The sequence below is a fragment of the Streptomyces sp. NPDC029138 genome, from assembly GCF_055564375.1.
On sequence record NZ_JBVHWM010000047.1, the window covers coordinates 1 to 55885 of the forward strand.

The 55885-nt window shown below is 71.4% G+C and carries 54 protein-coding genes and 1 tRNA gene (1 of these 55 cut by a window edge); 26 read left to right on the top strand and 29 right to left on the bottom strand.

Going from position 1 to position 55885, the window contains the following annotated elements:
* Positions 1 to 51: 51 nt before the first annotated feature.
* Positions 52 to 2115 (bottom strand): bifunctional glycosyltransferase 87/phosphatase PAP2 family protein, encoded by a 2064-nt coding sequence (locus ACZ4WH_RS29475; RefSeq protein WP_468186238.1) that lies wholly within the window; start codon positions 2113 to 2115, stop codon positions 52 to 54.
* 393 nt (positions 2116 to 2508) lie between these two features.
* Between ACZ4WH_RS29475 and proP the strand changes: the two genes are divergently transcribed.
* Positions 2509 to 3900, top strand: a complete 1392-nt coding sequence (gene proP / locus ACZ4WH_RS29480; protein WP_468186240.1) for a glycine betaine/L-proline transporter ProP — start codon at positions 2509 to 2511, stop codon at positions 3898 to 3900.
* Positions 3901 to 4087: 187 nt separating this feature from the next.
* A complete protein-coding gene (locus ACZ4WH_RS29485) occupies positions 4088 to 4759 on the top strand; it encodes an O-methyltransferase (RefSeq protein WP_468186242.1) in 672 nt (223 codons plus the stop codon).
* 28 nt (positions 4760 to 4787) lie between these two features.
* Here the strand turns inward: ACZ4WH_RS29485 and ACZ4WH_RS29490 are convergent, their stop codons facing one another.
* Positions 4788 to 5180 (bottom strand): hypothetical protein, encoded by a 393-nt coding sequence (locus ACZ4WH_RS29490; RefSeq protein WP_468186244.1) that lies wholly within the window; start codon positions 5178 to 5180, stop codon positions 4788 to 4790.
* Positions 5181 to 5293: 113 nt separating this feature from the next.
* Between ACZ4WH_RS29490 and ACZ4WH_RS29495 the strand changes: the two genes are divergently transcribed.
* The gene (locus tag ACZ4WH_RS29495) at positions 5294 to 5734 is read left to right on the top strand and encodes a DnaJ family domain-containing protein (RefSeq protein WP_030649369.1); all 441 of its coding nucleotides are present in this window, start codon (positions 5294 to 5296) and stop codon (positions 5732 to 5734) included.
* On the opposite strand, the gene ACZ4WH_RS29500 is transcribed toward ACZ4WH_RS29495, so the two are convergent.
* Positions 5723 to 6970, bottom strand: coding sequence for a hypothetical protein (locus ACZ4WH_RS29500; protein ID WP_468186247.1), 1248 nt, complete (start codon positions 6968 to 6970; stop codon positions 5723 to 5725). The genes ACZ4WH_RS29495 and ACZ4WH_RS29500 overlap by 12 nt on opposite strands.
* 5 nt (positions 6971 to 6975) lie before the next feature.
* Positions 6976 to 7656 carry a hypothetical protein gene (locus tag ACZ4WH_RS29505; protein ID WP_468186249.1) on the bottom strand — a complete coding sequence of 227 codons (681 nt, stop codon included), beginning with the start codon at positions 7654 to 7656 and terminating at the stop codon, positions 6976 to 6978.
* 136 nt (positions 7657 to 7792) lie between these two features.
* Between ACZ4WH_RS29505 and ACZ4WH_RS29510 the strand changes: the two genes are divergently transcribed.
* Positions 7793 to 8311, top strand: coding sequence for a GNAT family N-acetyltransferase (locus tag ACZ4WH_RS29510; protein WP_468186251.1), 519 nt, complete (start codon positions 7793 to 7795; stop codon positions 8309 to 8311).
* Here ACZ4WH_RS29510 and ACZ4WH_RS29515 read toward each other — a convergent pair.
* On the bottom strand, positions 8304 to 10343 hold the full coding sequence (locus tag ACZ4WH_RS29515) for a DHA2 family efflux MFS transporter permease subunit (RefSeq protein WP_468186253.1): 2040 nt from the start codon (positions 10341 to 10343) through the stop codon (positions 8304 to 8306). The two genes, ACZ4WH_RS29510 and ACZ4WH_RS29515, sit on opposite strands and share 8 nt — an antisense overlap.
* 129 nt (positions 10344 to 10472) lie before the next feature.
* Here ACZ4WH_RS29515 and ACZ4WH_RS29520 point away from each other — a divergent pair, with 129 nt between their 5' ends.
* Positions 10473 to 11369 (top strand): peptidoglycan-binding domain-containing protein, encoded by an 897-nt coding sequence (locus ACZ4WH_RS29520; RefSeq protein ID WP_468186255.1) that lies wholly within the window; start codon positions 10473 to 10475, stop codon positions 11367 to 11369.
* Between the two features lie 138 nt (positions 11370 to 11507).
* On the opposite strand, the gene ACZ4WH_RS29525 is transcribed toward ACZ4WH_RS29520, so the two are convergent.
* A complete protein-coding gene (locus ACZ4WH_RS29525; protein WP_468186258.1) occupies positions 11508 to 12176 on the bottom strand; it encodes an HAD family hydrolase in 669 nt (222 codons plus the stop codon).
* Positions 12177 to 12376: 200 nt separating this feature from the next.
* Entirely contained in the window at positions 12377 to 12958 is a 582-nt protein-coding gene (locus tag ACZ4WH_RS29530) for a TMEM165/GDT1 family protein (protein ID WP_030985911.1), read from the bottom strand.
* A 385-nt stretch (positions 12959 to 13343) separates the two neighbouring features.
* On the opposite strand from ACZ4WH_RS29530, the gene ACZ4WH_RS29535 reads away from it, so the two are divergent.
* Positions 13344 to 13988: an HNH endonuclease family protein gene (locus ACZ4WH_RS29535; RefSeq protein ID WP_468186261.1), complete on the top strand. Its 645-nt coding sequence runs from the start codon at positions 13344 to 13346 to the stop codon at positions 13986 to 13988.
* 92 nt (positions 13989 to 14080) lie between these two features.
* Here the strand turns inward: ACZ4WH_RS29535 and ACZ4WH_RS29540 are convergent, their stop codons facing one another.
* The 4 genes from ACZ4WH_RS29540 to ACZ4WH_RS29555 form a co-directional block, all read right to left on the bottom strand.
* On the bottom strand, positions 14081 to 14692 hold the full coding sequence (locus tag ACZ4WH_RS29540) for a DedA family protein (protein WP_468186264.1): 612 nt from the start codon (positions 14690 to 14692) through the stop codon (positions 14081 to 14083).
* A 124-nt stretch (positions 14693 to 14816) separates the two neighbouring features.
* Positions 14817 to 15272: a DoxX family protein gene (locus ACZ4WH_RS29545; protein ID WP_468186267.1), complete on the bottom strand. Its 456-nt coding sequence runs from the start codon at positions 15270 to 15272 to the stop codon at positions 14817 to 14819.
* Positions 15273 to 15371: 99 nt separating this feature from the next.
* A complete protein-coding gene (locus ACZ4WH_RS29550) occupies positions 15372 to 17246 on the bottom strand; it encodes an FAD/NAD(P)-binding protein (RefSeq protein ID WP_468186269.1) in 1875 nt (624 codons plus the stop codon).
* A 228-nt stretch (positions 17247 to 17474) separates the two neighbouring features.
* Positions 17475 to 17705, bottom strand: a complete 231-nt coding sequence (locus ACZ4WH_RS29555; RefSeq protein WP_468186417.1) for a DUF2277 domain-containing protein — start codon at positions 17703 to 17705, stop codon at positions 17475 to 17477.
* 93 nt (positions 17706 to 17798) lie between these two features.
* Here ACZ4WH_RS29555 and ACZ4WH_RS29560 point away from each other — a divergent pair, with 93 nt between their 5' ends.
* Together ACZ4WH_RS29560 and ACZ4WH_RS29565 are read left to right on the top strand one after the other, a co-directional pair.
* On the top strand, positions 17799 to 18698 hold the full coding sequence (locus ACZ4WH_RS29560; protein WP_468186272.1) for a ketopantoate reductase family protein: 900 nt from the start codon (positions 17799 to 17801) through the stop codon (positions 18696 to 18698).
* Between the two features lie 92 nt (positions 18699 to 18790).
* A complete protein-coding gene (locus tag ACZ4WH_RS29565; protein WP_468186275.1) occupies positions 18791 to 19132 on the top strand; it encodes a hypothetical protein in 342 nt (113 codons plus the stop codon).
* A 46-nt stretch (positions 19133 to 19178) separates the two neighbouring features.
* Here ACZ4WH_RS29565 and ACZ4WH_RS29570 read toward each other — a convergent pair.
* Positions 19179 to 19250: transfer RNA gene (locus tag ACZ4WH_RS29570), tRNA-Val, on the bottom strand.
* Between the two features lie 235 nt (positions 19251 to 19485).
* On the opposite strand from ACZ4WH_RS29570, the gene ACZ4WH_RS29575 reads away from it, so the two are divergent.
* From ACZ4WH_RS29575 to ACZ4WH_RS29585, 3 genes are all read left to right on the top strand, one after another.
* On the top strand, positions 19486 to 20256 hold the full coding sequence (locus ACZ4WH_RS29575; RefSeq protein WP_468186278.1) for a DUF4097 family beta strand repeat-containing protein: 771 nt from the start codon (positions 19486 to 19488) through the stop codon (positions 20254 to 20256).
* A 74-nt stretch (positions 20257 to 20330) separates the two neighbouring features.
* On the top strand, positions 20331 to 21725 hold the full coding sequence (locus ACZ4WH_RS29580; RefSeq protein ID WP_468186280.1) for a hypothetical protein: 1395 nt from the start codon (positions 20331 to 20333) through the stop codon (positions 21723 to 21725).
* Between the two features lie 82 nt (positions 21726 to 21807).
* Positions 21808 to 22443, top strand: a complete 636-nt coding sequence (locus ACZ4WH_RS29585) for a DUF4383 domain-containing protein (RefSeq protein ID WP_468186283.1) — start codon at positions 21808 to 21810, stop codon at positions 22441 to 22443.
* On the opposite strand, the gene ACZ4WH_RS29590 is transcribed toward ACZ4WH_RS29585, so the two are convergent.
* The 3 genes from ACZ4WH_RS29590 to ACZ4WH_RS29600 all read right to left on the bottom strand — a co-directional run bounded on the left by ACZ4WH_RS29590 (position 22431) and on the right by ACZ4WH_RS29600 (position 27274).
* Positions 22431 to 23534: an amidase domain-containing protein gene (locus tag ACZ4WH_RS29590; protein ID WP_468186420.1), complete on the bottom strand. Its 1104-nt coding sequence runs from the start codon at positions 23532 to 23534 to the stop codon at positions 22431 to 22433. The two genes, ACZ4WH_RS29585 and ACZ4WH_RS29590, sit on opposite strands and share 13 nt — an antisense overlap.
* 187 nt (positions 23535 to 23721) lie before the next feature.
* Complete coding sequence (locus ACZ4WH_RS29595; RefSeq protein WP_468186286.1) at positions 23722 to 25017, bottom strand: polysaccharide deacetylase family protein; 1296 nt, start codon at positions 25015 to 25017, stop codon at positions 23722 to 23724.
* Positions 25018 to 25060: 43 nt separating this feature from the next.
* On the bottom strand, positions 25061 to 27274 hold the full coding sequence (locus ACZ4WH_RS29600; protein WP_468186423.1) for a transglycosylase domain-containing protein: 2214 nt from the start codon (positions 27272 to 27274) through the stop codon (positions 25061 to 25063).
* Positions 27275 to 27484: 210 nt separating this feature from the next.
* Between ACZ4WH_RS29600 and ACZ4WH_RS29605 the strand changes: the two genes are divergently transcribed.
* Positions 27485 to 27709, top strand: coding sequence for an FmdB family zinc ribbon protein (locus ACZ4WH_RS29605; protein ID WP_468186289.1), 225 nt, complete (start codon positions 27485 to 27487; stop codon positions 27707 to 27709).
* Positions 27710 to 27786: 77 nt separating this feature from the next.
* Here the strand turns inward: ACZ4WH_RS29605 and ACZ4WH_RS29610 are convergent, their stop codons facing one another.
* Genes ACZ4WH_RS29610 through ACZ4WH_RS29620 form a run of 3 tightly spaced genes read right to left on the bottom strand, consistent with a single transcriptional unit; the run spans position 27787 to position 32323 of the window.
* Positions 27787 to 28602: an HAD family hydrolase gene (locus tag ACZ4WH_RS29610; protein ID WP_468186292.1), complete on the bottom strand. Its 816-nt coding sequence runs from the start codon at positions 28600 to 28602 to the stop codon at positions 27787 to 27789.
* Entirely contained in the window at positions 28602 to 31100 is a 2499-nt protein-coding gene (locus tag ACZ4WH_RS29615; protein ID WP_468186295.1) for a phosphoribosyltransferase, read from the bottom strand. Before ACZ4WH_RS29615 ends, ACZ4WH_RS29610 begins: the two co-directional genes overlap by 1 nt.
* A gap of 56 nt (positions 31101 to 31156) precedes the next feature.
* Positions 31157 to 32323 carry an HpcH/HpaI aldolase/citrate lyase family protein gene (locus tag ACZ4WH_RS29620; RefSeq protein WP_468186298.1) on the bottom strand — a complete coding sequence of 389 codons (1167 nt, stop codon included), beginning with the start codon at positions 32321 to 32323 and terminating at the stop codon, positions 31157 to 31159.
* A gap of 176 nt (positions 32324 to 32499) precedes the next feature.
* Here ACZ4WH_RS29620 and ACZ4WH_RS29625 point away from each other — a divergent pair, with 176 nt between their 5' ends.
* On the top strand, positions 32500 to 33231 hold the full coding sequence (locus ACZ4WH_RS29625; RefSeq protein ID WP_468186301.1) for a TerD family protein: 732 nt from the start codon (positions 32500 to 32502) through the stop codon (positions 33229 to 33231).
* Positions 33232 to 33242: 11 nt separating this feature from the next.
* Here ACZ4WH_RS29625 and ACZ4WH_RS29630 read toward each other — a convergent pair whose 3' ends face one another.
* The 6 genes from ACZ4WH_RS29630 to ACZ4WH_RS29655 all read right to left on the bottom strand — a co-directional run bounded on the left by ACZ4WH_RS29630 (position 33243) and on the right by ACZ4WH_RS29655 (position 37690).
* Positions 33243 to 33980 (bottom strand): TerD family protein, encoded by a 738-nt coding sequence (locus tag ACZ4WH_RS29630; RefSeq protein WP_468186304.1) that lies wholly within the window; start codon positions 33978 to 33980, stop codon positions 33243 to 33245.
* An 88-nt stretch (positions 33981 to 34068) separates the two neighbouring features.
* Positions 34069 to 35208, bottom strand: a complete 1140-nt coding sequence (locus tag ACZ4WH_RS29635) for a DUF475 domain-containing protein (protein ID WP_468186307.1) — start codon at positions 35206 to 35208, stop codon at positions 34069 to 34071.
* Between the two features lie 49 nt (positions 35209 to 35257).
* A complete protein-coding gene (locus ACZ4WH_RS29640; protein ID WP_468186310.1) occupies positions 35258 to 35836 on the bottom strand; it encodes a TerD family protein in 579 nt (192 codons plus the stop codon).
* Positions 35837 to 35948: 112 nt separating this feature from the next.
* A complete protein-coding gene (locus ACZ4WH_RS29645) occupies positions 35949 to 36524 on the bottom strand; it encodes a TerD family protein (protein ID WP_468186313.1) in 576 nt (191 codons plus the stop codon).
* Positions 36525 to 36661: 137 nt separating this feature from the next.
* A complete protein-coding gene (locus ACZ4WH_RS29650; RefSeq protein WP_468186316.1) occupies positions 36662 to 37120 on the bottom strand; it encodes a peroxiredoxin in 459 nt (152 codons plus the stop codon).
* Between the two features lie 132 nt (positions 37121 to 37252).
* Positions 37253 to 37690 carry a DUF3052 domain-containing protein gene (locus tag ACZ4WH_RS29655; protein ID WP_468186319.1) on the bottom strand — a complete coding sequence of 146 codons (438 nt, stop codon included), beginning with the start codon at positions 37688 to 37690 and terminating at the stop codon, positions 37253 to 37255.
* Positions 37691 to 38084: 394 nt separating this feature from the next.
* Here ACZ4WH_RS29655 and aceE point away from each other — a divergent pair, with 394 nt between their 5' ends.
* Complete coding sequence (aceE, locus tag ACZ4WH_RS29660; RefSeq protein WP_468186322.1) at positions 38085 to 40832, top strand: pyruvate dehydrogenase (acetyl-transferring), homodimeric type; 2748 nt, start codon at positions 38085 to 38087, stop codon at positions 40830 to 40832.
* A 122-nt stretch (positions 40833 to 40954) separates the two neighbouring features.
* Positions 40955 to 41818, top strand: coding sequence for a potassium channel family protein (locus ACZ4WH_RS29665; protein ID WP_468186325.1), 864 nt, complete (start codon positions 40955 to 40957; stop codon positions 41816 to 41818).
* Here ACZ4WH_RS29665 and ACZ4WH_RS29670 read toward each other — a convergent pair.
* Complete coding sequence (locus ACZ4WH_RS29670) at positions 41772 to 42077, bottom strand: small hydrophobic protein (RefSeq protein WP_468186328.1); 306 nt, start codon at positions 42075 to 42077, stop codon at positions 41772 to 41774. The genes ACZ4WH_RS29665 and ACZ4WH_RS29670 overlap by 47 nt on opposite strands.
* Before the next feature lie 239 nt (positions 42078 to 42316).
* On the bottom strand, positions 42317 to 43936 hold the full coding sequence (locus ACZ4WH_RS29675) for an MFS transporter (RefSeq protein WP_468186331.1): 1620 nt from the start codon (positions 43934 to 43936) through the stop codon (positions 42317 to 42319).
* Between the two features lie 113 nt (positions 43937 to 44049).
* Between ACZ4WH_RS29675 and ACZ4WH_RS29680 the strand changes: the two genes are divergently transcribed.
* The 3 genes from ACZ4WH_RS29680 to ACZ4WH_RS29690 all read left to right on the top strand — a co-directional run bounded on the left by ACZ4WH_RS29680 (position 44050) and on the right by ACZ4WH_RS29690 (position 46912).
* On the top strand, positions 44050 to 44676 hold the full coding sequence (locus tag ACZ4WH_RS29680) for a TetR family transcriptional regulator (RefSeq protein WP_468186334.1): 627 nt from the start codon (positions 44050 to 44052) through the stop codon (positions 44674 to 44676).
* Between the two features lie 103 nt (positions 44677 to 44779).
* Positions 44780 to 45997 carry an alpha/beta hydrolase gene (locus ACZ4WH_RS29685; RefSeq protein WP_468186337.1) on the top strand — a complete coding sequence of 406 codons (1218 nt, stop codon included), beginning with the start codon at positions 44780 to 44782 and terminating at the stop codon, positions 45995 to 45997.
* A 66-nt stretch (positions 45998 to 46063) separates the two neighbouring features.
* Positions 46064 to 46912 (top strand): DUF4429 domain-containing protein, encoded by an 849-nt coding sequence (locus ACZ4WH_RS29690; protein ID WP_468186340.1) that lies wholly within the window; start codon positions 46064 to 46066, stop codon positions 46910 to 46912.
* Here the strand turns inward: ACZ4WH_RS29690 and ACZ4WH_RS29695 are convergent, their stop codons facing one another.
* The gene (locus ACZ4WH_RS29695) at positions 46913 to 47368 is read right to left on the bottom strand and encodes a MerR family transcriptional regulator (RefSeq protein ID WP_468186342.1); all 456 of its coding nucleotides are present in this window, start codon (positions 47366 to 47368) and stop codon (positions 46913 to 46915) included.
* A gap of 97 nt (positions 47369 to 47465) precedes the next feature.
* Here ACZ4WH_RS29695 and ACZ4WH_RS29700 point away from each other — a divergent pair, with 97 nt between their 5' ends.
* Entirely contained in the window at positions 47466 to 47942 is a 477-nt protein-coding gene (locus tag ACZ4WH_RS29700; RefSeq protein WP_468186345.1) for a GNAT family N-acetyltransferase, read from the top strand.
* 19 nt (positions 47943 to 47961) lie between these two features.
* Positions 47962 to 48783, top strand: a complete 822-nt coding sequence (locus ACZ4WH_RS29705; protein ID WP_468186347.1) for a serine hydrolase domain-containing protein — start codon at positions 47962 to 47964, stop codon at positions 48781 to 48783.
* Here the strand turns inward: ACZ4WH_RS29705 and ACZ4WH_RS29710 are convergent.
* Positions 48780 to 49433: a pirin family protein gene (locus ACZ4WH_RS29710; RefSeq protein ID WP_468186426.1), complete on the bottom strand. Its 654-nt coding sequence runs from the start codon at positions 49431 to 49433 to the stop codon at positions 48780 to 48782. The genes ACZ4WH_RS29705 and ACZ4WH_RS29710 overlap by 4 nt on opposite strands.
* A gap of 180 nt (positions 49434 to 49613) precedes the next feature.
* Here ACZ4WH_RS29710 and fasR point away from each other — a divergent pair, with 180 nt between their 5' ends.
* From fasR to fabF, 5 genes are all read left to right on the top strand, one after another.
* Positions 49614 to 50819: a fatty acid biosynthesis transcriptional regulator FasR gene (gene fasR / locus ACZ4WH_RS29715; protein WP_468186350.1), complete on the top strand. Its 1206-nt coding sequence runs from the start codon at positions 49614 to 49616 to the stop codon at positions 50817 to 50819.
* Between the two features lie 89 nt (positions 50820 to 50908).
* A complete protein-coding gene (locus ACZ4WH_RS29720) occupies positions 50909 to 51826 on the top strand; it encodes an ACP S-malonyltransferase (protein ID WP_468186353.1) in 918 nt (305 codons plus the stop codon).
* A 10-nt stretch (positions 51827 to 51836) separates the two neighbouring features.
* Positions 51837 to 52868 carry a beta-ketoacyl-ACP synthase 3 gene (locus tag ACZ4WH_RS29725; RefSeq protein WP_468186356.1) on the top strand — a complete coding sequence of 344 codons (1032 nt, stop codon included), beginning with the start codon at positions 51837 to 51839 and terminating at the stop codon, positions 52866 to 52868.
* Between the two features lie 81 nt (positions 52869 to 52949).
* Entirely contained in the window at positions 52950 to 53198 is a 249-nt protein-coding gene (locus ACZ4WH_RS29730; RefSeq protein WP_018545314.1) for an acyl carrier protein, read from the top strand.
* A 106-nt stretch (positions 53199 to 53304) separates the two neighbouring features.
* Complete coding sequence (gene fabF / locus ACZ4WH_RS29735; RefSeq protein WP_468186359.1) at positions 53305 to 54567, top strand: beta-ketoacyl-ACP synthase II; 1263 nt, start codon at positions 53305 to 53307, stop codon at positions 54565 to 54567.
* Between the two features lie 67 nt (positions 54568 to 54634).
* On the opposite strand, the gene ACZ4WH_RS29740 is transcribed toward fabF, so the two are convergent.
* Positions 54635 to 55129 (bottom strand): DUF3145 domain-containing protein, encoded by a 495-nt coding sequence (locus ACZ4WH_RS29740; RefSeq protein WP_468186362.1) that lies wholly within the window; start codon positions 55127 to 55129, stop codon positions 54635 to 54637.
* Positions 55130 to 55385: 256 nt separating this feature from the next.
* Between ACZ4WH_RS29740 and ACZ4WH_RS29745 the strand changes: the two genes are divergently transcribed.
* Positions 55386 to 55885: the 5' portion of an SGNH/GDSL hydrolase family protein gene (locus ACZ4WH_RS29745; protein ID WP_468186365.1), read on the top strand. 385 nt of this gene lie beyond the right edge of the window; the window shows 500 of its 885 coding nt (coding positions 1-500); its start codon is at positions 55386 to 55388; its stop codon lies beyond the right edge, outside the window.

A 55885-nucleotide genomic window follows, 5' to 3' on the forward strand; every position in this document is an offset into this window, starting at 1 on the left:
GACGCGGACCGCGGAAGCACGACACTGACCGAGAAGCGAGCGGCCCAACGGTCACTTGCCGCCAACGCCCACACGCCCAACCTCCCCGGCCCCGGTACCGTCACCGACCCCGACCCCGGTCTCCCTCATCCCCGCCCGCGTCCGCGCTCGCGGGCCCTGGAAGGCGTACGACAGGGCGAAGCCCGTGCCGACCGCCACCGCGCCGCCGACCGCGTCCAGGACCCAGTGGTTGCCGGTCGCGACGATGGCCGAGACGGTGAAGAGCGGGTGCAGGAGGCCCAGCGCCTTCATCCACCACTTGGGGGCGATCACCGCGATCACCACCCCGCACCACAGGGACCAGCCGAAGTGCAGCGAGGGCATCGCCGCGTACTGGTTGGTGAGGGCGGTCAGGGTGCCGTAGTCCGGCTTGGAGAAGTCCTGGACGCCGTGGACGGTGTCGATGATGCCGAGCGTGGGCATCAGGCGCGGCGGGGCCAGCGGGAAGAGCCAGAAGCCGATCAGGGCGAGCAGCGTGGCGAAGCCGAGGGACGCGCGGGCCCAGCGGTAGTCGACCGGGCGGCGCCAGTACAGGACGCCGAGGACGGTCAGCGGGACGACGAAGTGGAACGACTCGTAGTAGAAGTCGAAGAAGTCCCGCAGCCAGTCGATCTTCACCACGGCGTGGTTGACCGCGTGTTCGATGTCGATGTGGAGGAAGCGTTCGGCGTCGAGGATCAGATGGCCGTGCTGCTCGGCCGTGGCCCGGCCCTCGGAGTTGCTGCCGCCGGTCGCCGCCAGCCGTACCTGCTGGTAGGCCGCGTACGTGACGCGGATGAGGAGCAGTTCCAGGAGGAGGTTGGGGCGGGTGAGCACCCGGCGCAGGAAGGGCAGGAGGGGGATGCGGCGGAAGCGGGCCGGGGCCTGCGGGGCGTACTCCGTCGGTATCGGGGTCTGGTAGTACGGGGATGTGCGGGAAACGAAGGGCACCGCCGTGGCGGCGGCCAGGGCCGCGAGCAGGACCAGGTTGTCCCGCAGCGGGTACACCACCGGCATGTTCGGCAGCATCATCTTCGCCGGGAGCGTGGTGACGAGGACGACGGCGACCGGCCAGACGTAACGGTCGGAGGCCCGCCTGCCGACCCGGCCGACCACCGCGAGCAGCACCCACAGCAGCTGGTGCTGCCAGGTGGTCGGGGACACGGCGACGGCGGCGCAGCCGGTGAGGGCGACGGCGAGGAGGAGCTGGCCGTCGTGGGCGTAGCGGACCGCGCGGCGCAGGGCGAGCGCGGCGACGCCGGCACCGAGGAGCAGGAAGAGCGCGATCTCCGAGGGGCCCGTGAAGCCGAGGCGGAGGAGGGCCCCGTGCAGGGACTGGTTGGCGAGAGCGTCGGCCTTGCCGCCGAGGCCGACGCCGGCCATGTGGTGCACCCAGTAGGTGTGGGAGTCGTGCGGCAGCGCGGCCCAGGCGAGCGCGGTGCAGGCGGCGAAGGTGCCGGCCGTGGTGAGGGCGGCCCTGCGGCGGCCGGTGAACCACAGCAGCGGGGCGATGAGCAGGACGGTCGGCTGGAGGGCGGCGGCCAGGCCTATGCACAGGCCGCTCGCGCGTTCCCCGCGTACGGTGAAGCAGCCGAGCAGGACGAGCAGGACCGGGATGATGCTGGTCTGCCCGAGCCACAGGGTGTTGCGGACGGGCAGCGACAGCATGAGCAGGCTGATGGCGACGGGCGCGGCCAGCAGCGATGTGCGCCGGCTGATCGGCTGGGGCAGCGCGCGGGCGGCCACCAGCCCGAGGGCGACGACGAGCAGCAGGGTGCCGAAGGTCCAGCCCCAGCCGAGGGCGGCCTCGGCCGAACGCGTGAGCGGTTTGAGGACCAGGCCGCCGAAGGGGGTGCCGGTGAACCGCGTCGAGTCGTAGATCGAGCCGTTCACGTGCAGGACGCCCTCGGGGCCGACCCAGGTCTCCAGGTCGGTGAGCCGTTCGCCGCTCGGGGTGGTCAGGACGACGGTCATCTGCCGTACGGCGAGGATCGCGGCCACCGCCCACAGCGCGAGCCGGGTCGCGCGCAGCCGCGCCCCGACCGCCGATCTTCCGAAGACGTCCGCCGGTCGCCCGCTGTGCTCCACGTTCGCCACGCCTCGTCGGCCTCCCACCCCGTCGTCCCGGCCGCGGCTGCGCGCCGGGTTCCCCTCTGCGCTCCTTCTGAGACTCGCAGACCCCCGGGAGAGGGACGCAGGCAACCCCCGATTCACCTGACGTCGGTCTCCTTTTGTCCGAAAGACCTTAGTCCGGGGTACACCCGGTTGCGCGCCGGGGGCGCGACAAGGATCACAGTGAGCTGCTGGAACGGCACCGCGTGAGCGGGCAGACGTACCTGCGTATGCGCCCTTTAGCTGCACTGTGCATCGATACGCGTACAAGACGTAAGGGGCGGATCTCCGCCTATGGTCGATTTTCGGCCCGTCGTACGTCACCGTCGCCGTCCGGGTCCCGTCCCTGTCCCCGTCGAAAGGTAGGCGAGCCCCGTTTTGGCGACCGCTACCACCGCCACAGCCGTCACCCCGCCCGTCAAGTCGCGGCGGGCCGCCCAGGCCCGTGCCGCCCGCGACGTCACCGTCACCGACCCCGCGCTCGTCAAGCGCGCCGTGAAGGCGGCGGCGCTCGGCAACGCGATGGAGTGGTTCGACTTCGGTGTCTACAGCTACATCGCCGTCACCCTGGGCAAGGTCTTCTTCCCGTCCGGCAACCCGACCGCGCAGCTGCTGTCGACGTTCGGCGCCTTCGCGGCGGCCTTCCTGGTCCGCCCGCTCGGCGGCATGGTCTTCGGCCCGCTGGGCGACCGCGTGGGCCGGCAGAAGGTCCTCGCGGTCACGATGATCATGATGGCGGCGGGTACGTTCGCCATCGGCCTGATCCCGTCGTACACGACGATCGGCGTCGGCGCGCCGCTCCTGCTGCTCGCCGCCCGCCTGGTGCAGGGCTTCTCCACCGGCGGTGAGTACGCGGGCGCGTCCACCTTCATCGCCGAGTACGCGCCGGACAAGAAGCGCGGCTTCTTCGGCAGCTGGCTGGAGTTCGGCACGCTCGCCGGCTACATCGGCGGCGCGGGCCTGGTCACGCTCATGACCGCCCTGCTGTCCTCGGACGACCTCACCTCGTGGGGCTGGCGCATCCCGTTCCTGATCGCGGGCCCGATGGGCATCATCGGCCTGTATCTGCGGATGCGGCTGGAGGAGACCCCGGCGTTCGCGGCGGAGGTCGAGAAGGCGGAGGCGGCCCGGCCGAAGGTGCCGCTGCGCGAGATGATCGCCGGCCAGTGGAAGTCCCTGCTGCTGTGCATGGGCCTGGTCCTGGTCTTCAACGTCACCGACTACATGCTGCTGTCGTACATGCCGAGCTACCTCACCAGTGAGCTGAAGTACGACGAGACGCACGGGCTGCTGGTCGTGCTCGGTGTGATGGCCCTGATGATGATCGTCCAGCCGTTCGTGGGCGCGCTGACCGACCGGGTCGGTCGCCGACCCGTGATCGCGGCGGGCTGCGCGGGCTTCCTGTTCCTGTCCATCCCGGCCCTGCTGCTGATCCGCGAGGGCAGCCTGCTGGCCGTGGGACTGGGCATGGGCGCGCTGGGTCTGCTGCTGGTGTGCTTCACGGCGGCCATGCCGGCCGCGCTGCCCGCCCTGTTCCCGACGCGCGTGCGGTACGGGTCCCTGTCGATCGGGTTCAACGTGTCCGTGTCGCTGTTCGGCGGTACGACTCCGCTGGTCGTGACCGCGCTGATCGGGGCGACCGGGAACATGATGATGCCCGCCTACTACATGATGGCCGCGGCTGTCGTGGGCGGTGTCGCGGTGTGGCGGATGTCGGAGTCGGCGGGGCGGCCGCTGCCGGGTTCCGCGCCGTCCGTGGAGGGTCGCTGAGCGCCGCAGGGGTGCGGGCCGTGTGCCGGGTGCGGGTCCGTCGTGCCCTTTCGGGCAGTTCCCCGCGCCCCTGGGGAGCTTGCACACCGTCGGTTTAGGGCGCCGCCCCAGCCTGCGAACAGTCGCCCGCAGACGCCGTTCTCCTGAGATCATCGGAGCAGGACACTCGGGAAAGGCAGCAGACGCTATGAGCGGGTCGCAGGTCTGGGACGACGTCGACGACTACTTCATCAACACGCTGTCACCGGACGACGAGGCACTGCGCGCGGCCCTGCGGGACAGTGATGCCGCCGGGCTGCCCGCCATCGCCGTCACGGCGACGCAGGGCAAGTTCCTCCAGTTGCTCGCCGAGTTGCAGGGCGCCCGGCACATCCTGGAGATCGGCACACTCGCCGGGTACAGCACGATCTGGCTGGCCCGCGCCCTGCCCGAGGACGGGAGGCTGATCTCGCTGGAGTACAGCGCCAAGCACGCGGAGGTGGCCGTGCGGAACATCGCCCGCGCGGGCCTGGACCGGATCGCGGAGGTGCGGGTGGGCCCGGCCCTGGAGTCGCTGCCCAAGCTCGCCGACGAGAACCCGGCCCCCTTCGACCTGGTCTTCATCGACGCGGACAAGGCCAACAACCCGCACTACGTGGAGTGGGCGCTGCGGCTCACCCGGGCGGGCAGCCTGATCGTCCTGGACAACGTGGTGCGCGGCGGCCGGGTGGCCGACGCGAGCAGCACCGAACCGGACGTGGTCGGCACCCGTGCCGCGATCGAACTGATCGCCACTCACCCCCGGTTGACCGGTACGGCGATCCAGACGGTCGGCAGCAAGGGGTACGACGGGTTCGCGCTGGCCCGGGTGCTCGGCTGAGGTCACTCGGGCCAGTGCTCGTGTCGGCTCAGACCTCGTGGTAGAAGCCGACGTTGACGCTGCGCGGCGCGGTGCGGTCCTGGATGACGATCTCGCCGGACCCGCCGTGCGGCAGCGGGACGGTCCCGCCGTAGCCGACGGGCTGCGCGTACTCCCCGACGGTGAGCCGGACCTCGGAGGCCGGGTCGGGCTGGGAGCCCCGCAGCCAGGTCAGCTGCCAGGCGCCGTCCGGGCCGCACAGGAACTCCAGGTGGACGCGGGACACGAACAGCCAGTCGTCGGGGGTGACCAGCCGGCACACCGCCCCGTCCCGGCCGATCCGCAGCACGGCGCCGGGCTCGCTGGGCGCCTCGGCCATCGTCATGCCGGCGGTGGCGCCCGCGTCCGCCCCGGAGACGGTGGCCATGGTGAGTTCGAGCACGAGGTTCCCCCTGAAAAACGTCCTGTGCGGTGGCTTCGGCGCGGCGGGCGGGGTGCCGTACCGCCGCCGCATGATAAAACGCCCGGCGGGGTCGCGTCCGGCACAATGGGTTCATGACCGAGCGAAAGCCACCGGGGGTCCCGTTCGAGTCCTGGGTGGACAAGCAGATCCGCGACGCGCAGGGGCGCGGGGAGTTCGACCGGTTGCCGGGTGCGGGGGCGCCGCTGCCCACGGAGGTCGACTCCACCTACGACGAACTGTGGTGGGTCAAGCGGAAGTTGGTCCGTGAGGGGCTGGCCGTGCTGCCGCCCGCGCTGGCGCTGCGCAAGGAGGCGGAGGACGCGCTGGAGGCGGCGTACGCGGCGCCCTCGGAGCGGATCGCCCGGAAGATCATCGAAGACGTCAACGTCCGGATCAAGGACATGATGTTCAAGCCGCCGCCCGGTCCGCCGCTGGGGAAGAAGCCGTACGACGTCGAGGAGGTCGTACGCGAATGGCGGCAGCGCAGGGCTGCCGCCAGGGGTGACGGGGGCGTGGCGGGCTCAGCCGTGTAGCAGCCGCCCGGCCAGCTCCCGGTAGTCGCGCAGGGCGAGTCGCAGCTGTTCGGTGTCGGTCTCGGCGCCGGGGCCGCGTCCCTCGGTGCCCTCCCAGGACATCCGCAGGGTACGGCGGCGACGTGTGACGGCCTCGGTGAACCGCGCGGCGATCTCCTCCACCGTGCGGTCGGCCTGCTCGACGGCCTCCCTGGGCTCGTCCACGAACCCGGCCACCACCTCCCGCAGCCGTCGCTCCCACTGCTCGGTCTCCTCGTGCGGCAGCAGCGGGGCGCCGGTGCCGGAGGGGGCGGTGGCGGTCGCCCCGACGGCGCCGGTGGCGCTGCGGCCGGGTGCTGCGGGGCTGCCCGGCGCCGTCGGCCAGGTGTCCGCCGCCCGCGCCTCGGTCATCCGGGCCTCGCGCCCGCTGACCTCACCGACGGACGGAGCCCCGAGCCCGTTGTCCGGCATCACGCCTTCCTCCTCCCCGGCCCACTCGGGACCACCGGTGCTCGTACCGACGGTGCGGCTGTCCCGCCCGCCGTACATCCGCGACCCTCGCCCCTCCGCACCGGGTGTCTCCGGCCCCAGCTCCTCCGTGCCGGGCCGCAGTCCCTCGGAGCCGTGGCGCGCGGGGCCCGTGGCGTCTCCGGACACTCCGGAGGTGGGGCTCCCGGCGGCGCCCCGGCGGGACTCCGTGTCCTCGGACACGTCGGAGGTGGGGCTTCCCACCGGGCCCGGGGTCGGCTCGGCATCCCCGGACACTCCGGACTCCGGCATGCCCGCAGGGCCCGGGGGCGGCTGCGGCGTGTCCTCCGGGGTGCGGTCGTCCCCGGTCAGCCCTTCCCGGCCGGGGCCGGCCGAGCCGGGGAGCTGTCCGCTCTCCCCCTCGCCCGGGGTCCGGCCGCGCGTGTCCTCCTCCGGGGTCCGGCCGGCCGCATCCGCGCCGCGGAGCCAGCCGCTCGCGCCCTCGCTCGACGGCCGGCCGCCTCCGCCGGACCCCGCGCCCGGAGCCCGGCCACCCTGGCTGGGCCCCGTGCCCGGAGCCCGGCCGCCTCCGCTCTCCCGTGCTCCCGGTTCGCCGGGCAGGCGTTCCTCCGGGCGGGGCCTTCTCGGGGTTCGACGGCCGGGGGCCGCGTCGCCCGGTGCCCACTCGTCTCTCTGTTCCGACTCCTGCTCCGGCGTCCACTCGTCCCCACGCGAGAGGCGCTCCGGGCGGTGCCGGTCGCCGCCGGAGCCGCTCATCCTGTCCGTCATGGCGTTCAGCTCTCCTTCGGTCGGCTCCGGTGCAGAGCCCACGGCATGTGGGAGCGGGCGTGGGAGCGGGTCGTGGCGGGAGGCGTCGGGCGGCCCGTGCCGGCGGGGGCCCGGTGCCGGCCGGGCTCGGCGCTGGTCAGGTCGTCGAAGAGGGCCCGGGCGCCGAGCAGCGCCGACCGCAGCTCCTCGGTTCCCGCGCCGGTCCCGCCCGGTCCGGCGCCGGTGGCCGCGCGGGCCACCCGGTGCACCTGCCGGTAGCCGTCGACGTGGTCGGCGTGGTGCACGGACAGCGCGGCGAGCTGCTCCTCGTACCGCCCGCCGTCGGGGTAGCCCCGAGCGGCGGCGAGTTCTCCGATGAGGAGGTCGGCCTCGGCCACCGCCTGCCGGGGCGAGTCGACGAAGTGTTCCTGCACGGCCGTCCAACGGTCCGCGTACCGCTGCCGCTCGGCGCCGTCCAGCGGCCGTTCCCTCAGGTCACCGTGGCGCTCGAGGCGCTCGGTCAGCTCCCGTTCGGCGGCCTTGGTGTCCCCGTCGTGCAGGGCCACGGTCCGCTCGTACTCGGGCCCGAAGCGCCGCTTCAGGTGGGGCCCGCCGCGCCGGGCGCGGCCACGCACGGTCAGGGCGGCTGCGCCGAGGACCACGACCGCCGCGATCACGATCAACAGAATGATCAGGCCTGTGGACATGGTTGCCTTCCGATCGGACCGGCCCCGCTGGCCGGTTCTCCCTTCGGGTGACCCGGAAGCCCGCCCACAAACGGCTCCCCGACCCGGTTCGGCCCCGACATATCCGGTTGCGGAGGGGGTGGGACGGCTCCCGACAATGGCCGGCATGACGTGGACGATCGCCCCGGAACCGTACGACTCCCCGGCCGCCGCCGCGCTGTGGCGGGCGTACTACACGGAGGTCAGCGACCGCTGGTACCTGCTGCACGAGGGGCACCGCACCGACCCGGACGAGCTGGAGCGGGAGGTCGCGGCCCGCAGCGGTGCCGACCTCGCGCCGCCGCGCGGGCAGTTGCTCGTCGGGCGGTACGACGGCACGCCGGCCGGTTCGGCGGGCGTACGGCTGCTGGGCCCGGACACGGCCGAGCTGACCCGGGTGTTCGTGCTGCCGGAGCTGCGCGGCCGGGGCGGGGCCCCGCTCCTCGTCGCCGCCGCCGAGGAGGCCGCCCGTGCCCTCGGCGCCCGGCGGATCGTCCTCGACACCCGTGGCGACCTGGTCGAGGCCCGCGCCCTGTACGCCCGCCTCGGCTACACGGAGACCGGCCCGCACAACACCGACCCGTACGCCGAACACTGGTTCCGCAAGGCACTGCTGCCGGCGGGGGCCGTCAACTGACCTTCGTCACCGTGCCGTTGTGCGGTCGTTCGCGTTCGGCGCCGCAGAGTTCGCCGGTGAGGTCGCGGACCAGCTGGGTGAGGTCGGTCGAGCGGCCGGGCTGCCACCAGTCGCCGAGCAGTTCGGCCAGGGACTCCTCGCGGGCCGTGGCGAGCCGTTCGGCGACCTCGCGGCCGGCGTCGGTCAGGACGAGGTCCAGGCCCCGGCGTTCGGCGAGCCGCCGTTCCTCGACCTGGCGGGCGGCGGCCATGACCGCCTGGAGCGGGACCGGGCTGCGCTCGGCCAGCACCGCCGGTTCGACGGAGCCGTAGCGGCGGACGCGCAGCAGCATCCAGCTGGCGGCGGGCAGCAGGTCGTATCCGGCCCGTTCGGTGATCTTCTGGTAGATCTCGCGGCGGCCCTCCCGGGTGCCGAGCAGGGACAGGGCGCGGCACACCTCGTCGTAGGAGGAGCGCTCGACCGGGTTGGGCGGGATGGTCTCGGAGACGTCGGGCGCGGTGACGGAGCCGCGCAGCCGGTCCTCCTTCAGGAGCCAGGCCAGCAGGAAGCCGAGGAGGGCGACGGGCGCGGCGTAGAGGAAGACGTCGGTGATGGCGGACGCGTACGCGTGCAGGGCCGCCGGGCGCAGCGGGGGCGGCAGGGCGGCGATGCCCCGGGGATCGGCCTTCAGCGCGTCGGGGGTGGCGCCGGGCGGCAGGCGCACGCCCCGGAAGGCGTCGGTGAGCTTGTCGCCGAGGCGGCTCGCGAAGACCGTGCCGAAGATGGCCACGCCGAAGGAGGCGCCGATGGAGCGGAAGAAAGTGGCGCCGGAGGTGGCGACGCCGAGGTCCTCGTAGGAGACGGCGTTCTGCACGATGAGCACCAGGACCTGCATGACGAGCCCGAGGCCGACGCCGAAGACGAAGAAGTAGACGCTCATCACGGCGGTCGCGCTGTGCTCGTCGAGCCGGTGCAGGAGCAGCAGGCCGAGGGTGGTGACGGCGGTGCCGGCGATCGGGAACACCTTCCAGCGGCCGGTGCGGCTGACGATCTGCCCGGAGAGGGTGGACGACAGCAGCAGGCCGAACACCATCGGCAGCATGTGGACGCCGGACAGGGTCGGGGAGATGCCGTGCACGACCTGGAGGAAGGTCGGCAGGTAGGTCAGCGCGCCGAACATGGCGAAGCCGACGATGAAGCTGATGACGGCGGCCAGGGTGAAGGTGCGGATGCGGAACAGCTTGAGCGGCAGGACCGGTTCGGCGGCCCGGCGCTCGACGGCGACGAACGCCACGGCGAGGACGACGCCCAGCACGGCGAGCCCGATGATCTGCGCCGAGTTCCAGGGCCAGGTGGTGCCGCCGAGCGAGGCGACCAGCACCAGGCAGGTGGCGACGGCGGCGATCAGGAACGTCCCCAGGTAGTCGATGACGTGGCGGGCGGTGCGGCGCGGGATGCGCAGGGCGGCGGCGATCACGGCGAGCGCGATCACGCCGATGGGCAGGTTGACGTAGAAGACCCAGCGCCAGCTGAGGTGTTCGGTGAACAGCCCGCCGAGCAGCGGCCCGAGCACGCTGGTCGTGCCGAACACGGCGCCGAACAGACCCTGGTACCGCCCGCGTTCCCGCGGCGGCACGAGGTCGCCGACGATCGCCATGGACAGCACCAGCAGCCCGCCGCCGCCGAGGCCCTGCACCGCCCGGAAGGCGATGAGCTGGGGCATGTCCCGCGCCGTGCCGCACAGCGCCGACCCGATCAGGAAGATCACGATGGCCGTCTGGAACAGCCGCTTGCGGCCGTACTGGTCACCGAGCTTGCCCCACAGCGGGGTGGCGGCGGTCGAGGCCAGCAGATAGGCGGTGACGACCCAGGAGAGGTGCTCCAGGCCGCCGAGGTCGCTCACGATCGTCGGCAGCGCCGTCGACACGATGGTCTGGTCGAGCGCGGCGAGCAGCAGCCCGAGCAGCAGCGCGCCGATCGGCACCAGCACACTGCCCGGAACGTGTTCGCCGCTGCCCACGTCCTTCGCCGCGCCATGCGTGTCCAGCGCCATGGAGACCTCCCGGGCTCGGGTGCACCTCTTCCATCGTGATCGGTGTCACCACTTATGGCCTGTCCAGTCCTGCGGATGTGGAGGGAATACGCATAATCTCTGAAGTTCCCGAGGGGAGGGGACACACGCGTGACGGGAGAGCGGGGCACCCTGTGCCCGGAGTGCGGGACGCCGAGGGGGCCGGACAACACGCCGTCGTGCGACTGCACGGCGCGCGCGTCCGAGGCCCTGCGCGAGACCCGCACGGCCGAGGCGGCAGCGGCGGAGGACTTCGACCCGCTGCGGATACGGCCGTACGTGGAGATGCGCCCGGCCCCGGAGGAGCCCGCGCCCCCACGACCCGCCGAGGCCGTACCGCCACCGCACCCGGAGACGCCCGCGCCGTTTGCCCCGACAGCGGAGCCGGACGCGCCCACGGCCGGGCCCGAGGACGACCGGCCCCGGCGGCGCTCCCGTCGTACGGTGCTGCTGGCCGCCGGGGGCGCGGGCGTGGCCGTCGTCGCGGTGGCCGGTTTCGCGCTGTTCTCCTACCAGGCGCCGGCCCGGGACCGGGCGGCTCAGGAGGTCAGGGAGAGCATTCCGGAGACGACGACACGGGCACCGTCCTCGGCGACGGCACCGGCACCCCCGGCCGCACCCCGCGCACCTCTCCCCTCCCCCTCGGCGACGACCGGCCCGAGCCCGTCCCCGGGCTCCGCCTCGCCGACCCCGTCCCCCACACCCTCCGACAGCACCTCCCGCACCGCCTCACCGACGCCGTCGACGACACCCTCGGGCACCCCGCCGACCACACCGGCCGCACCACCGGTCCTCCGACGCGGCGACACGGGCCCGGAGGTCACCGAGCTCCAGCAGCGCCTACGCCGGCTGAACCTCTACGGCGACCGGATCAACGGCACCTTCACCCGCCCGGTCGAGGACGCGGTACGCAACTACCAGCTGGCCCGAGGCATCAGGGGCGACGACCTGGGAACGTACGGCCCGGCCACCCGGAAGAGCCTGGAGGCGGAGACGACGGAGCCTTGAGAACGCCGGGGCGCCATCAACCCAGGGGGCGCGGGGCTGTATCGATATGCGGGGCCGCCGCGTGGACGCGTGGACGCGAACAACCAGACCGCACCCGAACCCGCGCCCGCTCCCCCACAACGCGCCCGGAACCCCGCGTCAGCCGATGTGCAGCCGAATCCCCCCACCGGCCACCGCCTCGACCCGCACCTCCGTAAGGTCCCGCACCACCACGTCCGGCTCATGAAACACCGCACGTGAACCGACGCCCACCACCCGCATCCCCGCGGAGCGCCCCGCCGCGATCCCCGCGCCGGAGTCCTCGAAGACGACGCAGTCGGCCGGGTCGACGCCCAGTTCGGCGGCGCCCTTCAGGAACCCCTCGGGGTCCGGCTTGCTCGCGCCGACCGACTCGGCGGTGATGCGGACGGCCGGCAGGGGCAGCCCGGCGGCGTTCATGCGGGCGGTGGACAGGGCGACGTCGGCGGAGGTCACCAGGGCGTGCGGCAGCCCCTCCAGCGAGGAGAGGAACGTGCGCGCGCCGGGGATCTCGATCACGCCGTCGGTGTCGGCGGTCTCCTCGGCGAGCATGCGGGCGTTGTCGGCGAGGTTCTGCTCGACCGGCCGGTCGGGGAGGAGGACGGCCATGGAGGCGTGGCCCTGCCGGCCGTGCACGACCTTCATCACCTCGTCACCGTCCAGCCCGTGCCGCTCGGCCCAGCGCCGCCAGATGCGCTCGACCACGGCGTCCGAGTTGACGAGGGTGCCGTCCATGTCGAGCAGGAGGGCGCGGGCGGTGAGGACGGTGGGCGTGGCGGTGGCCGGCATCGGCAGCTCCAGGAACGAAAGGCCCCGGGTCGGGTGGGACGTCGGGAGGGACAAGGCGGCCCCGCCCGCCGGTCAGGGAAAACGGGCGGGAGCCACTTTGTTCCCCCACGGTACAAAACCTGGCCCCGTTCCCGCCACCACCCCGGCGAGCATTCACCTGACGTTCAGCTCCGCTGGACAGCACGGCCGAGCCGTCCCGGTCAGCCGCTCACCGCCTCCCACAGGCTCCACACGCCGAGCGCCAGCATCAGCAGCGCCGCGATCTGCGTGATCAGCCGCAGCGGCACCCGCTTCATCAGGGCCTTTCCGCCGACGATGCCGAGCCCGGCGACGGCCCACAGGCCGAGCACCGCGCCGAGACCGACGGAGATCGGGTCGTCGTAGCGGGCGGCCAGGTTGGCGGTCATGATCTGGGTGAGATCGCCGAACTCGGCGACCAGGATGAGCATGAAGCCGGTCCCCGCGACCTTCCAGAACGACTGGTCGGCGGGCTTCTTGACCTCTTCCTCCTCCTCGCCCTTCTTCAGCAGGAGCATCGCGGCCCCGCCGAGGAAGAGGACGCCGGTGAGGGCGTGCACGATCTGCTGCGGCAGCAGGGTCAGCACGCTGCCGGCCGCGACGGCGAGCACGACGTGCAGCAGGAAGGCGGCGGCGACGCCCGCGAAGACGTACGAGGCGCGGTAACGGGTGCCGAGGACGAGGCCGGCGAGCGCGGTCTTGTCCGGCAGTTCGGCGAGGAAGATGACGCCGAAGACGAGCGCCGTCACGGTGATGCTGATCAAAGTTCCTCAATCGGTCGGGCTGCCCCACCGAGAGTGTGGTACGTCACGCGATGACACCTCGGCACGGCAGCGCACTCGGAGCCCGCGCCGGAAGGCACGGGCGTGCACTGCTGCCGAAGGTCTCGCTGGCGGACCTCGATGGAACTCGGTGGTCCGCCTCCGGGCGCCGGCTCAGGCTCGCTGAGCAGTATGTCGACGGTCCGGCGAAGAGCTACTCCCCTTCTGCGCTCCCCATCGTACGGGATGTGAAAGTTCCGTCGTCAACCTTGTCGTGACATGTGCACGTCACTAACTTCTTACCGAGCGCTCACCCTCCGGCAACACCGCCCCGCGAGCATTCCCTCGCTCGCGCTCCAACACCGCCATCCCACAAGGGAGTTCACGCATGCCGAAGTTCTACGCGCGTCGACGGACGAGCATACTCGCGGCCCTCACCGGTCTGATAGCCTCCGTCGCCCTGTTCAACTCCCCGAACGCCTCCGCGGCCCTCCCCACGCCGGTCAGCGGCGCCACCGCCCGCAGCTACCTCTCCCAGCTCACCGTGGCCACCGAGAACCGCACCGGCTACAGCCGCGATCTCTTCCCGCACTGGATCACCATCAGCGGCAGCTGCAACACCCGCGAGACGGTCCTCAAGCGCGACGGCTCGAACGTCGTGACCGACTCCTCCTGCGCCGCCACCAGCGGCAGCTGGTACTCCCCGTACGACGGCGCCACCTGGACCGCCGCCGCCGACCTCGACATCGACCACCTCGTGCCGCTGGCCGAGGCGTGGGACTCCGGGGCGAGCAAGTGGACGACGGCGCAGCGGCAGGCGTTCGCGAACGACCTGACCCGGCCGCAGCTGATCGCCGTGACCGACAACGTCAACCAGGCCAAGGGTGACCAGGACCCGGCCACGTGGGTGCCGTCCCGGTCGGCGTACCTGTGCACGTACGTGCGGGCGTGGGTGCAGGTGAAGTACTACTACAACCTGTCGGTGGACTCGGCGGAGAAGAGCGCGCTGACGAACGATCTGGCCGGCTGCTGAGATCCGCCGCCGCGCCGTGGGGCTACCGGCCCCTCGGCGACTGCGGGACTGTTGTGGCTGGCCGCGCCGTTCCCCGCGCCCCTTCGGGGCGCTCAGGAAACCGGGCGGCGCATCAGGAAACCCGCTGCCGCGCCCGCGCCGAACAGGGCCGCCACCGAGACGCCCGTGGCCAGCCAGGTCGCGCCCAGCCACTGGGCGCCGTAGTAGCCGAGGGCCACGCTGTACGCGGCCCAGGACAGGCCGGCCAGGGCGGACCAGGGCAGGAAGTCGCGGACGCGGCGGTGCGCGGCGCCGGCGCAGAAGGAGACGACCGAGCGGCCGGCGGGGGCGAAGCGGGCGAGGACGACCAGCGCGCCGCCGCCCCGGGCGAGGGCGTCGCCGAGACGTTCCTGCGCGGTGGTCAGCCGCCGGGAGCGGGCTATCGCCCGGTCCAGCCGCTCCCCGCCGCGCCAGGCCAGCCGGTACGCCACCAGGTCGCCGAGGACGGAGGCGGTCGCGGCGGACAGGATCAGGGCCAGGATGTCCGGCACCTCGTGCGGGACCTGGCCCGCCGCCGCGCCCGAGCCGGCCGCCGCTGCCGTGCCGGCCGTGATGACGAGCACACCGCTGGGCAGGACCGGCAGGAACACGTCGAGCAGCACCGACAGGGCCACCACGGCATAGATCCACGGCCCGGCCGCCAGCGACCCCACGCTCTCGAACACGACGACTCCCGTCACTCCCCCGTTGACAGCCATACAGCGTACGCCGGGGGTGTGACAGGAGCTTCGCCGGGGGTTCCTGGGGCGATTACAGAGTGTTCACAGGTCGGGCTCTCCGACGCCCGGGTCAGGCGGCCACCGGGGACTGCTCCGGCGCGGGCTCGCCGTCCTGAGCCGTGCGGCGGACGAGGAACCGGTCCAGGCCGAAGGCGCCGGAACCGGTGAAGACGAGCAGGAAGAACGCCCAGCAGAACAGCGCCGACAGCTCGCCGCCGTTCTGTATGGGCCACAGGGCGGCCTGCTGGTGGACGTCGAAGTAGGCGTACGCCATCGAGCCCGAGGCGATCAGCGCGGCGCCGCGGGTGCCGAGGCCGAGCAGCACCAGGCCGCCGGCGACCAGCTGGATCAGGGCCGCGTACCAGCCGGGCCAGGTACCGGCCGCGACGGTGCCGCCGTCGGTGCCGGCGGCGCCGCCGAGGACGCCGAACAGGGAGGCGGCGCCGTGCACGGCGAAGAGCAGGCCGAGGACGATGCGGAAGAGCCCGATCACATAGGGCTGAGCGGAGTTGAGACGTGCGGACATGAGGGGTTTCTCCTCTTCGGTGTCGGTCGGACCGGCCGGGGACTGAGGAGGCCGGTCGTGGGGGCGGCGGTACCGAACGAGGGCCCAGGTTAGGGGTACCTAATCAATGCTTGCAAGTTCAACATTCGGCCATGGCGGCGTCTCCGTTCGCGGCTCCGCGCAGGACACCGCCACCCGCAGCACGGCCCGCGCCACCGCGTCGGCGTCCGACAGCGTGACCGAGTCCACCCCTGGCCGGGCCCCCGCCGCGGTCACCCAGTGCACCCCTTCCGTGGGCACACCGAACGCGAACCGCCTTCCGTGCACGGCACCTTGACGGTCTATCAAGTAGTACGGCCGCCGCGTCACGTCCAGCCCACCTGTCTCATAACCGTCCACGGTGTGCGGCCGGCAGCCGCCGTCCGCGAGCAGCGCGGCGAGCAACTCGTCGGCCGTGCGCCGCAGATCGGGTTCCGGGAGCCGCGCCTCTATGAGGGCGGTCACACGGACGGCCGAGCCCGGCACGTCCGGCGAGCACGCCACCCAGCCCCCGTCCTCGGCCCGCACCTCCAGCCCCGGGCCGAGCACCTCCACCACGCCCGCCTCGACCAGCGCGGCCAGTTCCTCGATCCGGCGCCGGGGCGGCCCGATGGAGAGGAAGGCGTTGAGCGGGGTGTACCAGCGGTCCAGGTGCGCACGGCGGGAGGCGCCGCTCAGTCCGCCGTGGTCGACCACCAGCCGGATCTCGTTGCGCAGATCGCGCAGCACGTCGAGTGCCGCCTTGCGCGGTCCCCGTACGTTCCCGAGCGCGGCCTGCGCGGCGTCCTCCCGCAGGTGCGCCAGCAGCCACGCCCGCCACTGCCCCGGACCCGAGAACTCCCGCTCCCCGTACGGCCGGGCGATCCGCCGCCAGCACCACCGGTCGGCCGCCGCGACCCCGCACTCGTCCAGGACGCGGGCCTCTCGCGGGTCGCCGTGCGGTACGGCGAGGAAGCGGGCGGTGACGTCGGGCCGCCGGGTCAGGGCGGAGTAGTAGACCGTCTCCACCTCCTTCGCCACCAGCGGCCATATCTCCGCGAGGAAGTCGGGCGCCTCGCCGGAGTCGGCGCGCTCGCGGAACCCCGCGATCACCTCCGGGGTGAGGACCAGCGGGGTGTGCCGGCCGTACGGGCCCTTGGCGTTGTCACCGCGCGCCTGGTACGGCACCCCGCGCCGCGAGCCGGCGTACAGGCGCGGCTCCCGGCCGGAGGGCAGATAGCGCAGGCCGCCGTCGGGCCGGCGGGTGAAGCGCCCGCCCCGGCCGGTGGTCAGCAGGGCGGTGTGGTCGAAGAAGTTGAGGCCGAGGCCGCGCAGCAGTACCGGTTCGCCGGGGCGGAGCCCGGTGAGGTCGACGTCGGCCGGGTTGGCGGGCGGGATGTGGCGCAGGCCGTGCCGGGCGGCGTACGCGGTGGTGGCGAGCCGCTCGTCGTCCGGGGCGACGGGCAGGTGGCCCTGGGCCAGGACGACGGCGGCCAGGCCGGAGAGGGTACGGCCGTCGTCCAGGGTGAGCCGCTGGCGGCCGTCGGGCTGGTCGGTCAGCCGTACGGCCCGGGCGCGGTGGGTCTCGACGCGCACGGCGGCGGGGGCCGTGCGGAGGGTGCGCGCGAAGACCCAGCGGAGGTAGCGGCCGTAGTGCGCGCGGGTCGGGTAGTCGTCCGGGCCCAGCTCGCCGTCCGCCCACTCGTACAGGCTGGGGCCCGGCCGGATCGGGCCCGAGCAGTCCACGCCGGCGTCGGTGAACAGCGTCACCTGGCTCGCCACGGTGTTCATCAGCAGCTCGGCTGACTGCGCGGTGCGCCAGACCCGGCCGGGTCCCGGTGGCGCCGGGTCGATCACGTGGACCGTCAGCCGGGCGCCGGGCGGAAGGAGTTCGGGTGCGGAGACGCAGAGGCGTTCCAGGACACTGGTTCCACGGGGGCCGGCGCCGACCAGAGCGAGGGGGATTGCGGCGGGCAAAGGGGGGCTCCAGGGCGTTGGGGGCGCGTTCGGCGTCCGCCGGGGTGGGGCGGACGGCGGGGTTCATCATGCCCTGGGTATGCCAACGGCCTTGTGTGTGGCCCGAGTTGTCTGCGGCGCCGGATTGTGAGGGTGGTGCGGGTGATCGTCGGACCGCGGGTCCGTCGCACCGGTCGCGCGCACGCGGCGGAGCCGCCGATCGGCACAGCCCCGCGCCGCTTCGGCGCGCTACCCTCCTCGCCGCACCGACTGCCCCCGCACCTCCAACCCCCCGAGCAGCTCGGCCGTGGCCTCCGCCACCGCTGCCACCGCCTTGTCGAAGACCTCGCGGTTGTGGGCGGCGGGCGCCCGGAAGCCCGAGATCTTCCGTACGTACTGCAACGCGGCCGCGTGGATGTCCTCGTCCGTGGCCTCGGCGGCCAGCACGGGCGGACGCAGCGTCTTGATGCTCCGGCACATGTCCCCAGTCTCGCGCATCCGGCCGCCCCCTGCGATGATCTCCGCGAAGGCGGCCACCGACACCCCGGGGCCGACCGTCGAAAGGACAACGTCATGACGCACCCGCTCACCGTGGCGGTCCTCGGCCCCGGCGGCACCGGCGGCCTGCTCGCCGCCCTGCTGTCCCGCTCCGGACACCGGGTGATCTGCCTGGCCCGGGAGGCCACGGCCGACACCCTGCGCCGTACCGGCATCACCGTCCGCAGCCCGCAGTTCGGCGACTTCACGGCCGCCGTGGACGCGGACACCGAGCTGCGCGAGCCGGTGGACGCCTGTCTGATCACCGTGAAGCACACCGCGCTCGACGCCGCCCTGACCCGGGTCCCGCCCGCCGCCCTCGGCGACGCCCTGGTCGTACCGCTCCTGAACGGCGTCGAACACCCCGCCGCCCTGCGCGCCCGGTACCGCGCCGACCGGGTCGCGCCGGCCGTGATCCGGGTGGAGTCCACCCGGGTCGCCCCGGGCGTGATCGAACACGGCAGCCCGTTCACGGAGATCGACCTGGCCGGGGACGCCGTACCCCGCGCCCGCCTCGACGCGCTGGCCGCCCACCTCACGGCCTGCGGCACGACCGCCCGTGTGGCCGGGGACGAGACGGCGGCGCTGTGGGCCAAGATGGCGTTCCTCGCCCCGTTCGCCCTGCTCACCACCCGGTACGGCGTCCCGCTCGGCGTGGCCCGGACCCGTCACCGGGAAGAGCTGGAGGCGCTGGTCGCGGAGACCACCGCGGTCAGCCGCGCCTGCGGCGCCCCCGCCGACCCGGCCCAGGCCCTGGCCCGGTACGACGCCTTCCCGCCCGCCGCCAAGTCGTCCATGCAGCGTGACGCCGAGGCGGGCCGCCCGCTCGAACTGGACGCCATCGGCGGGGCGTTGCTGCGCGCGGCGGAGCGGCACGGGGTACCGGTGCCGGTGGCGGCACGGCTGGTGGGCGAGCTGGGCGACTCCGCTCGCTGACCCGACGCCACCCGTCACCTGTTCGGCTGAACCTCCCCCTGACCTCACGGACAGCCTCGCCCCTCTAAATCGAACAGGCGTAGCATTGCCGCGTGGCTACGACCTATGAATTCCCCAGTGACCTCCTCGCCGGTCAGGAGGAGCTGCATCAGGTCCGGGCCGAGCTGTCGGCCCTGCTCAAGCGGCTGCCCTGGTCGGTCGAGCCGATGGACGGCTTCAGTGACGACACCGGCTGGCGCAAGGTGGAGCGACCCGCGTCCCCCGGCTGGACGGAGGACGAGCAGGCCGAGGTGGAGAAGCTGCGGCGGCGCGAGCACGAACTCGCGGTCTTCATCAGCACGCACCGCTTCTGGGCCGAGGTCGCGGCGGCCGACCGCATGGAGGCCCGCTCCCGGCTGAAGCACGCCCACGAGAAGGCTGCGGAGGAGGAATAGCGCACGAAAACGGCCCCTCGGAGAATGCTCCGAGGGGCCGGACCGGTGGGCGCGGACGGTTTCGAACCGCCGACATCCTGCTTGTAAGGCAGGCGCTCTACCCCTGAGCTACGCACCCGGGACAGGTCGACAGCCTACATTGCCCGGGCCGCTCCCCCGCAAACCAGAGACAGGGGGGTTATCCCCACCCCCGTTCCGGGAGGTCGCCGGATCGTCCGCCGGGATCGCGGGCCTTAGCGTCGGCGGAGACCGAAGTACTCCGGCCGCCGGGCCCCGCGCGCCGGATCAGGGCCGGACAAGGCTGGTTCAAGCCAGTTCATGCCGGTTCACGCCGGTTCAGGGGGAGAAGTCGTATGGTCCGTTTCCTTTCGTCCCGCGCTGCCGGTCCGGCCGTGCTCGCCGGTGCGCTCCTCGCGGGACTCACCGCCTGTGGCGCCTCCGCCGGTGACGACACGCATCCGGATCACCGTTCCTTCGCGCTGCACGGCCGTACCCTCACCGTCGACTCCGACGACTCGGCGCTGGAGATCGTCGCCGCGCCGGGGCATAAGGCCGGCACGGTCGAGGTGACCCGCTGGTTCGAGGGGTCCGTGGTCGCCGGCGGCGAGCCCGAGGTGCGGTGGTCCATGGACGGCGACCGGCTCGTGCTGCGGGTGCACTGCTCCGGGGTCATCGCCGACTGCTCGGCCCGGCACCGGATCGAGGTGCCGCGCGGGGTCGGCGTCAGGGTCGTGAACGAGGACGGCGCCGTGCGGGCCTCCGGGTTCCGGGACGCGGTCAGCATCCACGTCAACGACGGCGCCGTGCGCGTCACCGACACCAGCGGTCCGCTGGACCTGCGGGCCGACGACGGATCTGTGCGCGCGGAGGTCTCCTCGCGCCGGGTGAAGGCCGCCACCAGCGACGGCTCCGTGGACGTCGAACTGACCGGCCCGCCCGACCTGGTCGACGTCCGCAGCGACGACGGATCGGTGACGGTGGGCCTGCCCAAGGGCGCGTACCGGGTGTCGGCGGGCGCCGACGACGGGGCGGTGTCGGTGTCCGTGCCCCGCGACGACAGCAGCCCGCACCGGGTGTCGGCGCACACCCAGGACGGGAAAGTCACGGTGCGCACGGCGAACTGACCGGCCCGTGTGTTCGTCTTCAACGGGTGGGAGAATGACACCACCCAGGGCGAACCACAGCACGGGAGAGGGATGTGACGGCGACACCGGGCACGCCAGCCAGCCAGCCGTACCCGCCGCCGTCCACCGCACGGGCCCGGCGCGGCCCCTCCCCGCTGCGGGACACCCTCACGCTGCTCGGCCTGCCGGTGCTGGCCGCGCTGGCGCTGCCCGTCGCGTTCGCCGGCGGAGGCACCCGGCGCTGGTTCGGCGGGCGGGCGGAGAGCCACCGGGCCGATGCGCAGGCCGCGAAGGACGCGGCGGCGACGGCGTTCTACGAACTCGACACCGCGCAGCGGGATCTGCGGATCTCGGTCGAGACCATCTCGGCGGTGGACGACTCCCCCGCCGCCCGGCGCGCCGTCTTTGACTTCGAGGCGCTCGGACGCCGGATCGACGAGGCCAGCCAGCGCTACATCCAGGCCGTCGACGCCCATGATCTGGACCGGGACGATCTGGAGGCCGGCACGGCGGCCCGGGCGCGGGCGGAGCTGACCGCGGCCAAGGACGAGCTGGTCCGGGTCCGGCAGGAGCTGGACCGGTTCGGCGGCTCGCTGGACCCGCTGCTGGGCAAGGCGGAGACACAGCTGGCCCGGCTGGCGCCCGCCGTCGAGCGGGCCCGGCAGTCGCTGCTGGCGGCGAGCAACGCCCTGGACGCCGTACGGGAGCAGAACCTGCGGGCCGACGAACTGGCCGCGCGGCTGGCGGCCCTGTCACCGGAGCTGACCAAGCTCAACCAGGGCGCCGGGCGGCACGGGGTGCGGGCGACGCTGGAGCGGGCCGAGCGGGTGCAGCGGGAGGCCGGGGCGATCCGGGCCGAGGCCGAGCGGCTGCCGGAGCGGGCCGCCGAGATCGACCACCGGCTGGTCAGCCTGCGCACCAGGGCCCAGGCGCTGACCACGCGGGCCGGGCAGGTGGAGCCGGTGCTGAGCGAGCTGCGCCGCCGGTTCGCCGCCGCCTGCTGGCAGGATCTCCAGCACGTGCCTGAGCAGGCCGCCGAGAACGTACGGCAGGCCGAGCTGAAGCTCCGGGAGGCGCAGACGGCGCGGGACGCGCAGCGCTGGCCGGACGCGACCTCGCTGCTGTCGACCGTACGCGCCCTGCTGAACGCCACCGACGAGGCGGTGTCGGCCGCCGGTGACCGGCTGACCAGGCTGAACGCGGTGCAGAAAGATCCGCAGGCGGAGATCGAGCGGACCCGGTTCGCGATCCGGGACGCCCAGCGGCTGGCCATGACGGGCCGTACGACCCCCGATCCGCGGCACGCCCGGCCGCTGGACGACGCGGTGGCCCGGCTGGAGCGGGCGATCGGCACGCTGGAGGGGCGGCACCCGGACTACTGGCACTTCCTCACCGAGACCGAGGGGGTGCGGCAGACGGTGGCGCGGGTGGTGACGCAGATCCGCGAGGAGCGTGGCGCCGGGCACTGACCTGTGCGTGTTGCCGGGGCTGCGGGGCAAGCGGATATTGAAGATGACGGATGGCCTCCGCTAGCGCCCGAGGGAGGCGGACATGGCCACACACGCAGTGCACACGAGGAAAGCCGAGGAACGGCAGCGGCCCCGGCTGGACGACCACCTGCCCGTGGACCACCGGCTGAACCAGGTCTACCGGATCGGTGCCGGCCTCATCGGCGCGTTCCTGGTCGCCTTCGGCATTCTCGGCCTGATCGACCAGATCGGCTTCTTCAGCACCGGCGGTAACACGGTCGCCGGGCTGAACAGCAACGGCGCGCTGAGTGTGCTGTCCATCTGCATCGGGGCGGTGCTGCTGGTCGGCATGGTGATCGGCGGGAACTTCGCGTCGACCCTGAACATGGTCCTCGGCGTGCTGTTCCTGCTGAACGGCTTCCTGTTCCTCGGCCTGCTGGACACCAACAGCAACTTCCTGGCGTTCAAGATCCAGAACGTGTTCTTCAGCTTCATCGTGGGCCTGCTGCTGATGACCTTCGGCATGTACGGCCGGGTCGGTCACAACCTGCCGCACGACAACCCCTACTGGCGGGCCCGCCACCCCGACGCCACCCCGCGGGAACAGCGGACGCCGCCCGAGCAGCTGACGCGGCAGGGGCAGCGCCCGCGGGACGAACAGCGGGAGAGGCAGGAGCGGCAGGGCCCGCGGCAGCCAGGACGGGGTCAGGTCCTGTAGGCGTAGAACGCCGCGTTCGGGTACGAGGCGACGAGGCTGGCCACCGACCGGTTGTACGTGTTGGTCGAGTGGTAGCTCACGTACGGCACGCCACGGTTGTCCCGGTACGTGACGATCATCGAGTGGTCCTTGGACCCGTCCCGGTTGAAGTCCATCTGAAGCACGTCGCCGAGGTCCATCTGGTAGACGTTGGCGAGGCTGGTGGCCCGCTTCGAGGACAGGGCGAACCAGGAGAACTCGTTGACGCCGACGAACGAGTCCGACTGGATGTCGGCGGTGCCGAACCACTTCTTCCAGTCGTACGTGTAGCCGGGCACGTGCTTCCAGCCGCCGGCCTTCAGGACCTGGCTGACGAAGTTGGTGCAGTCACCGCCGGCCCCCTGTCCGTTGAAGTCCGGGTAGGCCGGGTTGTACTTGTTCCAGTACTTCTGCGCGTACGCCACCATGGCCTTGTAGTCGTAGCCGGTCGCGGAGAAGTTCTTCGCGTTGGCCGGCGCGGGCCAGGTGGTGGCGGCGCGGGCCGCCGAGGGCGGGCCGTCGTCCGCGGTGGCGGTCTTCGCCGAGGTGACGGTGGGCTTGGCGACCTGGTTCACGGCGAGGTAGCCGTCGTCGGTGTCGCGGATGCCGGTGAGCTGCCAGGTGCCGTGCCGGTCGGCCTGGAAGGTCAGCTCGTGGTGGGCCTGGAAGCCGGTCGACTTCGGGCTCTTGGCGGTGGCCTTGTCGTAGGTCAGCGTCGTGGTCTCGGTGACGGCGACCTTGGCGTGCCGGCCCTTGACCTGGGTCGCGTCGAGCGTGACCTTGGTGCTCCCCGCGCGGTACGTCTCGCCCAGCCGGGCCAGCCGGCTGCGGCGGTCACGCAGCTCGTCCAGCGCGGACTTCTCCTGGCGGGTCTGCCCGCCGGACAGGCGCACGGAACCCGAGAAGCCGGACGTGTGCCGGGTCTCCGTCTTCCCCGCGCCCTCCACGAGGGCCTGCGTGCGGTCGGTGAAGACCGCGTCGGCCAGCCGCTGGAAGGTCGCCTTGGTCGCCGCGTCCACCGTCGGATCGTCGGTCACCGCCGCACCCGCGCTCCAGTTGGGCACCAGAGCCACGCCGGCGACCACCGAGGCGGCCGCGGCGGTGACTATGGCCGTGCGGCGCCGCCCACGGCTCAGTCTTCTAGATTTCAATGATGTTCCCCTCTACGCCGGTACACCTACCGGGCGAGGGGCATCTTCGCACGCCGTGTGCGTCGGTTGTGAAGGGGGTTGCACAAGTGGAATCCCCGGCGCGCGCCCGTCACTTGACGACCGCCGACCAGTCGGGCGACTGGGCCGGGTCGAGGCTGCGCAGGGCCGCCAGGGTCTGCGGCTTCTGCGCGTCGAGCCAGTCGGCCAGCTCCTTGAAGGACACGCACTTGACGCCCTTCTTGGTGCAGACGTTCCTGACCACCTGGTCGATGGCCTTCATGTAGATGCCGCCGTTCCAGTCCTCGAAGTGGTTGCCGATGAACAGCGGGGCGCGGCTGCCGTAGTACACCCGGTTGAAGCCGGCCATGTAGGAGTCGACGGTCTGCTGTTCCCACTGGGGGAACTTGGCCGCATCGCCCTGGGTCTCGCCGTCGGACTGGTTGTAGAGGAAGTTGAAGTCCATGGACAGGCCCTGGTACTTGCCGCTCTCGTACGGCAGCATCTGGAGCGGGAAGTCCCATATGCCGTTCTTCTTCGACGGCCATATCTGGAAGTCGCCCGGTGAACTGGCGTCGTAGCGCCAGCCGTAGCTCTTCATGGCCTTCAGCAGGTTCGGCTGGCCCTCCAGGCAGGGCGCCCGGCCGCCGGTGACCTCCTTCCTGAAGTCGAAGGGCAGCGGCGCGAGGTCCTTGAAGCCGGTGTTGGTCTTCCAGCGCTCCACGAAGGAGTAGAACTGGTCGATCTCGCTCTTCCACTCCTTCACGCTCCAGTCGCCGCCGCCCTTGGCCCCGCAGAAGTGGCCGTTGAAGTGGGTGCCGATCTCGTTCCCGTCCTCGTACGCCTTGGCGAGCTGCTCCACCGTGGTGCGGATGTGGTCGTCGGTGGCGTAGTCGATGGCGGCGTCGCCCGGGGAGTGCATGGGGCCGTGGTACAGGGACTTCTTGCTCTTGGGCAGCAGGTAGATGCCGGTGAGGAAGAAGGTCATGTGGGCGTTGTACTCCTTGGCCAGCTCCCGGTAGTGCGAGAACAGGTGGTCGCTGCCCTCCAGCGCGCCGTCCCAGGAGAAGACCACGAACTGGGGCGGCTTCTCACCGGGCTTGAGCGGCACCGGCTTCAACTGCCCCTTCTGCGGGCCGGTGTAGGAGGTGGAGCCGTCTCCGAGGACCTTCGTCCTGCCGTCCCACTCCGGGGTCGGGCTGGCCTTCGGCGCGCTCTTGGGTCTCTTCCCGGCCGCGGCGGCCGGCGTGCTGTTGCTGTCCGTGCCGGACAGCGCCAGGAACCCGGCGACCAGCGAGGCGACGACGAGGAGGGCGGCCAGCGTCAGGACCTGCGGCCGGGTGGCGCGGGGCGCACTGCGGCGACGGGGGGCTCGACGGCGGCCTGACGACGACATCTTGCGGGGCATGCGCGGCTCATTCTGCGGAAGGGGAGGATGTACGGGTCCCGGCTCAGCCGAGGCCCGTCGCTGCCGACCAGAGGGCATACGGAACGCTGTGTTCGGAGGTACCGGCCAGGCCCTTGAGCGGCAGTGGCTCCAGGGACTTGGCCAGGTCGATCCGGTAGACGACGATCGCGGTGGACACGGAGTCGGCCGTGCCGACGTACCAGGCGGCGGTGTCCTTCTCGGTGGTGCCGGCCTTCCCGGACACCCCGGACCGGCCGGCCGCCGCCTCGGGATGGGCGGTGCGGAAGGAGTCGGTGAGCGCCTCCGTCACCTCCTCGGCGACCTGGCTGCCGACCGCCCGCCGGGGGCGCGGGGTGGCCAGGGCGACCGGGGACCCGTTGCGGGTGATCCGGCGCACCGAGTACGGCTCGGTGTGGTTGCCGCCGGCGGCGAAGGTGGCGTAGCCGCTGGCCATCCGGATCGCGCTGGGCGTGGAGTTCCCCATCGACAGGGCCGGGACCTGGGGGCCGATGCTGGAGGACAGCAGCCCGGAGGCCTCGGCGGTCTGGCGCACCTTGTCCAGGCCGGTGTCCATGCCGAGCTGCATGAACGGGGTGTTCACGGACCGGGCCATGGCCTCGCGCAGACTGATGTCCCCGTACGACCTGCCGCCGTCGTTGTGCGCGGCGACCTTCTTGCCGCTGCGGTCCCAGTACGGCCCCTCGGGCGTGGTGACGGGCACGCCGTCGTCGCCGTCGTAGACGCTGTCCGGGGTGACGGGGGTGGCCGGTCCGCCGCGCGTCTTGTGCACGCCGTGCTGGAGCCCGGCGGCGTAGACGAACGGCGTGAACGCGGTGCCGGCCGGGACGGTGGTCGCGTTGGACTCGTTGTAGCCCTGGGTACGGTGGTCGGGGCCGCCGTAGACGGCGAGGACCCGGCCGTCCGCGGCCACCGAGGCGGCGCCGTAGTGGCCGTCCTTCGCCGCCGCCGGGTCGTCCCGCTTGGCCTGCTTGCGGGCCTTGGTGACGGCGTCGGTGAGCGCCTTCTCCCGCTTGCGGTCGAAGGTCGTGTAGATCTGGTAGCCGCCCAGGTCGAACTGCTTGTCCGTCAGGTGCCCGGCCTTCTTGGCGTACTGCGAGGCCAGCTCCACCAGGTAGTCGCTCTGCGCACCGGTGTTGTAGAGCGGGTTGCTCTTCAGCGGCTCGGGGAACTTGGTGTAGGTGGCCCGTTCCCGCGGCGACAGCTTGCCGATCCTGACCATGCGGTCGAGGATCCAGGACCACCGCTCCACGGCCCGCGCGTGGTTGGCCTTGCTGAGCGTCGGGTCGTACAGGCCGGCGCCCTTGAGCAGCGAGGCCAGCATGGCCGCCTCGGAGGCGTTGAGCTTGCCGACGTCCTTGCCGTAGTACGCCTGGGCCGCGCGCTGGATGCCGTAGCTGCCCCGGCCGAACCAGCTGGTGTTGAGATAGCCCTCCAGGATCTGGTCCTTGCTCATCCTGTTGTCGAGCTTGAGGGCGATCATCGCCTCGGTGAATTTACGGCTGATCGTCTGGTTCTGCGTCAGATACACATTTTTCACGTACTGCTGGGTGATGGTCGATCCGCCCTCGGTGTCCCCCTGTCCCAGCGTGCGGAACACCGCCCGGGTGATGCCTTTGGCGGATATGCCCGGGTCCGAGTAGAAACTCTCGTTCTCCGCCGCGAGCACCGCCCAGCGGACGTCCGGGGGAATGTCCTTCAACGGCATCGCCTGCCGCTGCACCCAGCCCGTACGCGCCATGGGCGTGCCGTCGGACCAGAAGTAGACGTTGTCCTGCTGGGTGGCGTACGAGTTGAGGTTGTCCGGTATATCCGTCATCGCGTACGCGGTGACGAGGAACGCGCTGAGCAGACCGAAGGAGGTCAGGGTGGCGCCGATCCACTGGCGCCAGGAGGGTATCCAGCGGCGCCAACCGGTGCGCCCGGGGCGTGGGTACACCGGCTTCAGGCGGCGCGCGTAGGGGGATATTCGGCGCGCGTACGGGGCCAGCGGGCCGAACAGCCGGACGACGGCGGCCAGGGCCGCGCTCGCGGGCACGGTGCGATCCCGCCCGGCGGCGTCCTCCCGCCCGGCGGAGCGCGCGCTGCGCCGGCGCTCGGCCCGGCCGCCGCCCGGAGCGGGCGGCTCCGGTGGCGCGGGCACGCGCAACTGCATGGTCTCGTCCGCCCTGAGGGCGTCGACTCTCAGATGCAGTGTCTCGTCGGCGTCCAACGGCTTCTCGCCACGGCCACCCCCCATGGGGCCGTCCTCCCCCTGCGACGCATTGGTCACGCCTGCGTCTCCCTCCGCACTCGGTCTTGCTCGCGCGGGTGAGCTGAGCATCCTCGCAACGGCGTTCACAAATTATCAGTAACGTTTTCGAATGCCCTGCACATATGCCGGATAGAAATCAACACTCATGAAACATTGAGACGCCCCCGGCCGGGTCTCGACGGCTAACCTGGGGCCATGCCTCGTTACGAGTACCGCTGCCGGACCTGCGGCGACACCTTCGAACTCAGCCGGCCCATGGCTCAGTCCGCCGCCCCCGCGTCGTGCCCCGCGGGGCACGACGACACGGTGAAGCTTCTGTCGACGGTGGCCGTGGGCGTGTCGAACAACACGTCCGCGCCCGCGCCGAGGAACGGCGGGGGCGGCGGGGGCGGCTGTTGTGGCGGGGGGTGCTGCGGGTAGTCGCCTACGGGGGTGCCGGGGAATGCCGTCTGGCGAGTGCGGCGCCGTTGTGCTCCTTCGCGCAGTTCCCCGCGCCCCTAGGGTGTCGCCGCGCCGGTCGCCCGCAGGAACTCCCGTAGGATTCGCTCCCCCGCCAGGACTCCCCGTTCCGGGAGGGTACTGATCTGCGGGGCCGTCCAGTTGGCGTCGGCCAGTTCTCCGTGGCCGGGGCGCCAGCCTCGGTCGGCGGCCAGCAGGAGGTCGGCGTCGAGCAGGGAGTCGCCGGCGGCCAGCGTCAGCTCCGCGCCGGTGCGCCGGGCCACCTCACGCACGGCCGCGCTCTTGGTGAGCGGCTTGGGGACGGCGTAGATCTTGCGGCCCTGTAGGGACACCGTCCAGCCCCGGTTCTCCGCCCACACCGCCAGCTCCTTCACCCAGTCCCCGGGCAGCAGCTCACGCTCCACCACCAGGTAGGCGAACAGGTCCTCGGCGATCCGGTGCTTGCGCACCCACACCGGGTCGGCGGACCGCAGCAGATGCTCGCTGACCTCCGCCAGCGGGGCGCACTCGTCGGCGAGCCGCGTCTGGACGCGCGCGTGCCAGTCGGCGTCGGTGACCCCGTCGACCAGCAGATGGCCGCCGTTGGCGCAGATCGCGTACGCCGGCGGCGGGCCCGGCAGGTTGATCCGCTGGTACTGCTTGCGCGTCCGGGTCGTCGTCGGCACGAAGACGGCCGTGTCGCCGAGGTCGGTCAGCAGCCGGGCCGCGGTCTCGGTCATGTAGGACAAGGGCTTGGCCTCGTGCACCTCCACGCACAGCAGCCGGGGCGCCCGCGGGTCCGGCATGGTCAGCGCGAGGGCCGCCGAGGAGTAGATCAGCGTACGGTCGAGGTCGCTCGCCACCAGCACCGGCATCAGACGTTCACCGCCTTGCCGTCGGCGCCCGTCGCGCCCCGCGTGTACTTGGGATGGATCAGCCCGACGCAGGTGTACGGCAACTCGTCGACCTCCTCGACCGGCACCCCGCGCTGCTCGGCGAGCAGCCGCACATGCTCCAGGTCGGCACCGGCCCCCGCCCGCGCGAGGATCTTCCACGGCACCCGGCGCAGCAGCACCCGGGTGGTCTCGCCGACGCCGGGCTTGACGAGGTTGACGTCGTGGACGCCGTACTCCTCGCTGATCCGCTCGACCGCCCGCCAGCCCGCCCAGGTCGGGGTGCGGTCCGTGGCCAGCAGCTCCTTCACCGCGCCGTCCACGCCGTCCGCCACCTCGGGGAAGCGGGCGGCGACGGCGTCGAGGAAGGCCGCGGAGACGTCCGCGCCCGCGAGTTCGCGGTAGAACTTGGCGCCGTGGAAGTCGTGCGGGCCGACCAGGTCGGCGCGCAGGACCGTACGCGAGATCAGCCCCGAGACGGTCGAGTTGAGGCACGCGGAGGGGATGAGGAAGTCCTCGCGGGTGCCGTAGGTGCGCACGCAGGAGCCGGGATCGGCGAGGACGGCGATCTCCGGATCGAACCCGCTGACGCCCTCCTGCTTCTCGAACTCCTCGACGGCCTGCGCCAGTTCCCGGGTGATCGCGCCCTTGCCGGTCCAGCCGTCGACGAAGACGACGTCCCGGGGGTCGTGGTGGGCGGCCAGCCAGCGCAGCGCGTTGGCGTCGATGCCCCGGCCGCGCACGATCGACACGGCGTAGTGCGGCAGGTCGAGGCCGTGCCGGAACCGGGCCCAGCGGCGCATCAGGATGCCGACCGGGGTGCCCGCGCGGGCCAGGGAGACCAGCACCGGGCGGGGCGACCGCTCGGTGACGACGGTCTCGGTCACGACACCGACGGCCCGCGCGATGCGGGCGGCGGAGGCGTCCAGGGCCGCGTGGAACAACTCCTGGTACCGGGCGCTGGGCTGGTACTCCACCGGCAGCGACTCGGCGTAGTGAGCGCCGCCGCTCTGGATGGCCTCCTCCCGCTCCTCCGTCGGCGCCTCCAGGGTCACGTCGGAGAGGTCCTGGAGCAGCCAGCCGACCTCCTCCGGCGCGTACGAGGAGAATGCGGGGCCACGGAGGGGCTCGGGCAGCATGGCCGGCCTTTCGGGAGCGTGCGGAACGTACGAGGGTACGACCGCGAGCAGGACGTGCGGGACGTGCGCGGCGAGGCGGGCCAGCAGACCGTCGGGCGCGTGCAGGGCGGGCGTGTCGCCGACGGAGTCGACCACGGCGACGACGGCGTCGAAGCCGGCGCCGGCCACGTTGTACGCGTACCGCTCGCCGGGTCCGTCGGCCGGGTCGTCGTGGGCCGGGAAGACCAGGCGGCTGCGAATGGCGTAGCCGGGGTCGTCGACCGCGAGGACGGGCGACCGGGTGGTGGTGGAGAACCGCACCTCGGCGTCCGTACCCCGCTCCACCTCCTGGGCGAGCCGCAGCGGGACGTACATCAGCTCCTCGAACCCGAGTACCAGCACCCGCCGGGCGCCGGCGGGCAGAGCCGCGCGTATTCGCCCGGCCATGGCGGGCAGCGCCGCTTCGAGCCGGGCGCGGTGGGCGGGGGTGAAACCGTGCCGGCCGCCGTCGGGGAGACCGGAGGGCCAGCGCACGTCGACCTCAGTGACTCGGCCCGGCCGGTGCGCCCCTTCGGAGGCGCGGGGCGGGGCATCGTGCGGCTCCGCCGCGCGGGCGCGAGCAACCACGTCGTTCCCGCACCCGGCGGCCTCGCATTCCGCGACCAGCCGCTGCCCCTTCTCCAGCACGCCCTCCGGCAGCTGTACGGCCCCGGACGCGGCGGCGATCACGTCGACCCGGGCCCCGATCTCCCCCGCGAACCGCTGGAGGCGAGCCGTGTCCTCAGCCGACCGCATGTCGACCAGCGCCACCACCACATACCGCCGCCGCGGATACCGGGCATGCAGATCACGAACGGTGTTCAGCACAGTGTTACCGGTGGAGAACTCGTCGTCCACCAGCACCAGCGGGCCCTCCCCCGCCAGCAGACCGGGGTCCTCTGGCAGCAGCAGATGCGACGTGGCATGCGAGTGCGACTCCTCGAAACCCCCCGCAGGGGCGACCCCGGGAACCACCCGCCGCGTGGAGTGCAGATACGGCACCGCACCCAGCCCGTCGGCGACGGCGTGCCCCAGCCCCGTCGCGGTCTCCGCGTAGCCGAGGACGACAGCACCGGCCCCCTCCTCGCCGAGCAGCGCCGCAACCCGTCGGCCCAGGCGGAAGCCGTACTCGTACACGACGGCCGGCGACTGGGGAACGTGCTTGCCGAGGACGTTCGAGACCAGCAGGTGCGCCCGCTTGGGGTTGCGCCGCAGCGCGAGCCCGAGCAGGGCCGGCAGGTCGTCGTCGCCCACGAGTCCGACCCCGAGTCGCTCGGCGACCCAGCTGCCGGACCAGACCCCGTCGTTCACTGCGTTGTTCATTCGTTCCTTGGAGAGGCGGAGGGGAGAGGGAGGTGGAGGTGGAGGTGGAGAAAGGTTCAGCCGGGTATGCCGGCGGCGAGCAGTTCCACGAAGCCGACGTCCTCGTTGGCGACGCCGAACGCCTCGGCGCGCAACAGGGTGCGCTCGGCCCACGCGCGATGCGGTTTCACTTCGTTCATCTTGTTCGTGTAGGCCGACCGGAGTACACCCCCGCCGCCGCGTTCCGGCCGCAGGATGTCCTGGGCGTCGCTGAACTCCTCGTGGCTGACCACGGAGAGGGCGTGCACGGGCAGGACGTGGGACGGGTGGATGCATGTCTTGCCGAGCAGGCCGTTGGCCTGGTCGAGGGAGATCTCCCGGAGCAGTCCGTCCATGGCGTGTTCGATCAGCTTCTCGCGCAGTGAGACGGCCTGCACCTCCAGGAAGGGGCTCTGCCGGAGCTGCGGCTTGAACATGCGTTCGGAAACGCGGAAGTACTCCCAGACCGGGCCGGTGACGGTGAAGCCGGTGCCGTCGGCGCGGCCCAGCATGTTCACGACGTCGGCGATCACGGAGGCGACGATCTGGACGTCGTACGCGGTCATGTCGGGGGCGCGGCGCAGGCCGTAGGAGGAGCAGAAGTCGGTCACGCCGAGGCGGAGGGCCAGCACCCGGTCCCGGTACTTGTCGACCGCGCGGGAGATGCCCTCCAGGGTCTCCACCCGGGACTCGCGGTAGAGCAGCTCGGGGGACTCCAGGACGGGCATGGCGAAGAGCCGCCGGCCGCTGCTGTTCTCGGCCGTGGTCAGGGCCTCCAGGAACGGGATGCCGCGTTCCTCGGTGAACTTGGGCAGCACGAACCCGGACAGCAGGCGCACGGCGGGACCGAGGCGGCGGACCAGGTCGGGTATCTGCTCCGGGGTGCGGACCCGGATGAACAGCAGCGGTGGCTCCGTGCCGGGCCGGGCGGCGAGGTCGGCGAACTGGCGGACGAGGTTCTCCTCGCCCGGCTCGACGTCCGCGTCGTCGATCGAGTCCTCCAGGCACAGCACCATCGAGACCACGCCGTTGCCGGCCTGCCTGACGATGTCGTCGGCGAGCCGGGGCCGGGTGGCCGGGCTGTACAGCGTGGCGCCCAGGGCCGCGGAGAGCAGCCGGGCCGGGGAGTCGGCGGTGAACGCGCACGGCTCCTGATGGAAGAGGCGCTGCCGCACCTCGGGGGCGATGTGCCCGAAATGACGCATAGGACTCCCTCAGGGTGCGAGCCGAGCCTCTGGGTTCGATAAAGGGTGGCCGGTAATAGTACGTAGGGATCCATGTCCGGGGTTCCCTGTCGGCATGAATTTCCGGTAACTCACCCATGTCGGCGCCGCCGCCCCCCGCATTGTCGTGACCAGGACCGAGAGGGCAGGATGACCGCATGACGCACGCGATGCTGAAGGGGTCGAACGTCCCGCTGGAGGCCACCACGGTGCGCGCCGTGCTGCGCTGGACGCCCGGGCAGGGGGTCCCGGACGTGGATGCGTCGGCGCTGCTGCTGGGCCCGGACGGCCGTGTGCGCTCCGACGAGGACTTCGTCTTCTACAACCAGCCCCGGCACCCCTCCGGGAAGGTGTGGCGGCTCGGCAAGAAGCGGATCGCCGAGGGGCTGACGGACACGATCCAGACCGACCTCTCCGGGGTGGAGCCGGGGGTCGGCCGCATCCTGCTGGTCGCCTCCGCGGACGGGGTCGCCTTCGACCAGGTACCGGCGCTGTGCATCCTGCTGTACGACGCGGCGGTGGCCGACGGGGAGCCGCTGGCCCGGTTCGAGATCAAGCCGGAGACCGGCGCGGAGACGGCGCTGATCTGCGGTGAGCTGTACCGGCGCGGGGAGGGCTGGAAGTTCCGGGCGCTGGGTGAGGGCTATTCGAACGGGCTGAAGGGGCTCGCCACGGACTTCGGTATCTCGGTGGACGAGTCGGAGGGCGCGGAGGACGGGCCGTCGTTCGAGCCGGCGTCCCAGCCGTTGCCTCCGGAGCAGCCGACGTCCGCGGTTCCGGCGCAGCCGCCCGCGTACGGCTATCCGCAGCCGATGCCGGCGCCGGCGGCTGTGGCGGGGGACCCGTACTTCCGGCTGCCGCCGCAGGGGCCGCAGTTCATCGGGCGGTAGGCCTGGCGTGTCTACCTGTCCACCTTCGTCTTGAAGCCCCTGCCCCACTGGAGGCCCCAGCCGTAGAGGCGGTCCAGTTCGCCCTGGAAGCCGTAGACGAACTTCACCTCGCGGCGGACGATCAGTTCGCCCTTGATGTTCTCGATCATGACCACGGCGCAGGAGCGGGCCTGGGGGTGGCGTTCGTCCAGGCCTATCTCGATGCGCGGGCCGTTGCTGGGGTAGAGGGTGACGATGGCGTGCGTACGGTCGAAGGCGGGGGTCTGGTCGTAGATGTAGACGAAGACCAGCAGTCGCTTGAGGGCGTCCCGGTGGTCGAGGTTGACGTACATCGTCTCGCCGGACGCCGAACCGAACCGGTCGTCGCCGCTGAGTTTGATGTACGGCGGTGCGTTGACGTCGCCCAGGTAGCCGCCGAGGGGCTGTACGACCCCCTTCGTGCCGTCGGTCAGCTCGTACAGGCAGCCGAGGTCGAGGTCGACGTTGACCATGCTCTGGCCGTGGCCGAGGACCTCCGGCGGCTTCAGGGCCTTGAAGGGGTGCCGGAACAGGCTGGTGCGCTGGGTTCCGTCGAAGTCGGAGGTCCGCATCCGCCAGGAGAGGTTGACGCGCAGGTGCCCGGTGGCCGCTTCCTGCTTGGTGAGGGACACCGTCTGGTGCCGCTTGGTCAGTTCTATGGCGTTGCTCGACGCGTTGCCCGAGTCGAAGTCGGCGGCACGCCCGCCCAGCAGTCCGTCGAAGAAACCCATTCCCGCCCCCAGCTACCTGTTGTGACGCCGGCGGGGCGGCCGACCGTGTCGGCCGCCCCGCTCAGAGCGTTCCTCACCGTCCGGGGCCTCACACCCCGGAGGAGACCTCGGCCTTCTCGTCGCTGCCCTCGCCCGCCGCGGCCAGGGCGCGGTTGCGGCGGACGGAGGAGAAGAAGGACGCCGCGATCAGGACGACACCGACGAGACCGGTGATGACCTCGTTGATCTCGTGCTGGATGGTGACCATGAGGATCACGGCGAGAGCGCCGATGGCGTAGTGGGCGCCGTGCTCCAGGTAGACGTAGTCGTCGAGGGTGCCCTGGCGGACCAGGTAGACCGTCAGCGACCGGACGTACATCGCGCCGATGCCGAGGCCGAGGGCCATCAGGACGATGTCGTTGGTGATGGCGAAGGCGCCGATCACGCCGTCGAAGGAGAAGGACGCGTCCAGGACCTCCAGGTAGAGGAACATGAAGAACGCGGCCTGACCGGCCAGGACGATCGCGGGTTTCTGCTTGCCGCTGCGGGCGGCCTCTTCCTCCTCCTCGTGCTCGCGCTCCTCCTCTTCCTCCAGCTTGTCCTCGAAGTAGCCGGAGAGGCCGCCGACGACCATGTAGGTGATCAGGCCGGCGATACCGGCGATCAGGACCGTCTGGGCCTTGTCCACGTGGGCGCCGCCGTGCTGGTGGGCGTGGGTGGCGAAGGTGAAGGACGTGATCAGCAGGACGACCAGGGCGATGCAGACCGACAGCATGTCGACCTTGCCGAGCTTGGCCAGGGGCCGCTCGATCCAGCGCAGCCACTGGATGTCCCGGTCCTCGAAGATGAAGTCCAGGAAGATCATCAGCAGGAACATGCCACCGAACGCGGCGATCGCCGGGTGGGCGTCGGTGACCAGCTGCTGGTAGCGGTCCTTGTTGTTGAGCGCGAGGTCGACGGCCTCGATCGGGCCCATCTTGGCGCTGATCGCGACGATGACGACGGGGAAGACCAGCCGCATGCCGAAGACGGCGATGAGGACGCCGACCGTGAGGAAGATCTTCTGCCAGAAGGCGTTCATCTTCTTCAGGATTCCGGCGTTGACCACCGCGTTGTCGAAGGACAGCGAGATCTCCAGGATGGCCAGGATCGCCACGATACCGAAGGCGGTCCACCCCCCGTAGAACGCCGCCGCGACCAGGCCGAGCGCGGTGACCGCGAACGACCAGCCGAAGGTTTTCAGAAGCACTGGCTACCCCATCATCTGTGTACGGGTCTCCCCCGAGCCGTACCGAGTTTTACGAAACGTTGACTCCGAAGTCTAGAGCGATGCCCCGCAGCCCCGACGCGTACCCCTGACCCACTGCACGGAACTTCCACTCGCCCTGGTAGCGGTACAGCTCACCGAAGATCATCGCGGTCTCGGTGGAGGCGTCCTCGCTGAGGTCGTAGCGGGCCAGTTCCTGGCCGTCGGCCTGGTTGACCACGCGGATGAAGGCGTTGGAGACCTGGCCGAAGGTCTGCCCGCGGTCGTCCGCCATGTGGATGGAGACGGGGAAGATGATCTTCTCGCACTGCGGCGGCACCTTGGCGAGGTCCACCAGGATCGATTCGTCGTCGCCCTCGCCCTCACCGGTGAGGTTGTCACCGGTGTGCTCCACGGAGCCGTCAGGGCTGGTGAGCTGGTTGTAGAACACGAACCACTCGTCGCCCAGCACCCGGTTGCCGGCGCCGCACAGCAGCGCGCTGGCGTCCAGGTCGAAGGGGGCACCGGTGGTGGAGCGCGCGTCCCAGCCCAGTCCGATCATGACGTTGGTGAGGTTCGGTGCGGCCTTGGAGAGGGAGACGTTGCCTCCCTTGGCGAGCGTGACGCCCATGATGCTGGTCCTCCCCTGGTGGTGCTTCCCTGGTTGTCCTGCGCGTCCGGCGCCGCCCCTAAACGGAGCGGCGCCGGTCTCGAGGGCTGTCGGGCCTCACACGTCCTTCGTGTCAGACGTTGACGCCGAAGTCCTGCGCGATGCCACGCAGACCCGACGCGTAGCCCTGGCCGATGGCGCGGAACTTCCACTCCGCGCCGTGCCGGTACAGCTCGCCGAAGACCATGGCGGTCTCGGTGGAGGCGTCCTCGCTGAGGTCGTACCGGGCGATCTCCTGGCCGCCGGCCTGGTTCACGACGCGGATGAAGGCGTTGCGGACCTGGCCGAAGGACTGCTGGCGGTTCTCGGCGTCGTAGATCGACACCGGGAACACGATCTTGTCGACGTCGGTAGGGACACCGGCCAGATCGACCTTGATCTGTTCGTCGTCGCCCTCCCCCTCACCGGTGATGTTGTCACCGGTGTGCTCGACCGAGCCGTCGGGGCTCTTGAGGTTGTTGAAGAAGACGAAGTGCTGGTCGCTGACGACCTTGCCGGAGTTGTTCAGCAGCAGCGCGCTGGCGTCGAGGTCGAAGTCCGTGCCGGTCGTGGTGCGCACGTCCCACCCCAGGCCGACGATGACGGCGGTCAGGCCCGGGGCCTCCTTCGTCAGCGATACGTTGCCGCCCTTGCTGAGGCTGACTCCCACGGGTCCTCCATGTGGTGTTCAGGGGCGGGGAGCCCCGTCGTGCTTCGGATATGGGATCAACGTGCCGATCCTAGTGACGGGTTCCCGCGCCCCGCAGACCCTGGACCCGAAGAATCACAGGTGTCGGCGCGGTCCGCTCACAGAGTGTCGAGCGCCTTCACATAGTCGTTCAGGTCGCGGGCGTCCGGCAGGCCGTTGACCACGGTCCACCGCACGACACCCTCCTTGTCGATGACGAAGGTGCCCCGGACGGCGCAGCCCTTGTCCTCGTCGAAGACGCCGTAGGCGCGCGAGACGTTGCCGTGCGGCCAGAAGTCGCTCAGCAGGGGGTATTCCAGACCCTCCTGCTCGGCGAAGACGCGCAGGGTGTGGATGGAGTCGTTGGAGACGGCGAGCAGCTGGGTGTCGCGGTCCTCGAACTTCGGCAGGTTGTCGCGCAGCTCGCACAGCTCGCCGGTGCACACGCCGGTGAAGGCGAAGGGGTAGAAGAGAAGGACCACGTTCTTCGCGCCGCGGAAGTCCGAGAGCCTCACGGTCCGGCCGTGGTTGTCCTTCAGCTCGAAGTCGGGCGCCTTGTCGCCGACCTGGATCGCCATCGTCGTGCTTCCCTTCGGTGGACTGTTCGGATGAGAGCGCGGCAAGACGCTCGGCTCCACCCTACGCAGCGATCACCGGGGACTCCCGGACGGGCTGGGGCGAGATCCAGCCCGTCCGGCGTCCGAGGACGGTTATTTCTTCGTCTTGGCCGCCTTCGGCGTCGCCAGCCGGCTGCCGCTCCAGTCCTTGCCGACGCTGACGCTCTTCGAAGCGGTCAGGCCGGCCGTGGTGGCGGCGTCCTGGATGTCGCTCGGCTCCACGTACCCCGCACGGCCGGTCTTCGGCGTGAGGAGCAGGATCGCGCCGCCCTCTTCGATGTACGTGGTGGCATCCACCAGCGCATCCGTCAGGTCGCCGTCGTCGTCACGGAACCACAGCACAACGGCGTCGGCCACGTCGTCGTAGTCCTCGTCCATGAGGTCGCCTGCGATGGTTTCCTCGATGGCCTCGCGGAGCTCCTGATCGACGTCGTCGTCGTAGCCGATCTCCTGGACCACCTGCCCGGGCTGGAACCCCAGCCTGGCGGCAGGGTTCGTCCGCTCCTCCGCGTGGTCCGCGGTCGCGCTCACGGGTTGCCTCCTGATCATGTCTTGGTGAGTATCTCAGCCACGCGCGTGCGCGAAGCATTGGCCGTAGTCCACACGGGCGGGGCGGATCGCGCAAGTACCCGGCCGTCGGGACCGCCGAAACGGTGACGATCCCGGCCGTGTCGCCGCAACTCCCAGCACCGTATCTCGATTCCACGCGACCCACATCACACCGATGTGCCCGGTTTGTCACGTTCGGAATCATCCGGTGTTACGTCGCTCGAACAACTTTGCCAAGCACGTCACACCCCGGGCGTATCGTTGCGTTTTGACTGGTGCAGATGACGGTGCGGATGACGTACGCCTTCCCGAGGTACACGATGGGGAACGGTGTAGGCAGGTGCAGAAACTGGCCCTCTGACAGGTAAGGAACAGCGTGGCTTCCGGATCCGATCGCAATCCGATCATCATTGGCGGCCTTCCGAGTCAGGTTCCTGACTTCGATCCCGAAGAGACCCAGGAGTGGCTCGACTCCCTGGACGCCGCCGTCGACGAGCGCGGCCGGGAGCGGGCCCGCTATCTCATGCTGCGTCTGATCGAGCGCGCCCGCGAGAGGCGCGTGGCCGTGCCCGAGATGCGCAGCACGGACTACGTCAACACGATCCCCACCAAGAGCGAGCCGTTCTTCCCGGGCAACGAGGAGATCGAGCGCAAGATCCTGAACGCGACCCGCTGGAACGCGGCCGTCATGGTCTCGCGCGCCCAGCGCCCCGGCATCGGCGTCGGCGGCCACATCGCCACCTTCGCCTCCTCCGCCTCGCTCTACGACGTCGGCTTCAACCACTTCTTCCGCGGCAAGGACGAGGGCGACGGCGGCGACCAGGTCTTCTTCCAGGGGCACGCCTCCCCTGGCATCTACGCGCGCGCGTACATGCTGGACCGGCTCACCGAGGAGCAGCTGGACGGCTTCCGCCAGGAGAAGTCGAAGTACCCGAACGGCCTGTCCAGCTACCCGCACCCGCGCTCGATGCCGGACTTCTGGGAGTTCCCGACGGTCTCCATGGGGCTCGGCCCGCTCGGCGCGATCTACCAGGCGCGGATGAACCGCTACATGGAGGCGCGCGGCATCGCCGACACCTCCCGCTCCCACGTGTGGGCGTTCCTCGGCGACGGCGAGATGGACGAGCCGGAGTCGCTGGGCCAGCTCACCCTGGCCGCCCGCGAGGGCCTGGACAACCTGACCTTCGTGGTCAACTGCAACCTCCAGCGGCTGGACGGCCCGGTGCGCGGCAACGGAAAGATCATCCAGGAGCTGGAGTCGGTCTTCCGGGGCGCCGGCTGGAACGTGATCAAGCTGATCTGGGACCGCACCTGGGACCCGCTGCTGGCGCAGGACCGGGACGGCGTGCTGGTCAACAAGATGAACATCACGCCGGACGGCCAGTTCCAGACGTACGCCACCGAGTCCGGCGCGTACATCCGCGAGCACTTCTTCGGCGACGACCTGCGGCTGCGCGCGATGGTCGAGAACATGACCGACGAGCAGATCCTGCACCTCGGTCGCGGCGGCCACGACCACCGCAAGATCTACGCGGCGTTCAAGGCGGCCCAGGAGCACAAGGGGCAGCCGACGGTCATCCTGGCCAAGACGATCAAGGGCTGGACGCTGGGCCCGAACTTCGAGGGCCGCAACGCCACGCACCAGATGAAGAAGCTGACGGTCGACGACCTCAAGCGCTTCCGGGACCGTCTGCACCTGCCGATCTCCGACAAGGAGCTGGAGTCCGGCCTGCCGCCGTACTACCACCCGGGCCGGAACTCGGAGGAGATCCAGTACATGCACGACCGCCGCAAGGGCCTCGGCGGTTACGTCCCGACCCGCGTCGTCCGCTCCCAGCCGCTCGCCCTGCCGGACGACAAGGCGTACGCGACCGTGAAGAAGGGCACGGGTCAGCAGTCCATCGCGACGACCATGGCCTTTGTGCGCCTTCTCAAGGACCTCATGCGGGACAAGGAGATCGGCAAGCGGTTCGTGCTGATCGCGCCGGACGAGTACCGCACGTTCGGCATGGACTCCTTCTTCCCGAGCGCGAAGATCTACAACCCGCTCGGCCAGCAGTACGAGTCGGTCGACCGCGAGCTGCTCCTCGCGTACAAGGAGTCGCCGACCGGCCAGATGCTGCACGACGGCATCTCCGAGGCGGGCTGTACGGCATCACTGATCGCGGCGGGCTCGGCGTACGCCACACACGGCGAACCACTGATCCCGGTGTACGTCTTCTACTCGATGTTCGGTTTCCAGCGCACGGGTGACCAGTTCTGGCAGATGGCCGACCAGCTGGCGCGCGGATTCGTCCTGGGTGCGACCGCCGGTCGTACGACCCTGACCGGCGAGGGCCTCCAGCACGCGGACGGCCACTCCCAGCTGCTGGCCTCCACCAACCCGGCGTGCGTGGCGTACGACCCGGCGTACGCGTACGAGATCGCGCACATCGTGCAGGACGGTCTGCGCCGGATGTACGGCAGCTCGGCCGAGCACCCGCACGGCGAGGACGTCTTCTACTACCTCACCGTCTACAACGAGCCCATCCAGCACCCGGCCGAGCCGGCGAACGTCGACGTCGAGGGCATCGTCAAGGGCGTCCACAAGCTCAGTCCGGGCACGGACGGCTCCGTCCCGGCGCAGATCATGGCGTCGGGCGTGGCGGTCCCGTGGGCCCTGGAGGCGCAGCGGCTCCTCGCCGAGGAGTGGAACGTCAAGGCGGACGTGTGGTCCGCGACCTCCTGGAACGAGCTGCGCCGCGAGGCCGTGGAGTGCGAGGAGCACAACCTGCTGCATCCGGAGGAGGAGCAGCGGGTGCCGTACGTGACGCGGAAGCTCAACGGTGCCGAGGGGCCGTTCGTGGCCGTGTCCGACTGGATGCGATCGGTTCCGGACCAGATCGCGCGCTGGGTGCCCGGCACGTACCAGTCGCTCGGCGCCGACGGCTTCGGCTTCGCCGACACCCGGGGCGCCGCGCGCCGCTTCTTCCACATCGACGCCCAGTCGATCGTGGTGGCGGTCCTGACCGAGCTGGCCCGCGAGGGCAAGGTCGACCGGTCCGCGCTGAAGCAGGCCATCGACCGCTACCGGCTGCTGGACGTCTCGGCGGCGGACCCGGGGGCGGCGGGCGGCGACGCGTAGCCGGTGCCCTTGGCTTTGGCCGACAAGGGTCGTGGGGATCTGCGGGTCGGGAGGGGTTGATCGCGCAGTTCCCCGCGCCCCTGACGGGGCGCTGTCCTTACGGTTTCTTTACTATTGTCGGCATGGATCAACTGTCGGCGCAGGCTCGGTGGGAGCGGTGTACTCAGCGGCCCCTCCTGGCGCTCGCCGTGGCGTTCGCCGTGGCGTACGCGGTGCCGATCGTGGACACCTCCGCCGGTCACTCCCTGACGGCCGTGTGCACGGGTGTCGAGTGGGTGGTGTGGGCGGCGTTCGCCCTCGACTACCTGGTCCGGCTGGCCCTCGCCCCGCACCGGCGGGACTTCGTACGGCGGCACTGGCTCGACCTGTGCGCGGTGGTCCTGCCGGTCCTGCAACCGCTACGGCTGCTGCGGCTGGTGTCCACGCTGCTGCTGGTGGGCCGGCGGGCACGGATGGCTCCGCAGATCCGGCTGACCACGTATGTCGTCGGGGCCGTGGTCGGCCTGCTGATGTTCGGATCGCTGGCGGTGCTGTCCGTGGAGCGGGAGGCGCCGCACGGGAACATCCGGACGCTGGGTGACGCCGTGTGGTGGTCGTTCACGACGATGACGACCGTGGGATACGGGGATCACGCCCCGACGACCGGGCTCGGGCGGATGATCGCCGTCGGGCTGATGCTGTCGGGGATCGCGCTGCTGGGTGTCGTCACCGCGAACATCGCCGCGTGGTTCATCTCGCGGTTCGAGAAGGACGACGTGGAGGAGCGGCGGCAGACCGAGGCCATCACCGCTCTGGCCGAGGAGGTGCGGCTGCTGCGGGCGGAGGTGGCCCGGCTGGCGGAACACGAGCGCCCCGAAGAGGTGCTCGGAACGGCGCGGCCAGCCACCACGCACCCGCAGCCGCGAGACAACCGACACTCCTACGGCGAGGCGCTGTCGGCTACAGAAGCCCGTGGCCCCACGTCGCCGCGCCCGCCAGGGCGATGATGGCGAGCAACGTGTCGATCGCGCCCAGGATCAGGGCGACCAGTGCGGGGATGTTGCCGTCGTTGGACCATGTTCGGCCCATCGACCGCCAACCGCAGAACATCGCCACCGGGCCCAGGATGATGCCCAGTGCGAAAAAGCCGGCCACCGCGCAGATGGCCCCGATGATCCCGAACGTCGCACGGTCCGGCCCGGTCCGCTGCCATGCGCGGCCGCGTGACCGGGGGTACCCGTGCGTTCCTCGCCCGAAGCCTGCCATCATCAACTCCCTGAGGTGTATGGACAGTTCGGCTTCGGTGTGCGGGTACCCCGGTTCCGCGGCGGCAGACGTGCGCGCGCTGCCCCCCTCCAGCAGCGCGCGCCGCGGCCCGGCCGTCCTCCATGCCCTGCGGAGGACTTGACCCACTGTGACCTGCGGCGCGTGCCGGGGGCGAGCGATCTTTAGCGGAGTCACCCTGATAGGGGAACTCCGCCGGAGAGGAGGCGGCGAGCCCGGGCTCAGATGTGGCCCACGCCCGCGCCCGCCTCGGCGTTCGCGCCCCGCTTGGTGAACAGCGCGACGAGGACGGCGACCAGTGCCACGCCGGCCGCGACCAGGGAGGCGAGGCTCATGCCGGAGATGAAGGTGTCATGGGCCACGGCGGTGATCTTCGCGGCGACCGGCTCCGGCATGCCCTTCGTCACCGGGGCCACGCCGACCTGGACCGCCTCGGACGCCTTGTCCAGCTGATCCGGGGTCAGCTTCGGCAGTCCCGCGTCCGCCCAGTTGCCCGGCAGATCGCTGTCGACCTTGGAGGCCATCACCGCGCCCAGCACCGCCGTACCGAGGCTGCTGCCGATCTGCATGGCCGCCTGCTGGAGGCCGCCGGCCACGCCGGACAGCTCCAGGGGGGCGTTGCCGACGATGACCTCGGTGGCGCCGACCATGACCGGCGCGAGGCCCAGGCCCAGCAGCACGAACCAGAGGGACATCAGACCGCTGCCGGTGTCGGGTTCCAGCGTCGACATGCCGTACAGCGCGACCGCGGTCACGGCCATGCCGAAGGCCAGCGGGACACGCGGGCCGAGCTTGGTGATCGCGGTGCCGGCGAGCGGCGAGCCGACGATCATCATGCCGGTGAGCGGCAGCAGGTGCAGGCCGGCCTTGACGGGGCTCATCCCATGGACGTTCTGGAGATAGAACGTCACGAAGAACAGGCCGCCCAGGAAGGCGATGGCCATCAGGACCATCAGGACGACACCCGCCGACAGGGCCACCGAGCGGAACAGGCCCAGCGGGATCAGCGGTTCGGCGACCTTCGTCTCCCAGAAGGCGAAGAGGGCGAAGAGCGCCACGGACACGGCCATGAACACCCACGTCTTGGCGTCGCCCCAGCCCCAGGTCGGGGCCTTGATGAGCGCCCAGACCAGGCAGAACATCGCGCCGGACAGCAGGGCGATGCCGAGGAGGTCGAAGGAGCGCGGGGCGTTCTCGGCCCGGTGGTCGAGCAGGATCATGGTGCCGAGGAGCAGCGCGAGGGCACCGACCGGCACGTTGATGAAGAACACCGACTGCCAGTTGACGTGCTCGACGAGGACACCGCCGAGGATCGGGCCGCCCGCCGTGGAGGCGCCGATCACCATGCCCCACACGCCGATGGCCATGTTCAGCTTCTCGGCCGGGAAGGTGGCCCGCAGCACGCCGAGCGCGGCCGGCATCAGCAGCGCGCCGAACAGGCCCTGGAAGACACGGAAGGTGACGACGGCGGCGATGCTGCCGGACAGCCCGATGGCCCCGGACGCGGCGGCGAAGCCGGTCACACCGATGAGGAAGGTCTGCCGGTGGCCGAAGCGGTCACCGAGCTTGCCCGCGGTGATCAGCGTGACCGCGAGAGCGAGGAAGTAGGCGTTGGACACCCACTGCACGTCGGCGAAGGACGCGTTGAGGTCGTCGCGGATGGCCGGGTTGGCGATGGCCACGATGGTGCCGTCGAGGGCCACCATCATGACCCCTACGGCGACGGTGATGAGGGTGAGCCACGGATGGCCGCGCAGGCCTGGGGCCGACGGCGGCCCCGACGGGGCGGCCGGTGCCTTGTCCCCCGGCCCGGTCGCGTCGACGGTGGTCTGACTAGTCATACTTCTCAGGCTAGTGACAGTCACTGACAGTTGACAAACGAATTCACTCGTCGGTTACTGACACGACATCGGCACATAGGCTGGGCCGGCCGGACACGCACAGGAGAGAGGCCATGGAGACGCTGCGCGAGCGCAAGAAGCGGCGTACACGGGAATCGCTGCTGCGGGCCGCTCTCGAACTGTTCACCACCCAGGGGTACGAGCACACGACCGTCGACGAGATCGCCGAGGCCGTCGACGTCTCGCAGCGCACCTTCTTCCGCTACTTCGCGGGCAAGGAGGACGTGGCCTTCGCGGTGCAGAACATCACGGAGGCGGCCTTCGTGGCGGCCGTCCGCGCGCGTCCGCCGCACGAGGCGCCGATGAAGGCCCTGCGGCAGGCGTTCCTGGAGGGCTGGGACGCGATCCGCGAGACAGTCGAGTCGATCGTCCCGGTCGAGCTGTACCTGCGCATGTACCGGACGATCGAGTCCACGCCGGCGCTGCTCGCCGCCCATCTGCGCCGCTCGGCGGCGACCGAGGAGACCATCGCACGCGTGCTGGCCGAGCGGGAGGGCGTCGACGTGGACACCGATCCGCGCCCCCGGCTGGCGGTGGCCGTCTTCGCCGGGGTGATACGGGTCACCGAACGGCAGTGCTACTTGCGTGAGGACTTCGGCCCGGAAGCACTCCGGACGCTCAGCGCGGCGTACCTCGATCAGGTGGGTTCGGCGCTCACGGGTAACTGGCGCGGCGCCTGAGACCGTTGAGAGATCGCCGGCTCAGTGTTCGGTACCTGCCGAAACGTGATCCCTGTCACTCGGTTACCCCGAGACCCTCCCGTTCTCCTAGTGTGTCCTCCCAGTGACTTCCTTCGACACCTCCCCGCAATGGAACGTCTGGCGCGCACTGCTGGCGCTGGCCGTCGTGTTCGTGATGCTCGCGACCACCGGCTGGACCGCCCTGCGCAGTCACCGGGAGTCGACAGCTCTACAGGCTTCGCTCAGCAAGTGGGAGCACGGCCGCATCCACGGTCTGAGCCTGCCGGACGCCGAGGCCGCCCCGGGACGGCTGGCCCGCTTCTTCGCCTCGCTCACCCCACGCGACCGCGACCGCCTCGCCCACCGCTATCCGCTGGCGGTCGGCAACATGAACGGCGCCCCGGTCTCCCTGCGCTACCGGGCCAACCGCATCGCGCTGGAGCAGGCCCGCGAGGTCGAGCGCAAGCGCATGCACGACAGCCGGCTCAGCACGGCGGGCCAGCAGGACGCGGGCCGCCGGATGAGCCGCTACGACTCCCTGCTGAACCCCGGTCGGCACATCCTGGCCTTCGACCCCGAGGGCTCGGGCCGGGTCGCCGAGGTCTTCGGCAGCCTCACCAAGGCCCAGCGGATCTCGGTCGTCGTCCCCGGCGTCGACACCGACCTGCTGACCTTCCAGCGGACGAACCGCAAGTACAGCGCCCCGGTCGGCATGGCCAAGGCCCTGTACGCGGCCGAGCGCGCGGCGAGCCCCCGGACCCGTACGGCCGTGATCGCCTGGGCCGACTACACCTCCCCCGACGGGCTCGGGGTGGACGCGGCCACCGGACTGCGCGCCGAGGAGGGGGCCGTACGGCTGAACGCGCTGCTGCGCGCGCTGCCCGGCCGGGCCCCGGTGTCGATGTTCTGTCACAGCTACGGCTCGGTGGTCTGCGGGGTCGCCGCCCACGGCATGCCCCGCCGGGTCGCCGACATAGCGGTGGCCGCGAGCCCCGGTATGCGCGTCACCAAGGCATCCCACCTGGGCACGACGGCCCGGGTGTGGGCCATGCGGGACGCCAGTGACTGGGTGCAGGATGTTCCGTACCTGGAGCTGGGCGGCCTCGGCCACGGCGCCGACCCGGTCTCCTCGGCGTTCGGGGCCCGGGTGCTGTCGGCCCGGGACGCCCAGGGACACAGCGGCTACTTCCAGCCCGGCACGGACAGCCTGCGCAACCTCGCCGACATCGGCGTGGGCGCGTACGACGCGGTGACGTGCGCACGGGAGAACGATGCGTGCCGGTCCGGTCTGTCCGGCACGGTGACGGCCGGACGCGCGTAGAAACAGCAGGAAGTGCGGTCTGCGCGGGTGGCGACGGAGGAGCACGTGCCGCATACGATGAGCCGCATGGGTGACGTACTGGCGGGTTTTCATGCCGTCTGGGAGTTCGAGTCCGACTCCGTGCTCATCCGTTACGAACGGGGGATTCGAACACCGAAGCTGTTCCAGGCGCTCGGGGAGCGCCGGATCCCGCTGTCCGCGGTCGAGGGCGTGACCCTCGCCCCGGGCAAGCGCGGCACGGTCGTCCTGCGCCTGGCGCCGCGCCCCGGCGCCGATCCGCTGCTGGAGGCGGCCGACGGCCAGTTGAAGGAGGGCTCCGACCCCTACCGGCTGGTGCTGCCGGCGGAGCGGGAGACTCTCGCCGAGTACTACGCCGACGAGCTGAAGGGTCTGCTGACCGCGTCCGGGCCCGCCGACCGGCATCTGGTGGCGGCACCCGAGGCGCCGCTGCAATTCAAGGCGTACGACGGGAAGGCGTCCTTCGACGGGACGTCCGTGCAGTTCCGCTGGTCGTGGACCGGGGCGTCGTCGGCGAAGTGGAAGGCCGGCGACCAGAGCTTCCCGGTGGCCGGGCTGAGCGGGGTGGAGTGGCGGTCGCCCGAGATCTTCGAGGGGCATCTGCGGCTGGTGCCCCGCGACCCCGGCTCCGCCCGTTCCGTCCAGCCGGACCAGGACCCGGCGTCGGTGGTGTTCGGGCTGGGGTACGGGCCGGTGCACGAGTCACTGCCGTTCGCCGCGGCGGTGCTGGCGGCGGTGCGGTCCCGTGGGCCGGTACCTGCCGTACCGGCCCCGTCCCGGCGTGACCCCGCCGACATCGCCGAGCGGATCCGGCATCTCGGGGAACTGCATCAGGCGGGGCTGGTCACCGACGAGGAGTTCTCCTCCAAGAAGGCCGAGTTGCTGGCCGAGCTGTAGCTACCGCTCCCGCCCGTAGAAGCTGATCTTTCTGTCCAGGACGCCCAGGGTGTCGTGGAGTTCCGCGATCCTGGACAGGACGTCCCTGCGGGTCGACTCCAGCAGTTGACGCCGCTCCGCGAACGTGTGGTCGCCCTCCCTGACCAGTTCCGCGTAGCGGACCATGTCCGCCACCGGCATGCCGGTCAGGCGGAGCTTGGTCACGAAGTCCAGCCAGTCCAGGTCTCGGTTGCTGTAGCGGCGCTGGCCCGTGTGCGAGCGGTCCACGTGCGGCATCAGCCCGATCCGCTCGTACCAGCGCAGCGTGTGCGCGGTGAGACCCGTGAACGCGACGACCTCACTGATCGTGTAGCGGTCCTGGCCGTCGGGGCGGGGATGACACCGGGGTGGGGCGGAGCAGATGTCGGCGGGGGTGGCGTTCTCGGTGGCCGCTGGCGTGGTCTGCATCACCGTCATGACCCCCACGCTATGGCCTTCGAGTGCACTCCAAGCAAGCGGGTTCGCCGAGAAATCCGCACGACGGCACCCGGGGCGGCTGACTAGCGTGCGGCCCATGAGTCTTGTACGCCGGGCCCGGCCCGAGGACGCCGCCGAAGTGTTGCGACTGCGCCAGGTGATGATCGACTCCCTGTGGAGCGCGGGAGGTTCCGGACCGACCGAGTGGCACACGGAATCGCTGCCGACGCTGCGGGAGCGGCTCGCCGAGGAGGACGGGGACTTCGCCGCGTTCGTCGCGGAGCGTCCCGGCCGGCCGGGGGCGCTGGCCGCGCTGGTGGCGGGGACGGTGGAGTACCGCATCGGCAAGGCCGGGAACCCACGGGGGCGGGTCGGGCACGTCTTCAGTGTGGCGACCGACCCCGACGCCCGGCGGCGCGGGTACGCGCGCGCGTGCATGGAGGAGCTGCTGGGCTGGTTCCGGGCGCGGGGGGCCGGGCACGTGCTGCTCAACGCCTCGCCGGAGGCCGAGCCGCTGTACACCTCCCTCGGCTTCACGCGGGACCCCGACCCGTCGATGCGGCTGCCGCTGTGAGCCGCATAGGCTCGGACGCATGTCGTTGCAGAGCCTGGCGCTGATCGAGAACTGGCCCGTCCCCGCCGCCGCGGCGGGTGTCGTACGAGCCGACGGGACCGTCCTCGGGACGCACGGTCCCGTCGGCCACCGCTTCCCGCTGGCCTCCGTCACCAAGCCGCTGGCGGCCTACGCGGCGCTCGTCGCGTACGAGGAGGGCGCGATCGAGCTGGACGAGCCGGCCGGGCCGCCCGGGTCGACCGTCCGTCACCTTCTCGCCCACACCTCCGGGCTGGCCTTCGACGAGCACCGCGTGACGGCTCCGCCCGGGGAGCGGCGGCTGTACTCCAACGCCGGGTTCGAGCAGCTCGGGGACCATATCGCCAAGGCGACGGACATCCCGTTCGCGGAGTATCTGCGGCAGGCGGTGCTGGCGCCGCTGGGGATGACGTCGACGTCGCTGGCGGGGTCACCGGCGAAGGACGGGGTGTCGACGGTCGGGGATCTGCTGCGGTTCGCGGCGGAGGTGCAGGCACCGAGGCTGCTCGACGCGCGGACGGTGGCGGCGGCGATGACCGTGCAGTACCCGGGGACGAAGGGGGTCCTGCCGGGGTACGGCCACCAGAACCCGAACGACTGGGGGCTCGGCTTCGAGATCCGCGACGGGAAGTCCCCCCACTGGACGGGGAGTTCCTCCTCACCCCGCACCTTCGGGCATTTCGGACAGTCCGGTACGTTCCTGTGGATCGACCCCGATGCCGGGCTCGCCGGGGTCGCCCTGGCCGACCGGGCGTTCGGCCCCTGGGCGATCGAGGCGTGGCCGGCCTTCACGGACGCGGTGCTGGCGGAACTGCGCGGCTAAGCCGTCATCTCCCACAGCAACAGCTCCGCCGGCGTCACCGCCACCGCCTCCAGGCCCTCCGCCCCTGTGATCCTCACCGCATCGCCGGGGCCCAGTTCCGCCCCCGCCAGCCGGACCTCGCCCCGGACCACGTGCGCGTACACGTACGCCGCGTCCGGGACCGCCGTCCGCTCACCGGGGTCCAGGCGCCGTACGTGGAGCATCGCGCCCGCCGCCGGCACCGCGTACGGCGTGGAGTCGGCGATGCCCGGGACCAGCGTGTAGGAGGGGTCACCGCCGGGCTCGCGTGGCGTCAGCCACATCTGGACGAAGATCAGCGGGGCGTCCCCGTCGTTGCGCTCGACGTGCCGTACGCCCGCCGCCGCGCTGAGGTGCTGGACGTCCCCGGGCCGGACCCGCGTCTCGTGGCCCGTGGAGTCACGGTGGGTCAGCTCGCCCTCGACCACCCACGTGACGATCTCGGTGTGGCTGTGCGGGTGTTCGTCGAAGCCGGCGCCGGGCGCGAGCCGCTCCTCGTTGCAGGCGATCACCGCGCCGAAGCGGAGGTTGTCGGGGTCGTAGTGCGGGCCGAAGGAGAAGGCGTGCCGGGTGTCGATCCCGTCCCCCGGGTCCCCTCCGCGATAGCGCTCACCGGCGCGCCGTACGTCCATCACGGCACCACGGTAGCCGGGCCGGGCACAGGACCCGGCAAAGGGCGAGGGCCCACCGACGCCCACAGTCCCAACGCGTCGGCCCCTCAACACCGGCTGAGGCGCCCCCGGAGGCGACCGAGCCGTCAAGCACAACCCCGGCGGCGCATGGGCCCGGCCCGATAAGGCAGTCTTGTCCCCGTGCCCGAACCCGAATCCCACAACGGCGATCCCGCAGCCCACGACGTCCACGCGCACGCCGCGACCCTGAAGCGACTGGAGAAGTCCTCCGGGAGCCTGGCCGCGCAGGCCATCGCGCGGATGGACGAGACCCTGCCGTGGTACCGGGCCATGCCCCCGGAGAACCGTTCCTGGATCGGTCTCGTCGCCCAGGCGGGCATCGCGGCCTTCACCGAGTGGTTCCGGCGCCCGGACGCACCCCAGGCGATCTCCACGGACGTCTTCGGGACCGCGCCGCGTGAGCTGACCCGGGCCATCACGCTGCGGCAGACCGTGGAGATGGTGCGGACCACCATCGAGGTCATGGAGTCCGCCATCGACGAGGTGGCGGCCCCGGGCGACGAGAGCGTGCTGCGCGAGGCGCTGCTCGTGTACGCCCGGGAGATCGCCTTCGCCACCGCCCAGGTGTACGCCCAGGCCGCCGAGGCACGGGGTGCCTGGGACGCGCGGCTGGAGTCGCTGGTCGTGAACGCGGTGCTGAGCGGGGAGGCGGACGAGGGGGCCGTCAGCCGGGCCGCCGCGCTGGGCTGGAACTCGCCCGAGCATGTGTGCGTCGTGCTCGGGACCGCGCCGGACGGGGACAGCGAGCTGACGGTCGAGGCCATCCGGCGGGCCGCCCGGCACGCCAAGCTCCAGGTGCTCACCGGGGTGCTCGGCGACCGGCTGGTCGTCGTCGCCGGTGGCAGCGCCAATCCGCTCGCCGTGGCCAAGTCGCTGATCGGCCCGTTCGCCGCCGGACCGGTCGTCGCGGGACCCGTCGTACCCGATCTGCTGGCCGCCACCCGGTCCGCGCAGGCCGCTGCCGCGGGGCTGAAGGCCTGTTCCGCCTGGCAGGACGCGCCGCGTCCGGTGCTGGCGGACGATCTCCTGCCGGAGCGGGCCATCGCGGGTGATCCCAGCGCCCGTGAGCAGTTGGTGGAGGAGATCTACAGACCGCTCGAGGAGGCGGGCTCGGCGCTCCTGGAAACCCTGAGTGTCTACCTGGAGCAGGCGAGCAGCCTGGAAGGCGCGGCGAGGATGCTCTTCGTTCACCCGAACACCGTCCGCTACCGGCTCCGACGTGTGACTGACGTCACCGGATGGTCGCCTTCGGATGTACGATCCGCGTTCACACTACGGATCGCGCTCATCCTGGGGCGTCTGGCCGACGCCGAAACCCAGGCATAGGGTTTTGTCGGAGGCCCACAAAAGCCCTTCGTGTTCTTCGTCCTTGTCCTCACGGGCGGCCGTGCCCGTCCCCAAGAGAGAGTGTGAGAGTGCTCGTACTCGTCGCTCCCGGCCAGGGCGCTCAGACGCCCGGCTTCCTGACCCCCTGGCTCGAACTGCCCGGTGCCGCCGACCGCGTCGCCGCCTGGTCGGACGCCATCGGACTGGACCTCGTGCACTACGGCACCCAGGCCGACGCCGACGCCATCCGGGACACCGCGGTGGCCCAGCCGCTGCTCGTGGCCGCCGGCCTCCTGTCCTCCGCGGCACTCGGTGACATCAACCCCGGTGCGGTCGCCGGGCACAGTGTCGGTGAGATCACCGCCGCCGCCTTCGCCGGTGTCCTGGACGACACGGCCGCCCTCGGTCTCGTGCGCAAGCGGGGTCTGGCGATGGCCGACGCCGCCGCGGTCACCGAGACCGGCATGGCGGCGCTGCTCGGCGGCGCCCCCGAGGTGACCCTCCCGCACCTGGAGAAGCTGGGCCTGACTCCGGCGAACATCAACGGCGCGGGTCAGATCGTCGCCGCCGGCACGCTGGAGCAGCTGGCCGTGCTGGCCGAGGACAAGCCCGAGGGCGTGCGCAAGGTCATCCCGCTGAAGGTGGCCGGTGCCTTCCACACCCGGCACATGGCGCCCGCGGTCGAGACCCTGGCCAAGGCCGCGGCGCAGCTGTCGCCGGCCGACCCCAAGGTTCCTTACGTCTCCAACAAGGACGGCAAGGCCGTCGCGTCCGGTACGGAGGTGCTGGAGCGGCTGGTCGGCCAGGTCGCCAACCCCGTGCGCTGGGACCTGTGCATGGAGACCTTCCAGGAGCTGGGCGTCACCGCGCTCGTCGAGGTGTGCCCGGGCGGCACCCTGACCGGCCTGGCCAAGCGGGCCCTGCCCGGTGTCGCGACGCTGGCCCTGAAGACCCCCGACGACCTCGACGCGGCCCGCGCTCTGCTCGCAGAGCACGCCGGTGCCTAAGGAGCCGTACATGGCGAAGATCAAGCCCAGCAAGGGTGCCCCGTATGCGCGCATCCTCGGCGTCGGCGGCTACCGGCCGACCCGGGTCGTGCCGAACGAGGTGATCCTCGAGAAGATCGACTCGTCCGACGAGTGGATCCGCTCGCGCTCCGGCATCGAGACCCGGCACTGGGCGGGTCCGGAGGAGACCGTGGCCGCGATGGCGATCGAGGCCTCCGGCAAGGCGATCGCGGACGCCGGCATCGACGCCGAGCAGATCGGCGCGGTGGTCGTCTCGACCGTCTCGCACTTCAGCCAGACCCCGGCCGTCGCCACCGAGATCGCCGACAGGCTGGGCACCGACAAGGCCGCCGCCTTCGACATCTCGGCCGGCTGCGCGGGCTTCGGCTACGGCCTCACCCTCGCCAAGGGCATGGTGGTGGAAGGTTCCGCCGCGTACGTGCTCGTGATCGGCGTGGAGCGGCTGAGCGACCTGACCGACCTGGAGGACCGGGCGACCGCGTTCCTGTTCGGTGACGGCGCCGGCGCGGTCGTGGTCGGCCCCTCGAACGAGCCGGCGATCGGCCCGACCGTGTGGGGCTCCGAGGGCGACAAGTCCGAGACCATCAAGCAGACCGTCTCCTGGGACCGGTTCGCCGTCGGCGACGTCTCCCAGCTGCCCCTGGACAGCCAGGGCAACATCAAGTTCCCTGCGATCACGCAGGAGGGCCAGGCGGTGTTCCGCTGGGCCGTGTTCGAGATGGCGAAGGTCGCCCAGCAGGCGCTGGACGCGGCCGGAATCACCGCGGACGACCTGGACGTCTTCATCCCGCACCAGGCCAATGTGCGGATCATCGACTCGATGGTGAAGACACTGAAGCTGCCGGAGCATGTCACGGTCGCCCGTGACATCCGCACCACCGGCAACACCTCGGCCGCCTCGATCCCGCTCGCGATGGAGCGGCTCCTGGCGACCGGGGAGGCGAAGAGCGGCGACACCGCGCTCGTCATCGGATTCGGGGCGGGTCTCGTCTACGCCGCCACGGTCGTTACCCTCCCCTAGGCACTCCGTGCCGGATCATGCGATCCGGCAGGGGGACAACTGCCACAAACCGTCTGGATTATCGAAGAAGGAGCGCCTGACATGGCCGCCACTCAGGAAGAGATCGTCGCCGGTCTCGCCGAGATCGTGAACGAGATCGCCGGGATCCCCACCGAGGACGTCCAGCTGGACAAGTCCTTCACCGACGACCTGGACGTCGACTCGCTGTCCATGGTCGAGGTCGTCGTCGCCGCCGAGGAGCGCTTCGACGTGAAGATCCCGGACGAGGACGTCAAGAACCTCAAGACGGTCGGCGACGCGACCGACTACATCCTCAAGCACCAGGCCTGAGCCACCCCGTAGGCCACAGGCTGCAAGCCCCGCCACCCGGCGGTGGCGCCGTAATCCCCGCTGACGCGGGGGTAGTCCTCCCGTATCCGTTGGAGAAAGAATTCCCGTGAGCCCGACCAATCGCACCGTGGTCGTCACCGGTATCGGCGCAACCACACCGCTGGGTGGCGACGCAGCCTCGACCTGGGAGGCCCTTGTCGCCGGCACGTCCGGTGTCAGCCTGCTGGAGCAGGAGTGGGCGGCGCAGCTGCCGGTCCGGATCGCCGCGCAGATCGCCGTCGAGCCGGGCGAGATCATCCCCCGCCCGCAGGCCCGCAAGCTGGACCGGTCCGCGCAGTTCGCGCTGATCGCCGCTCAGGAGGCCTGGAAGGACGCCGGTTTCACCGCCAGGGCCGGTGAGGACTCGTCCGTGAACCCCGACCGTCTCGGCGCGGTCATCGCCTCCGGCATCGGCGGCGTGACGACCCTGCTGGACCAGTACGACGTGCTCAAGGAGAAGGGCGTACGCCGTGTCTCCCCGCACACCGTGCCGATGCTGATGCCCAACTCCCCGGCGGCCAACGTCGGGATCGAGCTGGGTGCCCGCGCCGGTGTGCACACCCCGGTCTCGGCCTGCGCCTCGGGCGCGGAGGCCATCGGGTACGCGATCGAGATGATCCGCACCGGGCGTGCGGACGTGGTCGTGGCCGGTGGTACCGAGGCCGCCATCCACCCGCTTCCCATCGCCGCGTTCGGCAACATGATGGCGATGTCCAAGAACAACGACGACCCGCAGGGCGCCTCGCGTCCGTACGACTCCGGTCGTGACGGCTTCGTGCTCGGCGAGGGCGCCGGTGTGATCGTCCTGGAGTCCGAGGAGCACGCGAAGGCCCGCGGCGCCCGGATCTACGCCGAGGCGGTCGGGCAGGGCATCTCCGCCGACGCGCACCACATCACGCAGCCGGAGCCGTCCGGCAACGGGATCGCGCACGCGCTCCAGAACCTGCTGGACAACACGGACCTGAAGCCGGCCGAGATCGTCCACGTGAACGCGCACGCCACCTCGACGCCACAGGGTGACGTGGCCGAGATCAAGGCGCTGCGGAAGGTGTTCGGCGACGACGTCGACCACATGGCGATCTCCGCGACCAAGTCGATGACCGGTCACCTGCTGGGCGGTGCCGGCGGTGTGGAGACCGTCGCGTCGATCCTGGCGCTGGTGAACCGTACGGCTCCGCCGACCATCAACGTGGACAACCTCGACCCCGAGGTCAACGCGGACGTGGTCGTCGGTGAGGCGCGGGCTCTGCCCGAGGGCCGTATCGCCGCGCTGAACGACTCGTTCGGCTTCGGCGGACACAACGTGGTCCTGGCGTTCCGGACGATCTGAGAAACATCGGCGAAGGGCCCTCACCGGCAGGTGAGGGCCCTTCGGCGTGTCCGGTACGTGCGCGACGTCACACCACCTGGTGCAGCCAGCGGACCGGGGCGCCCTCGCCCGCGTAGCGGAACGGCTCCAGTTCGTCGTCCCAGGGCTTGCCCAGGAGCTTGGCGATCTCCGCCTCCAGGTCGGTCTCTCCCTGCTTGGACCGGCTCAGCGCGGCGCGGAGGCGGTCCTCGGGGATCAGGATGTCGCCGTGGATGCCGGTGACGGCGTGGAAGATGCCGAGGTCGGGGGTGCAGCTGTAGCGCTCGCCCTCGGCGGTCGCGCACGGCTCGGCGGTGACCTCGAAGCGCAGCAGGTGCCAGCCGCGCAGCGCCGAGGCGAGTTTGGAGGCGGTGCCGGCCTCGCCCTGCCAGGAGAACTCCGAGCGCCAGGTGCCGGGGGCCGCGGGCTGCCGGATCCAGTCGAGGTTGACGCGCGTGCCGAGCACCCCGGCGACGGCCCACTCGACGTGCGGGCACAGCGCGCGCGGCGCGGAGTGCACGTACAGAACTCCACGTGTCGTCACCGGAACCTCCGGGCAGAGCGGGACATCTTGCGGACTGGCTGGGCGGCAGTGGCACGACGGCCGCGTTGATGGCGAGGCTACCCTGCGGCGGGGCAAGGAGTGTGACGTACCGTCGGTCCCGGTGCCAGGAAACCGCCGCCATTCACCCAGGGGGACGCTTGTACGGGGGTGTGCCGTTCCCGGGGTGCCGGGCCGGGAACCCTCGCACGTTGTCAGGGGAGGGAGTGCCGTCCGTCGAACGAGGGGAACAGCAGGGATGCGGAAGCGAAGCCACCGTGTACGGGCCGTTCTCGCCGTCGTGACGGCCGTGCTGCTGGGCGCCGCCGGATGTGACGACGGGGACGGGAGCGCGCCGGCGCCGGCGGGCACCGAGGCGCGCGCGGTCCGGCCCCCGGTGTGGGACCGCAGCCCCGACTCGATCGCCGCGGTGGGCGACTCCATCACGCGCGGCTTCGACGCGTGCACGGTCCTGTCGGACTGCCCGGAGGTGTCGTGGGCGACGGGCAGCGACGCCAGGGTGGACAGCCTGGCGGTGCGGCTGCTGGGCGTGACGGGGGCGGCGGAGCGCAGCTGGAACTACGCGGTGACGGGCGCCCGGATGGCGGACCTGCCAGAGCAGATGGAGCAGGCGGTCTCCCGCGGGCCGCAGTTGGTGACGGTGATGGTGGGGGCGAACGACGCCTGCCGGGCCTCGGCGTCGGCGATGACCCCGGTGGCCGACTTCCGCGCGGACTTCGAGGAGGCGCTGCGCACGCT

Coding starts and splice junctions, on each gene's coding strand:
- ACZ4WH_RS29485 (WP_468186242.1), top strand. CDS start 4,088: ATGAGCGGGTCGCAGGTCTGGGACGACGTCGACGACTACTTCATCAAC.
- ACZ4WH_RS29495 (WP_030649369.1), top strand. CDS start 5,294: ATGACCGAGCGAAAGCCACCGGGGGTCCCGTTCGAGTCCTGGGTGGAC.
- ACZ4WH_RS29500 (WP_468186247.1), bottom strand. CDS start 6,970: ATGACGGACAGGATGAGCGGCTCCGGCGGCGACCGGCACCGCCCGGAG.
- ACZ4WH_RS29505 (WP_468186249.1), bottom strand. CDS start 7,656: ATGTCCACAGGCCTGATCATTCTGTTGATCGTGATCGCGGCGGTCGTG.
- ACZ4WH_RS29510 (WP_468186251.1), top strand. CDS start 7,793: ATGGCCGGCATGACGTGGACGATCGCCCCGGAACCGTACGACTCCCCG.
- ACZ4WH_RS29515 (WP_468186253.1), bottom strand. CDS start 10,343: ATGGCGCTGGACACGCATGGCGCGGCGAAGGACGTGGGCAGCGGCGAA.
- ACZ4WH_RS29525 (WP_468186258.1), bottom strand. CDS start 12,176: ATGCCGGCCACCGCCACGCCCACCGTCCTCACCGCCCGCGCCCTCCTG.
- ACZ4WH_RS29535 (WP_468186261.1), top strand. CDS start 13,344: ATGCCGAAGTTCTACGCGCGTCGACGGACGAGCATACTCGCGGCCCTC.
- ACZ4WH_RS29545 (WP_468186267.1), bottom strand. CDS start 15,272: ATGTCCGCACGTCTCAACTCCGCTCAGCCCTATGTGATCGGGCTCTTC.
- ACZ4WH_RS29555 (WP_468186417.1), bottom strand. CDS start 17,705: ATGTGCCGGAGCATCAAGACGCTGCGTCCGCCCGTGCTGGCCGCCGAG.
- ACZ4WH_RS29560 (WP_468186272.1), top strand. CDS start 17,799: ATGACGCACCCGCTCACCGTGGCGGTCCTCGGCCCCGGCGGCACCGGC.
- ACZ4WH_RS29575 (WP_468186278.1), top strand. CDS start 19,486: ATGGTCCGTTTCCTTTCGTCCCGCGCTGCCGGTCCGGCCGTGCTCGCC.
- ACZ4WH_RS29585 (WP_468186283.1), top strand. CDS start 21,808: ATGGCCACACACGCAGTGCACACGAGGAAAGCCGAGGAACGGCAGCGG.
- ACZ4WH_RS29595 (WP_468186286.1), bottom strand. CDS start 25,017: ATGCCCCGCAAGATGTCGTCGTCAGGCCGCCGTCGAGCCCCCCGTCGC.
- ACZ4WH_RS29600 (WP_468186423.1), bottom strand. CDS start 27,274: ATGGGGGGTGGCCGTGGCGAGAAGCCGTTGGACGCCGACGAGACACTG.
- ACZ4WH_RS29605 (WP_468186289.1), top strand. CDS start 27,485: ATGCCTCGTTACGAGTACCGCTGCCGGACCTGCGGCGACACCTTCGAA.
- ACZ4WH_RS29610 (WP_468186292.1), bottom strand. CDS start 28,602: ATGCCGGTGCTGGTGGCGAGCGACCTCGACCGTACGCTGATCTACTCC.
- ACZ4WH_RS29615 (WP_468186295.1), bottom strand. CDS start 31,100: ATGAACAACGCAGTGAACGACGGGGTCTGGTCCGGCAGCTGGGTCGCC.
- ACZ4WH_RS29620 (WP_468186298.1), bottom strand. CDS start 32,323: ATGCGTCATTTCGGGCACATCGCCCCCGAGGTGCGGCAGCGCCTCTTC.
- ACZ4WH_RS29625 (WP_468186301.1), top strand. CDS start 32,500: ATGACGCACGCGATGCTGAAGGGGTCGAACGTCCCGCTGGAGGCCACC.
- ACZ4WH_RS29630 (WP_468186304.1), bottom strand. CDS start 33,980: ATGGGTTTCTTCGACGGACTGCTGGGCGGGCGTGCCGCCGACTTCGAC.
- ACZ4WH_RS29640 (WP_468186310.1), bottom strand. CDS start 35,836: ATGGGCGTCACGCTCGCCAAGGGAGGCAACGTCTCCCTCTCCAAGGCC.
- ACZ4WH_RS29650 (WP_468186316.1), bottom strand. CDS start 37,120: ATGGCGATCCAGGTCGGCGACAAGGCGCCCGACTTCGAGCTGAAGGAC.
- ACZ4WH_RS29665 (WP_468186325.1), top strand. CDS start 40,955: ATGGATCAACTGTCGGCGCAGGCTCGGTGGGAGCGGTGTACTCAGCGG.
- ACZ4WH_RS29670 (WP_468186328.1), bottom strand. CDS start 42,077: ATGGCAGGCTTCGGGCGAGGAACGCACGGGTACCCCCGGTCACGCGGC.
- ACZ4WH_RS29675 (WP_468186331.1), bottom strand. CDS start 43,936: ATGACTAGTCAGACCACCGTCGACGCGACCGGGCCGGGGGACAAGGCA.
- ACZ4WH_RS29680 (WP_468186334.1), top strand. CDS start 44,050: ATGGAGACGCTGCGCGAGCGCAAGAAGCGGCGTACACGGGAATCGCTG.
- ACZ4WH_RS29690 (WP_468186340.1), top strand. CDS start 46,064: ATGGGTGACGTACTGGCGGGTTTTCATGCCGTCTGGGAGTTCGAGTCC.
- ACZ4WH_RS29695 (WP_468186342.1), bottom strand. CDS start 47,368: ATGACGGTGATGCAGACCACGCCAGCGGCCACCGAGAACGCCACCCCC.
- ACZ4WH_RS29700 (WP_468186345.1), top strand. CDS start 47,466: ATGAGTCTTGTACGCCGGGCCCGGCCCGAGGACGCCGCCGAAGTGTTG.
- ACZ4WH_RS29705 (WP_468186347.1), top strand. CDS start 47,962: ATGTCGTTGCAGAGCCTGGCGCTGATCGAGAACTGGCCCGTCCCCGCC.
- ACZ4WH_RS29710 (WP_468186426.1), bottom strand. CDS start 49,433: ATGGACGTACGGCGCGCCGGTGAGCGCTATCGCGGAGGGGACCCGGGG.
- ACZ4WH_RS29725 (WP_468186356.1), top strand. CDS start 51,837: ATGGCGAAGATCAAGCCCAGCAAGGGTGCCCCGTATGCGCGCATCCTC.
- ACZ4WH_RS29730 (WP_018545314.1), top strand. CDS start 52,950: ATGGCCGCCACTCAGGAAGAGATCGTCGCCGGTCTCGCCGAGATCGTG.